Source organism: Clostridium neuense, assembly GCF_045310695.1.
Taxonomy (GTDB): Bacteria; Bacillota; Clostridia; order Clostridiales; family Clostridiaceae; genus Clostridium_S; species Clostridium_S neuense.
Map to the genome: position 1 here is coordinate 1 of NZ_JBJIAA010000006.1, position 57,671 is coordinate 57,671.

Genomic DNA, 57,671 nt, shown 5'->3' on the forward strand with positions numbered 1-57,671 from the left:
AAGTTTGATTTAAGCTCATCGCTTTATTTTATTAAATAGAATTTCTTCTATTCAAAAGAATTGCTGGTTCATTATCTCTTCTCTGTTTAATTTTCAAAGTTCAATGTGCTGCATAAGACAGCTTTTATATAATATCATTTTTAATTTGCCCTGTCAACATTTTTTTAATGTTTTTTCAGAACTCATTAATCACCGTCATCTTGCGACGACATGTAATATAATATCATACTTTTTTTAATTGCTTTTTTAATATACATTGGTTATACAAATTTATATCATTAATATTCACTTTTTCTTACTTTTTCTTTATATTTTTTATATTGATACTCTAGGAAGTGTTTATGTTATATTTACTACTTATTATAGATATAATTTAATTTATCTGTATCACTTTTATCGTAACTTCTACTTATATAGGCTTCAGTATTATCATGTACCTCAGCTGAAATTTCATCCTTATCACTTATTAAATCGTTTTTAATTAAATTTTCAATTGGTTCATTACCAAGTACAATATTCCATTCATCTTTAGACAAATATTTTTTATACAAGTCATATTCATTTTTCTCTACTCTTTGATAATATTGTCCGTCATAAAATAATACTATACCTGTATCCATTGCCATTATCTTTTCAACCGCAGAAGATATAGGACATTCTAATTTATCTGATACAATAATTACCATAAGTTTTTTTTCCTCTTCTACTAATTTAAAACATTGAACTCTAGTTGCACCTATGTTATTTTTTATCCATTTGCCTTCCCTAACAACATTTTCAATTATTTCTTGGGCATTCATTTTTTTAACTCCTCCTCTGCATTTTCCCTTTTCAATATATAATGTTCTCGTTTTTCATGCAAAATATACTTAAAATTATTTATAAAAAAATCTAGAAGATAATTGAAATCTTCTAGATTTTTATAGGTAGTTTATTCATCTATATTAGTTTCGCAAATCCTAATACTAAAACTACAATTCCAAGAAAAAGCCTGTACACAGCAAAAACTCTCATAGGCTTCTTCTTTAAGAATCCTATAAATCCCTCTACTACATATAATGCTACTATAAATGCTACTAAGAAGCCTATACCTAGTCCTATTATCTGTATGCTTGATAATACAATTTTACTTTTAATAAGCGAAAGTCCTGATGCTCCAATCATCATAGGTATGGCAAGAAAAAATGAAAATTCAGCACCCGCTACTGTTGTTAAGCCTACTATCCACGCTCCAATAATTGTTGATGCTGATCTTGACATTCCAGGCCATAATGCCAAACATTGAAAACATCCAATTATAATAGCTTGTTTAATAGTAACATCATCTACTCTTTTAATTTTTGCTTTTTTTCTAAATTTACTTTCTGCATATACCATCCACACAGCTCCAACAATTAATGCAGCTGCAACAGGTTTAGGATAAAATAATATTTTTTCTATTTTATGTTGAAATGGGAATCCAATTAAAACAGCTGGTATACACGCTATTACAATATTAATCCAAAATTTAAATCCTGGCTTTGTTTTATATCCATTTGAAAAAAATTCACCTACAATAGCAATTCCTGATTTTTGATGTTGTTTCATAGAAGGCCATAAATTTGATGGTTTAAGAGTTGAGATTATCTTGTCCCAATATAAAACAACAATTGCAAGTATAGCTCCAAGTTGAATCACAACCTCAAACATGTCAAGATATCCTTTATTATATAAACTTGTTGGAATTGCCCCTTCTTTAAAATTTATAATACTCCCTAGTATTATCATATGACCTGTTGAAGATACTGGAAGAAATTCTGTCAATCCTTCAATAATACCTTCAAGTACAGTCTTAAATATAAAAATTAAATTTATGTACATTATAAATTGCTCCCCTCTTTACGTATAATTATTTCTACACACAATAAATTAATTATACTATTTAATAGCATCCGTTCAACATTTTATTTAAAAATTAATAAAATAGTAACTAATTTATATTGTATAAACTAATTATCTCTACATATCATATAAATTTTATTCATTTATATCAATACAACTAATAAAATTTAATAAGCAATATAAATTAAAATTTGCAAATATTCCCTTTACTATGCTACTATAGCATAGCATTATGAATTTTTTCTTTCAAATTTCACTTTACGTGAATATAAAAAATTATAACTTTCTATTACAGGAGATGAGTATCATGGAGAAATTATCCGAACTCTATAAAAATGATTTTTTTATTACCACACTTAAAAAATATATGTTTTTAACTTGTGGGTGCATTTTATTTTCTATCTATGCGAGTATACTTCTTACGCCTTCTAAAATAGGTACCGGTGGTATTTTAGGCATATGCTTATCTTTGAACAAGCTTTTTAGCTTTAAGATAGGTATTACAACAATAATCTTAAACATACCACTTTTTTTATTCGGCTTTAAACTTCTTGGAAAGAATTTCGCAATAAAAAGTGCTTTTATAGTAGTTATTTCATCAATGTTAATAGATTATATGAATTTGCACTTTTCGAATTATCACTTTATACCTCCTTCTGATAAACTAACCTCTGCAATATTTTGTGGTGTAGTTTCTGGAATAGGAATGTCGTTGATTTTTATGGGTGGAGGTTCAACTGGAGGACTTGATATATCTGCAAAAATAGTAAAAAATCAAGCTAAATCTATTCCTCTCTCTAAAATAATGCTTTTTCAGGACATTATCGTATATATATTTGTAGGGATAGTCTTAGGTCCTCAATCCGTACTTTACGCCCTAATAATGAGTTTTATACGTTCAAAAACGATAGATACAATCCAGGAAGGTTTTTCATCTTCAAGACAGTGTTTTATAATTTGCACTAAATCAGAAGAAATTACTTCATCTATAAATGCAAAGTTGAATAGAGGAGTAACAAAGCTTGATGCAGTTGGTGGTTATTCCCATTTAAATAAGAAGGTTTTATACGTAGTCATCCAAAAATATCAGCTTCCAGCGTTAAAGCTCTTACTTAAGGAAATAGAACCAACAGCTTTTATTACAGTTTCATCTGTAAATGATATACTCGGAAATTACAAACAGGGCACATTTTCAGTGTAAGATTATATTCTTGCACTTTTTTTATTTTATATTTAGATGTAAATATTTAAAATATGTATTATAATAATATTCATTGGAGGTGTTCAAAATTAACATTAAAAGCTTTTTTAGTATTATTATCTCTAAGATTATAATTAAATTGTCGAAGGTTCTTTTTAAGGGTGGAACTAACTTTCCTGGTAAAGTGGCCTTAAAAATAGATAAAAATATTCTTTCTACTGTAACTAAAGGATACAATATAATCTTTATTACAGGAACAAACGGTAAGACTACTACTACTAATTTAATTTATAGCATATTAAATGATGCTGGTAAAAAAGTTATAACAAATAATACCGGTGCCAATTTAAAGCCTGGAATAACATCCTGTTTTGTTCAGCATTTTAGCTTTAAAAACAATATAGATAAATATGCTGTAATAGAAATAGATGAGGCAAACCTCAAGTTCCTTACTGAATATGTTGAACCCAAAATAATCGTTATAACTAATTTATTTAGAGATCAACTTGATAGATATGGTGAAGTTTATACAACCTTATCTAAAATAATGGAAGGTGTAAAAAAAGTTCCTAATACAACCTTAGTATTAAATGGAGACGAATCTTTACTTGGAGATTTAGACATTCCTAATCCTAAAATTTACTATGGTTTTAATTGTGCTATAAGCACTGATAATAAGATAAGCATAAACGCCGACGCAAAATTCTGTAAGAAATGCAAACATCCGTATAAATATGAATTTATAACTTATAATCATTTAGGCAAATTCTACTGTGAAAATTGCGGTTATAAAAGACCAGAATTAAATTATTACATAGATAAAATTAAGGATTTAGATCCTTCAGGCTCCTTAATATCAATTAATGGTAATGACTTTTATCTTAATCAACCTGGTGCTTATAATATATATAACGGTCTTTGTGCATATTCTGTCGCCAAAACGCTTAAAGTAGATAATTCAATAATATTTAACGCTTTAAAAAGTTCAAAAAGTAGTTTTGGAAGACAGGAATCTATAAACATAAACGGTAAAGATGTTAAAATAATTCTTGTAAAAAATCCCGCTGGATATGATGAGGCTATAAAAACTATAGCCCTAGACAAAAGAAAAATAGATTTAACTGTATTTTTAAACGATAATTACGCTGATGGACGTGATGTATCGTGGATTTGGGATGTAAACTTTGAAAGCTTGCAATCTTTAAATTTAGATAAAATTATGATTTCAGGCATAAGGCTTTATGATATGGGCATAAGATTAAAAACAGCTGGTCTAAATGAAGAAAGTTTTACTCTTTCTCAGACTTTTGATGAATTACTCAACGACTTACAAAGCTGCAGTGGTGATATAATATATGTTCTTGCAACTTACACAGCTATGATAGACTTTAGAAAATTTCTTTATTCAAAAGGCTTTATTAAAAAACTTTGGTAGAGGTGATAGTATTGGAACTTAACATATGCCATCTATATCCCGATTTATTAAACGTATATGGCGATATAGGAAACATACGAATTTTGAAATACAGGGCTGAAAAAAGAAATATAAAAGTAAATATTTTCAACGTATCACTTAAAGATACATTCGAAGGTAATAAGTATGACATAACTTTTTTCGGAGGTGGACAAGATTATGAGCAGTCCATAGTTTCAGCTGATCTTATACAAACTAAAAAATTTGCTGTAAGTGAGTATATAAATAATGGGAAAGTATTTTTAGCAATTTGCGGGGGATACCAACTTTTAGGAAAATATTATACTACTCCTGATGGTGAGAAACTTGATGGTGTTGGAATACTTAATATACAAACCGATGGTGGCTCAATTAGATTTATAGGTAATACAGTAATAGAAAATGAAGATTTTAAAGAAACTTATGTAGGTTTTGAAAATCATTCTGGAAGGACTTATATAAATGATTTAAAACCATTTGGAAAAGTAATTGTAGGGTATGGAAACAACGGTTCTGATGGTTACGAAGGTTGCATTTATAAAAATACATATTGTACCTATTTTCATGGTTCACTTCTTTCTAAAAATCCTGAACTTGCAGATAGACTTATAAAAACAGCACTTGAAAGAAAATATGGAACTATAAATCTTGAACCTTTAGATGACACTCTTGAACAAAAAGCCAAAGAATTTATAATAAAAAGAGAAAAAAAATAGTACTAAAAACAAGAGGAACTGCTGCACTAATAATTATTTAATATGTAATTTAAGAAGTAAAACCTTTAACTTTTTAATGAGTGAAATGAGTTGAGATTTTTCACTATTATGTCACTTCGCAACTTTTATATATTATATTTGAATAATTTTTTAGTGTGAAGGTTCCTTTTTCAAATCCATCTTCTGCTTTTTATCTATAACTTTTGTTATAAGTAAGTTCATTTTTTTTTATTCACTCATATCGTTAAAAATTTGAAAAGTATATACTCTTATGCCTTTTTGTAAAAAAATAGAAGGTAATTAAAACTACCTTCTACATAAAATGTATATGAATTGAATTTATATATTATATATATTTATATTACCATCTACTTCATCCACGCATATATTCATTCCATCATAAAATTCTCCGCTTATTATCTTTTTAGCTATTTCAGTTTCAATAGTATTTTCTATATATCTTTTTAATGGTCTTGCTCCATATAAAGGATCATATGCTTCCTTTTCCATAAGCTTCTTTGCATTTTCCGTAACAGTTAATCCCATATTTCTTTCTTTTAATCTTTTTACAATATCAACAAGAAAAATATCTATAATTTTTCCTATTTCATTATTAGAAAGAGGCTTAAACATAATTATATCATCAAGTCTATTTAAAAATTCAGGCTTAAATCTTAGTTTAAGTTCATTCATTACCTTATTTTTTATTTCGGCATCCACAGCTGAAACCTCTCTATTGTTAAGAAGATTACTGCTTCCTATATTAGAGGTCATTATGATTATACAATTTTTAAAATCAATTGTTTTTCCTTTATTATCTGTAAGTCTTCCATCGTCAAGAATTTGTAAAAATATATTAAATACATCATCATGTGCTTTTTCTATTTCATCAAATAAAACTACACTATAAGGCTTTCTTCTAACTGCTTCAGTAAGCTGACCACCTTCTTCATAACCAACATATCCAGGAGGCGCTCCTATGAGTCTTGATACTGAATATTTCTCCATGTACTCAGACATATCTATTCTTATTATATTTTCTTCACTATCAAAAAGGGTTCTTGCAAGAGTTTTAGCGAGCTCGGTCTTTCCAACCCCTGTAGGTCCTAGAAATATAAATGATCCAATTGGTCTTTTAATATCCTTTAAACCCGCTCTTGCTCTTATTACTGCATTTGATACTGCTGTAACAGCTTCATCCTGTCCTATGACTCTTTTTTTAAGCTCACTTTCAAGTCTTACAAGTTTTTTTCTTTCTCCTTCAACAAGCTTTGAAACTGGAATTCCTGTCCATTTTGATACTATTTCAGAAATTTCATTTTCAGTTACTTCTTCCTTAAGCATAGCATTTTCATTTTTATCTTTTATAGCATTTTCTTTTTCTTCTACCAGCTTTTCTAATCTAGGAAGTTCACCATATTTAAGTTCAGCAGCTTTGTTAAGATCATAATCTCTTTCAGCTTTTTCTATTTGACCTTTTATATCATCAAGCTTTGTTTTAAGTTCTTTCACTTCCCCAATTTGTGCCTTTTCTTTTTCATATTTGGCCGTCATAGCCTTATCTTTCTCTTTTAGATCACTAAGCTCTTTTTCTAAAACACCAAGTCTGTTCTTAGATGCTATATCATTTTCCTTGGTAAGGGCTTCCTTTTCAATTTCCATCTGAAATATCTTCCTCTTAAGCATATCAAGTTCAGTAGGCATACTGTCTATTTCCATTCTTATCATGGATCCAGCTTCATCAATGAGATCTATAGCCTTATCTGGTAAAAATCTTTCTGTTATATATCTATCTGAAAGCTTTGCTGCTGCAATTATTGCACTGTCATGTATTCTAACTCCATGATGAATTTCAAATCTTTCTTTTAGACCTCTTAGTATTGATATTGCATCCTCTACTGTAGGTTCCTCCACCAGTACTGTTTGAAATCTTCTCTCAAGTGCCTTATCCTTTTCTATATATTTTCTATATTCATCAAAAGTCGTAGCACCTATGCAGTGAAGCTCACCTCTTGCAAGCATTGGTTTTATAAGATTGCCAGCATCCATAGCCCCCTCTGTCTTTCCAGCACCAACTATAGTGTGAATTTCATCTATAAAAAGTATTATTTTCCCTTCACTTTTTTGAACTTCTTTGAGTACAGCCTTTAATCTTTCTTCAAATTCTCCCCTATATTTTGCCCCTGCTATGAGAGAACCCATATCTAGTGAAAACACAATTTTATTTTTAAGTCCTTCCGGCACATCACCTCTTACAATCCTTTCAGCAAGTCCTTCTACAATTGCGGTTTTTCCAACACCGGGTTCGCCTATTAGAACAGGATTGTTCTTTGTTCTTCTGGATATAATTCTTATTACTCTTCTTATTTCTTCATCTCTTCCTATTACAGGATCAAGTTTATGCTTTTTAGCCTCTTCAACAAGATTTCTTCCATATTTCTTAAGTGCATCATAAGTAGCTTCTGGCTCTTTAGAATCTACTCTTTGGTTACCTCTTACACTTGCTAGAGCGTTTAAAAATTCTTTTTTATTTATATTATTTTTTCTTAATATTTTGCTTACTACTAAATCATTACCTTCCATAAATGCAAGTATAATATGCTCTGTACTTATATAGGAATCCTTAAAATCATCTGCTATTTTTTCAGCAGTTATAAATATTTCTTCAAACTTTCTAGTTACATATATAGAAGAATTTCTGGCACCTTCTCCAAGTACCTTTGGCATCCTATCAAGCTCTTTTTCAGTATCATCCTTGACTGTTTTTGAATTTATACCCATTCTCTCAAATATATTAGGTATAAGACCATCATCTTGAGATATTATAGCCATAAAAAGGTGGATTGTATCTATTTGCTGGTGGTTAAACTTTAAAGCAATCGCCTGTGCCTCATTTATAGCTTCTTGTACTTTCACTGTCAATTTGTCAACATTCATACTTCCACTCTCCCTATCTTTTATTTACTAAAGCTTTTAACCTTATACAAGTTTCTCGATTCACTAGGAATTTCGTTTTGAAACCAGCATAAGGTAAACTATCCCAATATAATAACATCTTAGTTATATTTTTTTTCTTAATTTAATAGCTAAATTAAAGTATTTAATCGATTCATGAATGTTATTAAGATCTGCATACATCTTGCCCATTTCTAGGTATCTATTATACAATCTTTCATTATTATTCAATTTAAGAAGAAAATCTAATGAAAGGCTCATACACATCTCAAATGAAATTTTATTTCCAATTTTATCGAATATTTTAGCTTTTAAATAATATGCATTTTCTATTATAAGATAATTATTTATGTTAATAGAATAATTTAATATTTCATCACATAAATCTTCATATTTCGTTACATCTTTTGAATTTATTAAATCATTTATAAGATCTGTAATAAAATAAGAATACTTTTTGTTTCCTTCATTAGGAAATAGCTTCATGGAACCGCAAATAAGTTCCTTAGCTTTATCAATTTTATCTTCTCTAAGTAATCTCAATCCATGGTTGTACATAAATTGAGCTTTAACTTTAGAATTAGTTTCGAAATATTTTTCTCCTTCTCTTTCATACTTAAAAAAGTTTATATCATCCATCTTTACAGATAAAAATAGAAGAATATTATATATTTTTGCTTTTACTAAATCATCACTTACTTCGCTAAGATAACCAGTCAATTTACATGCAATTTTATAAGCCTTGCTGTAGTCACCCATCATTATATAAGATTGAGCTTCATAATAAAATGCTTTTATTTTTATATTATTTTTCTTAATTTTATTCTGTTCAATATAATCAATTATTATTCTATAATAATTAGCTGATTGAGAATACTCACTGCTAAAAAATAGATATCGCCCCATATCCATATAATATGTAATATTGTCAGTGATTTTTTGACTCTTTCTACATATATCATAGTATTCCGATGATAACTCTCTAGTTAAACTTATATTATTATTATCAAGATAGTAATTAAATAAAATATGCACAAATTCAAAAGCTATCTCATAGTAATTGTACTGCTTTGCATAATACATATTATATTTTAAATATTCTTCTTTTTTACTATCATCTATCTCATTAAACTTTTTTAAATTGTCTATAAACTGATTTTTAGTATCATATTTAAGATATTCAAGGCTTACATCTAGTTTTTTTGATATAAATTCGAGTATATAATCATCTGGAGCTATTTTCCCATTCTCTATACAGCTCATTTTAGATACAGATATTTTTTCATTACATATATCCTTTAAGGTCAACCTTTTGTATATTCTTGCTCTTTTTATTTTTTCTCCAACAGACAATATTTCCATGTATATTCACACACCTATCCAATTATAAGTCTTTTAATATGCCTATCTTTTTTAGTTTTTCTATACCCTTATTTAAATATTTAGCAGCTTCCACATCGCTCCCATTATCAATGTAATGTTTTCCCATAATCAAAGAAATTTCAGCCGTTTCTTTATCTAACCCCATATTCTCAGCATATTTTAGTGAAGCAAACAATATGTTTTCTGCTTCAACAAAATTCTTATTCATAAGATTAACCCTGTATATAAGCATGTAATATTTAAGCATATCTGATGGATCACTACTATCAACAACTTCTCCTATTTCATCAAGTACTTTTTGTGAATTCTCTGTATCTTTAAGTTTTATATAATTTTCGCAAATATTACCCAAAGTTTCTATTAGAGCATGTCCTTTACTTTTGCTTCTAATTTCCTTAGCCCTTTTAAGATGTTCAAACGACTCTTCTATATTTTCAAATTCAGCAAATAACTTTCCTAGATTATTTTCAATTTCACCTACAAGCATATTTTCATCATTTTCTTTAAAGACTTTTAGAGACTTTTTTGAGTACATTATTGCATTATCAATATCACCTTTTTCACAATACTGCTTAGATAAAAGGATTAGAGTTTTTGCATATTCTTTTTTATTTTCAAGTTGATTAAATTTCTCCTTCGCAAGCATACAATAATTAATGGATTTATCTATTTCATCCATTTTAAAATATATCATAGCCATAGAATAATATATTTCTCCTATCAAAAAATCATTGCTTATACTATTATTATTAAATACTTGTTCTGCTTGTTCAAAATAGCTGCAAGAAGAATTATATGCTTTTAAATAAAAAGTAATCTTCCCAAGTTTTATAAATGTATTTACAATTTGTTCGTGACAGTTCAACTTTATAAATATAACATTCGATGAAAGGAAATACTGTTGTGCTAATCCTAGTTCTTTTTTGCTCATATTAATACATCCATGCAGATATAAAATCTCAGCTTTCCTATACTCATTCTTATAGTTTTCCGCATAATACATAGCCTTTTCAAGATATCCCTCTGCTTCCTCATATTCATCATTCAGTATATACGCTTCTGCAGTATTTTCATAATAAGTACAAATCTTTTCTGCTTGTGTTTCTTCTGTTTCCATTAGATACTCTACTGAAGTATTAAGCGTACTGGCAAGATATTCAAGCAAATCCATACTTGGATTCGATTTGCCTGATTCAACAAGACTTATCTGTCCTGGTGTTATCCTATCTCCTGCTAAATCCTTAAGAGTCATACCGAGTTGTTTTCTTCTAGTCTTTATTTTTTCTCCTAATGATAATATCTCCATAATATATCTTCCTTTGCCATATGTATTTAAAAGTTGTCTAAATAATTTACATTTAAACCCAAGTTATTTATATAAAGTTTATTTTTTTCTACTTTTACTTAATTATAGCATATTTCTTTTAGTAAAGAGCAAAAATTAATGATTTTTTTAATGAAATTCAAGATAACGTTTAGTTACCTTGAATTTCATTTTACTACTTAAATATCTTTATTAAAATTATCAAATTAAATGATTAAATTCGACTTATTTATTCCAGCTTTTCATAGAATCCATCAAGTCTTCAGCTGTATTTCTTATAATTCTACCTGATCTACCAAATCTTCTTCTTGTATTCCAGCTTAGCTGTGGCATTATTAACATACCTGCAACTGCACCAATTACAGCCCCTGCTGTCATTCCTCTTAAAAATCTCATTATAACACACTCCTTACATATAAAATTTAAATCTACATATATAGTGTGCATTTTTTTTTTTATTAAACATTATTTTTTATTACTTTTACGCTTCATAGATGCTATATACTTTAAAATTTTAATAGCATTGCCTGTCCCAATATTATTAAATATAAATTTAGTTCCATCCTTAATTTTGCAAATTATATCCTTATTTCCTTGCCAATTTTCAATTATAATTTTTTCAGGAACTTCATTTACAATTCTATCTAAAACAAAAAATGTTAGACTTATATCATCTACTTGTCCCAAAACTGGTATAATTTCAGCTATTATCTGAACAGGCGATGCCAAATACGCAATTGTTCCTGCTATTATAACTTTCGTTTTCATTTCAACTCTATTATCCTTCAATAGCCTTCCAAGTAAAACTATTAAATCTGGTAAAATCATAAAATACTCAGCAAATTTTTCATATTTTTTAGGAATTTTACTACATATATTCTTTCTTATTTTTGTATATCCATCAACTATCTTCCTTACCTTCTCATCGCTATCTTCTTTATGTATACTTTCAATTTCTTTTTCTTTTGTATATATTAAATTTTCAACTTCAACTTCTAAATATCCTTTGTGTGATTTTATATAATTAACCTTAAAATATATAAATGGAATTATTTTTGATAAAATATCTATGTCTATATACAAATTATCTTTTTTTAAATCAATACCAATATCTTTTAATATATTAGTAACTTTATTAATAAGATAAGTTAATATGTCAATACTCACCCTTACTTTTGCTACTTTTATACTTAATATTTTCGCCATAACGATATTGTTTTTTACCGATCCAAATCCTAATTTAACTTGAAATGGAATTTTTATGCCCTTACTATATGTACCATATACTGTTAGAATATCACCAATGGATATTTGTTGTATGCTTAATTCTTTAACATCAACATACTCCTCAATTATTTGCAGAATGTCATTTTCGCTTATTTTTACTATGACGCTTGATATCTTCATGACCTTCCCCCTAACAAAATTTTCATTGCCTCAATAAAAGTATAAGTTTATAACTTCAATTAGTAAAGCCTATATTGCAATGATGTTTTTACTCTATTTTCCAATAGACATAAGCGTATTTGTGAGTATATAATGTATTATGTAAACCAAACTTGTGCGGAGGTGCGCTTATGAAATTCTTCAAAAACAAATATATGCTTATACCTTTATTTGTTTCTATACTTTCTGTTTTTTTAATAGTAATATCTAATGTTTATTATAAAAATAACAATTATGTAAACTATTCTAAGTTCCAAAATGATATAGCTAGCAAAAAAATTTCTAAAGTTTATTTAACAAATTCGCCAAATATAACTGTTAAACTAAAAAATGGAACTACTTATATTACAGATAATCCGAGAAACTTAATATTTAAAGAGACTTTATTAAATTCTGGAATTGAAGTTTCAGAACAAGCTCCCGTATATGTTATAGATGTAATTCCAACTATTACTTTAGCTTTATCGGTACTAACACTCATAGCTGTTTTCATAAAATCATCTAAACTAACTTCAAAAAAAGTATTTGCTGTAGATAATCTTAACGCTGATGAAGTAAAAGATATTAATGTAAACTTTGAAAATGTAGCTGGTAATGAAGAAGCAAAAGAAAATGTAAAGGATGTTATTGATTTTTTAAAAAGTCCAGAAAAATATTATTCCTATGGTGCAAGAATGCCAAAAGGAATAATACTATATGGAGAACCTGGAACTGGTAAAACACTGCTTGCAAAAGCTGTAGCTGGTGAGGCTAATGTACCTTTCTATGCTATGTCTGGTTCAGATTTTGTGCAAGTTTATGTTGGAGTTGGAGCTAGTAGAATAAGACAATTATTTAAAAAAGCAAGACTTCATGGACGAGCTGTTATCTTCATAGATGAAATAGATGCAATAGGTAAAAAAAGGGATGGAGGAAAATCTGGTGGTTCAGAAGAAAGAGATCAAACTTTAAATGCTTTACTTACAGAAATGTCAGGTTTTAATGAGAAACAAGGTATAGTCATTATTGCAGCAACAAACAGACTCGATATACTTGATTCAGCTCTTTTAAGACCTGGAAGATTTGATAGACATATAGAAGTCACCTTGCCAGACATATCGGCTAGAAAAAAAATACTAACACTCCATATGAAAAATAAGCCTATAAATAATATAGATTTAGATGATCTTGCAAGAAAAACAGCATATTTTTCAGGAGCCAAACTTGAAAACCTAGTAAATGAAGCCGCTATTCTTGCCTGTAAGGAAAATAGTAAGTACATTGAAAATATTCACTTTGAAAAAGCCTTCTCAATAGTTATTGCTGGACATGAAAAAATAAATAGAGATTATATAAGCATTAATGATAAGAAAATAACAGCTTATCATGAAGTTGGACATTCTATTGTTTCTTTAAAGCTTCTTCCAGAAGAAAAAATATCAAAGGTAACTATAATTCCAAGCACAAAAGGGGCCGGTGGATATACTTTAAGTGTTCCACAGGATAAAATGTACCAAAATAAAGATTATATAATAAAAAGAATAATGGTTTTACTTGGCGGACGTGCTGCCGAAGAAATTATTTTTGGAAAGAAGAATGTAACTACAGGGGCCTATAACGATCTAAAACAAAGCACAAATATGATCACAAACATGATTACAAAATACGGTATGGGTACAAGCTTAGGTCTTTTAAACATTGATGAGTTATACGAAATTAACTATTCTGTATCAAATTTAGTTATAGAAGAATGTAAAACAACTGTAGAAAATTTATATAATAAGACAAAAGATTTATTACTTGAAAATAGAGATTTATTAGAGGATTTTACAAATACTCTACTTGAAAATGAAACTATGTATGACGATGATATAAAAAAATTATTACAAAAGCAATCATAACCACCAGCTAAGTTGGTGGTTTACTCAGCTAGTAACAACAATGTTGTTACTAGCTGGACTGAAAATATGCTCCAACCTATCATATATAGCAAAATATATTCGTTACATATGGTTAATATGTGAATAAGCAAATTAATTAGCTAAAAATTATATTCAGTTAGGCTTTAGTATATTCTTTTTAAAGCTTAACTGAATTATTATTATCCCTTAAAATTTCACCTTATATTTTAATCATACAATAAAATATTTTCTATATGATTATTAAAGAACTTTAACTCTACTCTTTATAGATATCATTTTCATAAATAAGGATAATGGGCTTACGCCCAAGCCCCGCGGCCTTGCTTTCTATTTATCTTTTAGTTTCTGCCGTTGCTAAAAGAGTGCTTTTTTTGGGTTATAGAAGGATAATGGGCTTACGCCCAAGCCCCGCGGCCTTGCTTTTTATTTATCCTTTGGTTTCTGCCGTTGCTAGAAGAGTGCTTTTTTTGGGTTATAGAAGGATAATGGGCTTACGCCCAAGCCCCGCGGCCTTGCTTTTTATTTATCCTTTGGTTTCTGCCGTTGCTAGAAGAGTGCTTTTTTTGGGTTATAGAAGGATAATGGGCTTACGCCCAAGCCCCGCGTTTGTTTACTCCTATAATGGCGGATATTATGATTCCACTTATAAGACCACCTATGTGAGCAAAATTATCTATATTAGTCATGCTTACTCCTATAAAAATATTTAAAACTATTACAGCTATTATATTTACAAAAAGTTCTTTACCAATTCTATTCTTAAACCTAAAGGAGAACACTAATACAGCTCCAAGCACACCAAAAATTGCACCAGATGCACCAATAGATATAGCATCACTAAACAAAAAGCTCACGTACGAAGATATTATTCCAGACAAAAAATATATAAAAACATATTTAATTCTACCATAAACTTTTTCAACCATATAACCAACACAATATAGTGAATACATATTTGAGGCTATATGTATTATACTTCCATGCAGAAACATACAGGTTATAAATCTATAGTATTGTCCAGACATAATAAGCTCGTTATTCTTAGCTCCTAGTGTATTTAAAACATTAATATCCATAGTAAATGGGTTTCCTGAAAGAACAGAAGAAATAACATACATAATCAAGTTTAATAAAATAATGCTCCAAGTAACCCAATAGTTATTATCTTTACTAGTACTTTCTATATCACTTATAAATTCCTGCAGCAGCATGCCTATATTTGATACTGTACTGTCACAATATACAATTTTTTTAGTATTCTCATCTATTAAAATACTTTTGCCTTGAATATCATTTAGACAATCATTTAATTTACCATTGGTAAAAATCACCTTTATTACAAATTCATTTCCAATATCTTTTAAAGTACCATATGAACAAATTGAATCACCTATTTTATCAGTATTATCAATATCTGAAAAAATTATATAGTATTTTAAACTATTACTTTCAAATACTATAGACCAAAAACTTACATTTTCTATATGATTTTTAAATTCTATTAATTTGCCACCACAACTGCTGCATAACCTTTCAACTAAATACTTTTGAAACTTATCCATTTACTCTCCTTAAAAATTCTAAATATAATCTTCTTTTTTATCCTTCATAACACTAAATATCCTTTTCAGCTCATTATTTATTAAAGTGCATAAAAGATTTATTTTCTTTCCCATTTCTTCGTAATCATCTATATAATCAAATTCTGCACACCACGTAGGATTATATTCATCATCCACATCTATAATATGGAAACCCTTCGATGAAAAAACACTCTCATCCATAAGGTCATAAGCTGCACTATACTCCCAATCCTCAACATCAACCTTAGTATCAAAAAAAGCAACTACCTTTTCTCCATTATAATATAGCTTTTTTATGTATTCAGCTCCTTCATTTACAACATAGCTTCCTAACTCTCTTATAAAAACCTTGCCCTCTTTATCTTTTTCCATTAAAACTAAAGATGAAAAATCCAAATAAAAAACCACCCTTTCCAATATATTGCTATTGCAAATTAGCGTTATAAATTATATAATTATTTTGTAATTTTTTCCATAGGAGTTGTTAAAATGCGTAAAATTAAATTTAGGTACATTATAGCTGCAATAGTATTGTTTCTAGCTATAGTATGTATACATCATACAATATTAATACAAAAATGCAGTGATATAACATATGCAGCAGATTATTATACAACTACTGGAATTTTTAATAAATACAAATTGTATAAAATAGATTCTTATTATATAAAGTTCTCCGACGGTCATGAGTCAACTTTAGTAATCACAGGAATTAAAAAAACTCCGCCTCACAGTGTTGTTAGCTATGAATTAACTCTTATAAAAAGCAAATCAGGCATATGGAAAATGAAAAACATAAAGGAAGTTCCATATAAAGATACGAACTTTAGCACAGAATAAATTTATTTTATAGCTTATTGGTGTGCTTACTTATACATTCTTTACACATTGCTTTTAATTTTAATTCATGATCTACTAAAACGAAGCCCGTTTCATTTTTTATTAATTCCTCAATTTGAGTCATAGGACAATCTATTTCTATCTCTTTATGACAAATGCAGCATGTTAAAATATGCTTATGATTGTGACATTTTACCTTGTACCTATACTTTCCATCTCCAAGGTCAACCTTATCTAAAATATTATTTTGCTCAAATAGATCTATAGTTCTATATACAGTAGATAAATCCATATTGAGTCCACAATTTTTACAGTAGTCATATATTTCTTGAACATTTAGCACCTTATCTGATTTGTTTAAAATGTCTAAAATTTTAATCCTACCTTTAGTAATCTTTATATTCTTATTTCGCAAATAATTTTTCCATTCCATTATTTATTACATCACCTTAATATAATTTATAATATATTTTTAATTATAGCATAAATATTATTCTCTTAGTAAACTTTTAAGCTATAAATATAGATATCAAATACAAATTTCCGTTTCATATTTTTATTAATTTTCACTAAAATAATGTCGAATTTTTGGTTGATATGCACATTTTTTTTGTATTATTATATCAAAAGTAGCCGATAATGTTTAAATCGTTTTCATTGTATTGTACTATATATTATAAAGGGGGAGGTATAAATGGTTAAAAATCACTCTAAAAATTCTAAAACTAAATTACCTAAAAATATTTCTAAAGATTTAATTGCAGATTTAAAAGTTAAGAATGGATTGCTAAAAAAATTAGTGCTTTCTTTCTCTTCACTTATAGTAGCTTCGCTGCTCGTATGTGGAATAGTAACATATTTAATATCAAAATGGAAAGTAACTAATGATTTTAAAAATTCAACACTACAAATACTAAATCAAACAAAAAACTATGTTGAACTAATAAATTCAACTGTAAATAATTCTTCTATGCAATTACTTCAAAATCCAAATTTTATATCGAAACTTGTAACAGACACATCTGACTATTATGATCAATATACAATAAGAAATGAGTTAAAAAGCTCATATCTTGCGCCTATAGCTAATTCAATGGATATAATAAAAGGTTCTGCTATAATAAATGAAAACGGTTTATCGTCAACTTCAGACGCAAATGGATTATCTGATAGTCAGCTAAAATTTGATATGTCTTCAAGCTGGTACAAAAAAGCAATTTCTTTAAATGGCAAAGCTTTTTGGACAGCCCCAAGACAGGTTGCTTATCGTGGTACTGATAATCAAAACATATTAACTATAAGCCTTGTAAGATTTCTAAGGGATCCATCTACTTCTAAACCTGCTGGAGTCTTATGTCTTGATATTGATACAGATGAATTAAACTCAAAATTATCTGATGTAAAAATAGGCAAGGATGGATACATTTTTGTAGTAGATTCTGATGGATACATAGTATCCAATAAAAATAAAAGCTTAATTGGAACAAAAATAAAGGATAGTTATTTTCCTAAAATAAAAAATTTATCTACTGGAAATTTCACTTATAAAAATATGTATGGAGTATATTCTACTTCAACAGAAACTGGTTGGAAAATTATAGGATTAGTTCCAAAGTCAGAATTATCGGCTACTGCAACAACCGTTGGTATGTTTACAGCCCTAATAACCTTGATTTGCATAATAATTTCACTGATTATTTCCATTATTACAACATACCAAATTTCTATGCCAATCAAAGACATGATAAGTATTACAAAAGATTTATCCAATGGAAATTTTCATGTTGACTGCAATAAAAAATATAATATAAAAGAATTAAATAATCTTTCTCAGAACTTCAATAAAATGATAATAAACTTAAAAGAACTACTTTTACGTACTTCAACTCTAAGCTTGGAAACAAATAAATCTTCGTCATATATACTTGATGTTTCCAATAATCTTAGAGAATCTTCAAATGAAATTACATCTGCTGTACAAGAAATAGCAAATGGTTCCTCGCTTCAAACAGAGGATACCTTAAAGTGCTTACAAATATCTGATAATCTAAACAATGAAATAAGCAAAAGTGTTAATTTACTTACTTCTGTAAACTCAGCAACGGATAAATCAATAAAATTATTGTCCAAGAGTAATTCTATAATAGCTAGCTTGAATGATGCATCTAATATCAATTCAAAAGCTATGGAACAAGTAGTAACTAAAATGAATGATCTCGCTTCTAATACTAAAAATATAACTGTAATATTGAGTAAAATTAACGAGATATCAGAGCAAACTAATTTACTTGCCTTAAATGCTTCAATAGAAGCTGCTCGTGCTGGTAAAGCGGGATTAGGTTTTGCTGTTGTTGCGGATGAAATAAGAAAATTAGCCGCTCAATCTCAAAATGCTTCAAATGATATAGGGGTTATATTAAATAAAATTAATACTTCAATAAAGTCCTCGCTTGACTTATCAATGAAGGCTCAAGGTACTTTTTCAAACGAAGCAGCACAAGTTAAGGATACAATTTCCACCTTCTCTGAAATTGAAAAATCTATCTCTGAAATAGAAACTTCAATGAAAGTTTCTATAGAAGCTATAAATTTAATTGATAAAGAGAAGACAACATTAAATGATAATATTTCCAGCATAGCAAGTGTTTCTGAAGAAAATACTTCCACTACTGAAGAAGTTTCAGCTTCAGTAATAGAACAAACAAAAGTAAATGAAGAAATATTTAATTTAGCACAAAAATTAACCACGCAAGCAGAAGAACTTAAAAAGCTAATAGATACTTTCAAATTTTAAATAAAGGTTATATTTTAAAATAGCTTTTATAAAAAATCAGCACTGATTTAAAATATAGCTTAAATAAAAAAGTAGGAGATATGGAAACTCCTACTTTTTTATTTAAAATTTTTAGTTAAAAAAACATCATTTTTATGCCAAATAAAACTAAAATCACTCCGCCTATGTAATTAGCGTATCTCTTTATTATTTCTATTCTTCTTAGAAATTTTGCTATTAAAAAACCTATATTAGATACTATAAATGTGGTTATTCCTATAAATATTGATTGAAGCATAATCATATAATTTCCATTAATTTTATTAAATATTGTAAATCCAACTACTGCAGCATCTATACTAACAGAAATACCTAATATAATATACATCTTAAAATTCAAAAAAATATTTTCAGGCTTTTTTTGGAAACCATCTTTTATCATAAGTACTCCCACAATAGATATAACAGTACCTCCTATAATTTGGGGAATAGTTACTATATAAGTATTAAAAACAAAACCAGCGTATGCTCCTATAAAAGTTAGCAAAAATTGAAAAGTACCAAAAGAAATTGCAAAAAGTATTTTATTTTTCTTCTTTACTGCTTCGTTAAATCCTATACTTAATGCTACACCAAATGCATCTAATGAAAGAGCCACTGCTATTATAAACAGTAAATATAGACTCATTAAAATCCTCCTATTTAAGTACTATAAATTATTTTATGCTTATGATACAAAAATATCACTCTTCATCATACAGATCTTTATAAACAATCTTAAAAACCTCTAGTGCCTCTTTCATTTTATCTTTTAGGAGTAATTTCTTATTTTCAAGCTCTATTAAACCTTTATCTGTAATATTGTAAATTTTTTGAATTTTCTTATTTCCTTCATTCCATGTGCCTATGACTAATTGTGCCTTCTCCATTTTCTTCAATATAGGGTATATCCCACCTGTACTTGGAACCCATAAACCGTTAGTTTTTTGACCTATTTTATGCGCTATATCATTACCATTTGTTGCTCCCAAACTCAATATATAAAGTACATAAAGTGGTAACAATCCTTTAGTAAATACCTGCCCAACCGCTTTACCCTCTTTTTCAACCTTCTTAAGCTCTGCTAATTTTCGCTTATACTCTTCATATAAACGCTTCTCTTCTTCTTTTATATCCATATTCAGCTTTTTTAACCTACTCTAACTCTAATAGTACAATCCCTAGAGATCCAGGACCACTATGAACGCCTATAACAGGTGTTACACAACCACCAAAATATAAATTTACTACATTGGGAAGCATTTTTACTTTTTTAAATAAATCATGGGCTTCTTCTTCTGCATCTCCATGTGCAATATAAACGTTACATTTTCCTTTGCTTATTATATCTTTTGCTATCTCATATATCCTATTAAGAGATTGTTTTCTTCCTCTAACCTTATCGTAAGAATAATAACATCCCTCTTCATCTATCCCTATTATCGGCTTTATATTCAAGAATTGTCCTATTGTACCTGCTATTTTTCCTATCCTTCCTCCTTTTTTTAAATACTCCAAAGTACCAACAACAAAAAACATGTGTATTCTTTTCTTTATAAGTGGAACTTCTTTAACAATTTCATCAAAGCTTTTCCCCTCTTGTATTAATTTTGCACATTCTTCAACTAAAACTCCTTCTCCCAATGACACAGATTTTGAATCATATATAAAAGATTTAATATTTTTATGATTCTCTGCTGTTAGCTTAAGACCATTAAATATTCCTGATAATCCCGTTGAAAGGGTAATTGCTATAGCATGAGTATATCCTTCTCTCTCAAGTTTATCATATAAATCTTCCATATCTTGAAGTGCTGGCATTGATGATGTAGGTATTTCAAACTTAAAATTCCTATAAACTTCTTCTGCTGTTATATCCACTTTATCTTTATATTCCTTATCACTATAAATAATTCTAAAAGATAAAACATTAATTCCATATTTATTAATTACTTCTTCTGAAAGATCCGCAGTAGTGTCTGTTATTAAAGCTATTTTTTCCATTTTATAATTCCTCCTGATTTTTGATCATACTTAAAATAATTCAATATCACCATACAAATTATTTATTTTTACATATGTATTTTTTTACTATCAATATAAGATAATCTTAATTAATTATATCACTACTGATATGATTATCAATAGTGATATATCAATAGTGATAATGTTATTTATAAATTACTTAATTAAATAAAGTAATATGCAAAAGAAATGGCATGCACTTCCACTTATAACTAACAAGTGCCATATAGCATGATTATATGGGATTTTATCAAACAAAAATAGCCCTGCACCTAATGTATATATTATTCCTCCAGCAACAAGTAATATTATGCCATTTATTGGTACAACAGCAATTAATGTTTTTATATAGAATACTATCATCCAGCCCATTATTACATAAAGAAGTGTGGAGGTTTTTTCAAATTTTCCGCAAAAAAACACCTTTATTACTATACCAACTAGAGTAGCAGACCATACAACTCCAAAAATAATCCATCCTCCATGTTTTCTAAGTACAGTAAGTGCAAAAGGAGTATAGGTTCCTGCTATTAATATATATATTGAAGCATGATCAAATATTCTAAAGACTTTCTTAGCACCTTTAGCCCAAATACTATGATATAGAGTAGAAAATAAATATAGCAAAACAAGGCACACACCATATATCGTATAACTAACCACATACCATGCATCTCCATACTTTGCCGCAAAAACAATCAATAGCACAAGAGCTGCTACAGCAAGTAGTGCTCCAATTCCATGAGTTATCGCATTAGCAATTTCCTCTCCTTTAGTATAAAAGCTATTATTATCTTCCAAATTACTCACCTCTCTTAAAATATATATTACTCTTTAAAATTCACATACACAATACCATTATTATTATACTTAATATTTTTTTAAATATTAAATAATCTATTATGAAATTAATTTGCTTATAAAAAATCGGCTGTCGCACTAAGATGTCAAACTGCAATTTATAAAGATTGCTAAGTAACCATAATAGTGAAGGATTTTAACTCGTTATGCTTGCTAAAAAATAAGGGTTTCACTTTCTTGAAAGGTAAAGAGTTTTATGATGCTGTACAAATAAAAAGTGAAGAGTTTTACTTTCAGTAAAAAATTAAGGTTGATTTTCCTAAGTTTTACTACGAAAAATCTTTAACTCAAGTTAATAATTTTTCCGTATCAAAGTCTAAGAAAAATATCCTTAGCATTTTGCCATAGCAGAACCCTTCACTTTTAGATAATTAACGTTATTTATAAATTACGATTGAATAATTTTTTCAGTACGGCAGTCACCTATAAACCTTTTATATATGACTCCCATTTTTTTCATATTGCTTTAAAGTATTTTCTCCAGTTACTTTTCCAAGTGCATGCAATAACTCTATGTGAATAGCATGATAGTTAAGAGCACTTCTAGGCTGAGTACAATATGTTAGATGAATCAAATCATAAGGTGTAAAACCACCCAAATCATAATATGGAAGTATTATTTTTAAGGTAGTTATCCCTTTTTTAAAATAATCACTAGCAACTTTGTATTATATATTTTATTTAACTCATAAAGAACATTTACTGTAAATAGTTATGAAATGGATTCCTTTTTTCGTTCCAAAAACTGAACCTCTTCTCCTACAACCTCTGAAACATACTTCTTATTATTATCTTTATCATTATAGCTCCTTACTTGAAGTCTTCCAATTACACTTATGAGACTTCCTTTTTTCATATACTTAGCTACGCTTTCGGCTATTTTCCCCCATACAACCACAGGTATAAAATCTGCTTCAAATATTCCCTCACTATTTTTTACTTTTCTATTTACTGCTATTGTAAAATTGCACTTAACCTTATCTATTTCTTCAATGCGCTTTATTTCAGGCTCTCTAGTCATTCTGCCTATTAAAAGAATTTTATTCATAATATTATTCTCCTTATTTATTAATTCATTTATTTACATATTATTATATCCATATATGGAATATATAAACATAATTTTAACTTAAATTCACTAAAAAAACGGCATGCATAATGCACACCGTTTTTAAATTTATAGTTAATTATTTATTTTTTACAATAGACTTACATATATCTACTACATTCTTCAACGTGAAACCAAACTTTTCAAATAAAATTTCAGCTGGTGCAGAAGCTCCAAAGTGATCTATTGAAAGCACTTTACCGTCAAGTCCTACATATTTATGCCATCCAAAAGAAGAAGCTGCTTCTACAGCAAATCTTGCTCTAACTTCTTTAGGCATAACTTTTTCTTTATATTCTTCATCTTGGGCATCGAATAACTCAAACGAAGATACACTTATAACTCTTGCATCTATACCATCCTTTAGCAATTCATCCTTTGCCTTATATATTAATTCAACTTCAGAACCTGATGCCATGAGAAGCATATCTGGTTTATTTTTATTAGAATCCTTAAGTATGTAAGCTCCTCTTTTTAAATCCTTTGGAGTTTCTTTATATAATGGCAACTTTTGTCTTGTAAGTACTAATACTGTTGGTCCATCACTTTCAGTAAGTGCATATTTCCAAGCAGCAGCTGTTTCTATAGCATCTGATGGTCTAAAAACAGTTAAGTCTGGTATACTTCTAAGTCCAGCTAAATGCTCTATTGGTTCATGAGTTGGTCCATCTTCACCTACTCCTATACTGTCATGCGTAAGTACATAAACTACAGGAAGATGCATAAGTGCTGACATTCTCATAGCACCCTTCATATAATCACTAAATACAAAGAACGTTGAAACAAATACTTTTAAGCCTCCATGTACGGCTATTCCATTTGCAATAGCAGCCATAGCATGTTCTCTAACTCCAAAGTGAAGGTTAGCTCCAGTTCTATCTTCCTTTGAAAAATCTCCTTTACCCTTCATATAAGTCTTATTAGAAGGTGCTAAATCTGCTGAACCACCAATAAGATTTGGAACAACCTTTGCAAGCGCATTTATCACATTTCCAGATGCATCTCTTGTTGCCATAGGTTTTTCTACATTCCACAACTCTTCTACTTTATCTAAATCAATTGCTATCCTTCCACTCATCCATTCATCAAATTCCTTTGACAATTCTGGATAGCTTTCAGCATATTTTTTTCTAAGTTCATTCCATTTATCTTCATTTTGTTTAAGCTCACTCTTAAGCTTAAGCATATGCTCTTTTACTTCTTCTGGAACATAAAAATCTTCTTCGTAGTCCCAACCCAAGTTTTTCTTTAATTCTTTAATTCCTTCATCTCCAAGTGGTGAACCATGAACTCCTGCTGTTCCTTGTTTTGATGCTCCAAAACCAATTACAGTTTTTGATATTATAAGAGTTGGTCTCTCATTTTGACTTTTAGCTTTATTTATAGCCGCTACTATAGCATCCATATTAGTTCCATCTTCGACCTGTATAACGTTCCAATCATAAGCCTTAAATCTATCACCAACATTTTCTCTAAATGCTATTTCAGTATTTCCCTCTATAGATATATTATTGCAATCATATATAACTATTAGTTTTGAAAGGCCAAGAGTACCTGCCAAAGATGCAGCTTCAGATGAAATCCCCTCCATCATGCATCCATCTCCTGCAAGAACATAAGTATAATGGTCAACAATATTCATGTCAGCTTTATTAAACTTCTTTGCTAAATAGGCCTCTGCAATAGCCATACCAACCCCATTAGCAACTCCCTGACCTAATGGTCCTGTACTTATTTCAACTCCTGGTGTAACCCCATACTCTGGGTGACCTGGTGTCAAGCTTTCCCATTGCCTAAAATTTTTTATGTCCTCTATTGTAATTCCATATCCAAATAAATGGATAAGTGAATAGAGCAGCATAGATGCATGACCTGCTGATAAAACAAATCTATCTCTATCAAACCATTTAGGGTTGGATGGATTGTGTTTTAATATTTTTGACCACAATGCATATGCTGCTGGTGCTGCTCCAAGTGGAGTTCCTGGATGACCAGAATTTGCTTTTTGAATAGCTTCTGCTGATAAAACTCTTACGGTATTTACTGTTAATTCATCAATATTCATATTTGCCTCACCTTTCAAATTTTATTAAAGATAATTTTCCTTAAATCCACTAAAATTATAACAAATTTTTTTTAATTTATCTATAATAACATAAATATAAGTGGTATTGTAAATACAGATAATATTGTGCTTAAAAAAGCGCATTTTGATGCAATTTTTTTATCTGCACCATAATTTTCTGCAAAAACTCCCACAATAGTACCAGACGGCATCGCTGTTAAAATTACACATATATCCAGAACAGTTTTTTGAACTCCTAACGTATTTAAAATTAAAAATACAGCTAAAGGTGCTATAAGAAGTTTTATAACATTTACATAATAAACATTAATACCTGAAAATATTTCTTTAAATTTTACGTCTGCAAGCATTGCTCCTATTACAAACATAGAAAGTGGTGTTGTCATATTGCCGATGCTTTCTGCGGTTTTAATAAATGCATTTGGAAGTTTCAGCGAAAAGAAAAACATTATAAGTCCAATAAACATAGCAACCATTGGAGGAGTTAAAAAAACCTTTTTAAGTATACTTTCATCATTTTTATCAGTAAATAAAAGTGTCCCATAAGACCACAAAAAAATGTTGAATGGTATGGTATATATAGAAGTGTAAAAAACCCCCACCTTACCATATAAACCTGCAATTATCGGATATCCTATAAATCCACAATTTGAAAATATAGTTGCAAATTTCATAACCTTCTTTTTATCCTGTGAAAACTTAAAATAACTAATCTTACTTAAAAATATAAGAAATATGTGTATTGCTAATGAGTACAAAAAAATCATAGTGCCCTTTTGAAGCATGCTTTTCGAAAAACTAAAATTAAATGAATTAATAATTAAAAAGGGCATTGTCACATTTACAAGTATACATGATAGCCCCTTATTAACTTCATCAGTTATAATCTTTAATTTTCTTAAAACTACTCCAACAATCATCATCAAAACTAAGATTTCAACTTGTGTAAAAACGCTGTTGTTCAAAACCACATCTCCTCTTTGAAATTAAATAATAGATAAACAACTACGTTTATAATTGTATAACAACAGCTCATATTTTTTCAACAGGTTTTCTTTCAGCTTTCTTATTTCCAATCTTTTTGCTTCGCTTATATAATTCCTCAGCTATATCATTAAGTTCAATATTTTTCTCTACAATCAGTACCATAAGGTGATATACTACATCGCAAATTTCTCCTACAAATTCATCCTTATTTTTATTTTTAGCTGCTATTATAACTTCAGTAGATTCCTCCCCCACCTTTTTTAGTATTTTATCTATTCCTTTATCAAAAAGATAATTGGTATATGAGCCTTCCATTGGATTTTCTTTTCTATCTTTTATAACAGAATATAACTCATCTAAAACTCCCTTATCAATCATTATTCCCTCTCCTTATAAAATCATATTTTCTATAAAAACAACTTTTATTTCCAGTGTGACAGGCCGCACCAATTTGTCTAACCTTTAACAATATAGTATCTCCGTCGCAATCAACGCCTATTTCCTCTACATATTGAAAATGTCCAGAAGTTTCTCCCTTATTCCAGTATGACTTTCTTGATCTACTCCAAAACCATGAAGTCCCAGTTTCTATGGTTTTTTCAAGAGCTTTTTTATCCATATATGCAAGCATAAGCACTTCACTGCTTTCTAAATCTTGAACAATTGCTGGCACAAGTCCTTTTGAAAAGTCAACTATATCAATTATGTCATCTACTTTCAATTTATATCACCCTTTATTTTAAATTCTAACTTCTATCCCACTGTTCTTTAGATACTCTTTAACTTCCTTTATTGTAAGTTCCCTATAATGAAAAAGAGAAGCTGCAAGAGCCGCATCAGCAGAACTTTTTTTAAATATTTCGCTAAAATCCTCCAATTTGCCACAGCCTCCAGATGCTATTACTGGTATGTTTACACTTTTACATATAGTATTAGTAAAATCAACATCGTATCCATTTTTAGTACCATCAGCATCCATACTCGTTAGAAGTATTTCTCCTGCTCCAAGGCTTTCACATTTTATTGCCCATTCCACAGCATCAAGTCCTGTATCTATTCTCCCGCCATTTATAAAAACATTCCAACCTGAATTATCAGCTCTTTTTTTACCATCTATAGCAACTACAACGCATTGACTTCCAAATCTTTCAGCTGCTTCTGCTATAAGCTCAGGTCTTTTTATAGCTGCTGAATTTACAGATATTTTATCTGCTCCAGCTCTTAAAATGTTTTTGAAATCTTCTAAGCTTGTTATTCCACCCCCAACCGTAAGAGGAATAAAAACTCTTTCCGCAGTTTTCTTCACAACTTCTATCATAGTTTTTCTACCTTCATTGGTGGCACTTATATCTAAAAATACTATTTCGTCTGCTCCTTCTTTATTATAAAAGCCAGCAATTTCTACTGGATCTCCAACTTCTTTTAGATTTACAAAGTTAATTCCCTTAACCACTTTTCCCATATCCACATCAAGGCATGGTATTATTCTTTTAGTAAGCAAGTTAATCCCTCCCACTTAATATAGAGTAGAGAGTAAGGAAGATAAATCAGCCTTCACTCTACTCTCTAATCCCTACTCCTTTTAATCGCTTTCTTCAAATTCACATTTCCACTATATATCGCTTTTCCAACTATTGTTCCATAAAGATTCATATCATTTAACTTTAAAATATCATCTATAGACTTTATTCCACCAGATGCTGTAATATTGCATTTCACACTTTCTTTAAGTCTCTGAAGCATACTAAAATTGGGGCCCTCAAGAGTTCCATCCTTACTTATATCCGTAAGTATTATATTCTTTACGCCTATATACTCCATAAGTTTTGCAAATTCTATATAATTGACTTTACTAATATCAAGCCAGCCATTGACAGCAACAAAACCATCCTTAGCATCTATTCCTACTGCTATTTTATCGTCATACTTTCTAACAGCTTCCTTCACAAATATTTTATCATTGAGAGCTGCTGTTCCAAGAATAACTCTTTTAACTCCTATTTCAATAAGTTTATCAATTGTTTCTATAGTTCTTACTCCACCGCCGAGCTCTATTGGCACCTTTACATTTTTAACTATATTTTTTACAGCCTTTATATTTACAACCTCACCCTTAAGTGCTCCATCAAGATCAACAACATGTATATACTCCGCTCCTGCTTCTTCAAAAGACTTAGCTGTTTTTACGGGGCTTTCAGCTACTATCTCAGATTTTTCAAATATTCCTTTGTATAACCTTACACATTTTCCTTCTCTTATATCAATTGCAGGCAAAATTATCATTTTATCAGCTCCCAAAAGTTTTTAAGCATTTTTATTCCTACATCACCACTCTTTTCTGGATGGAATTGGAGTCCAAATATGTTGCCACTGCTTACAACAGCAGGTACCTTTACCCCATAATTGCAATAGGCATTTAAATTATCCTCTTTCTTTAAATCTGCATAATATGAATGCACAAAATACACATATTCATTTTTCTTTGTATCTTTTAACACAGCACATGGTTTTGAGATATTAAGATTATTCCAACCTATTTGAGGTATTTTCAAATCAACTTGAAGTCTTTTTACTTTTCCTTCTATAAGGCCGAGTCCTTTTGTTGTCCTTACTTCCTCGCTTTCTTCAAAGAGCAGCTGCATTCCAAGACAAATACCCATGAATGGTTTTCCTTTCCTTGCTTCATCTAACATTACCTTATCAAGACCTAGTTCACTTAAATTCTTCATAGCATCTGGAAAAGCTCCTACGCCAGGAAGTACTATTGCATCGCTATTTTTTATTTCTTCTATCTTAGAAGTTATTAAAGGCTCAGCGCCTATAAATTCAAAAGCTTTTTGTACACTTCTTAAATTTCCCATTCCATAATCAACAATAGCTAATTTTTTCATATTATATTCACCCCTTTACAGCATCCCTTTAGTAGACATTACTCCCTTTATTCTTTTATTCCTTGATACTGCCTCGCATAGTGCTCTTCCAAAAGCCTTAAAAGCCCCTTCAATCATATGATGATTATTTTTTCCGTAAAGAACTCTTACATGAAGTGTTATTCCTGAATTAAAAGCCACCGCTCTAAAAAACTCTTCCACCATTTCAGTATCAAAAGTTCCAAGCTTATCTGTTGTGAATTCTGCATCAAAAACAAGAAATGGTCTTCCACTTATGTCCATCGAAACCTGTGCAAGAGCCTCATCCATAGGTACAAAAGCAGTTCCATATCTATTAATAGATGCTTTATCTGAAAGAGCTTTTTTAATGCACTCACCAATTACTATTCCAACATCCTCAACAGTATGGTGTGAATCTACATAAGTATCACCTTTAGCTTTAACCTTTAAATCTAAAAGCCCATGTTTTGCCATTAATGAAAGCATATGATCAAAAAATCCTATACCCGTATCAATTTCATATTTGCCCTCACCATCTAAATCAAGTTCAACGCTTATATCTGTCTCTCCTGTTTTTCTTTGTATATTTGCCTTTCTCACAATAAAACCTCCTATTATAGCAGAGAGTAAAGATTTATCTGATGTAAGGAAAATAAATCCACCTTAACTCTACTCGCTACTCTCTACTCTGCTTAAATCTTACTTTTATAGAATTTGCATGAGCAGTCAATCCTTCTGTTTCTGCAAGTTTTACAATCTTGTCCTTTACCTCACTTAAGGCATTCTCAGAATAATAAAGATAACTTGACTTCTTTACGAAATCATCTACGGAAAGAGGTGAGAAAAATCTTGCGGTACCGCTTGTAGGCAGCACATGATTAGGTCCTGCCATATAATCTCCAAGTGGTTCTGGAGCATAATACCCTAAAAATACAGATCCAGCATTTTTTACATAGCCTAAATACATAAAAGGATTTTCAAGCATAAGCTCAAGATGCTCAGGTGCTATAATATTTCCAATTTCAATAGCCTCTTCTATGCTTTCCGTAATGATTATAGCTCCATAACTTTTAAGCGATTCTAATATTATTTCTTTTCTTTCAAGCTTTTCTACTTGTTTTTTTAATTCCTCTATAACTTTTACAGCAAGTTCTTTTGATGTAGTAACCAATATAGCAGAGGCAAGTTTATCATGTTCGGCCTGTGACATTAAATCTGCTGCTATATACTCAGGATTTCCTTTTCCATCTGATATTACAAGTATCTCACTTGGTCCTGCAATCATATCTATATCTACAAAACCAAATACACTCTTCTTAGCCATTGCCACAAAAATATTTCCAGGTCCAACTATCTTATCAACTTTTTCAACGCTCTCTGTTCCAAAAGCTAAAGCACCAATTGCCTGAGCTCCTCCAACCTTATAAATTTCATCTACACCTGAAATATCCGCTGCAACCAAAATATTTGGATTTACAAAGCCATCCTTCATAGGTGGAGTTGTCATTATTATCTTTTCCACACCTGCAACTTTTGCTGGAATTGCATTCATAAGAACAGAAGATGGATAAGCTGCAGTCCCTCCCGGAACATATATTCCAACCTTTTCTAATGCCCTAACAATACGTCCCATAACTATTCCATCCTTTGATGGAACAAGCATAGAATTTTCCTTTTGTTTCTCATGAAAGTTCCATATATTATCTTTTGCAGTTTTAAGTGCCTCTATAAAATCTTTATCTACTTTATCATAAGCAGCTTTTATTTCTCCCTTTGAAACTTTTATATTATCTATATTAGGACAATCAAATTTTCTAGTATAGTAAGTTAAAGCTTCATCGCCGCCTTCCCTTACATTTTTAAGAATGTCTTCTACTACTTCTATTACCCTATCATCCGCTTTCCCCTGCCTGTTTTTTAGAGTATCAAAATATTCTTTTCCCTCTTTGCTGCCACTATATATAATGTTCATAATATCATTCATATATATTCTTTCCCTTCTAAATATTTTTCACCTTGCTTATTATCTTCGATATTTCATCTTTTCTAAGCTTCATACTTGCTCTATTTACTATCATTCGTGTACTTATGCTGCATATATCTTCAAATACTACAAGCCCATTTTCCTTTAACGTATTACCTGTTTCAACTATATCGACTATAGCATCTGCAAGTCCAAGTATTGGTGCAAGTTCAACAGAGCCTTCAATTTTTATTATCTCAACGTCCATACCCTTTTCTCTGAAATAATTTCTAGTAACATTGGGATACTTAGTTGCTATCTTTTTTCTATTACAGCCCTCATTTAGCTTAAAATTAGGTAAAGATGCTAATGAAAATTTACACTTGCCTGTTTTTAAATCTAATACTTCATAACAATCTTTATTCATTTCCATAAGGGTATCTTTCCCAACTATACCTATATCAGCAGCTCCATGTTCAACGTAAGTTAAAACATCTGCTGCCTTTACAAGTACGAAGTCTATATTATTTTTTATATCATGAAAAATTAGTTTTCTTCCCTTATCTTTAAGCTCATTGCAGTCAATACCTGCCTTTTCAAATATTTCTATTGCTTTGGTTTCTATTCTTCCTTTTGTAAGTGCAATTCTAATAGGTACATTATCTTTCATTGCTAATACCCCTCACATCAATTGTTTCTCCATTATCTACATTTTTTACTTTATTAATTTTATTTTCTATACAATATTCTATTGTCTCCTCAACAGTATCAAAAAGGCTTACCTCCGCTTTTATACCTTTTTTATTAAGTTCATCAGCTTCTAAATATACCTTTTCAATTTTTTCTCCAAAAATCATATAAAAAGTATAACTACTATTACAATTTTCATTGTCATTTTCTAAGGCTTCCATTAAACTATCAACATTTATAGCAAGTCCTGTAGCCGGAATATCACGTCCAAATTGACTTATTAATTTATCATATCTTCCTCCACTTAAAAGTGCATCCCCTATTCCTTTAGCATAACCTCTATAAATTAATCCTGTATAATAATTTATATGCTGTACCATTCCAAGATCTATAGAAAGATATTTTCCATAACCTGAATTTTCAACAATCTCATATACCTTTGAAATTGCTTTTAATGTAGCTAGCGCCTTTTCATTATTCACAAGTTTTTCAGCTTTTTCTATTATCTCCTTACCGCCAAACAACTCTGGAAGCTTAGAAAGTATAATGCTTTTTTCTTTTAACTTTTCTTTATTTTCCGATATAAAATTTTCAACCTCACTAAAGTTTTTATTTTCAATCAAGGTTCTAAGTTTTTCTATACCTTCTTCTTCAATATCTATATCTTCAATTATGCTTTTAAAAAATTCTGCCTGCCCTATTTCTATTTTAAATTCTTTAAGTCCAGTTTTTATAAGTGCTTTTATTGCAGCTATTAATACCTCCACATCAGCTCTTAAATTACTACTTCCAAGTACTTCTATTCCAGATTGAGTTACTTCACTTATTTTCCCATTTAAAACCTCATTCATTCTATAAATATTGCCAGTATAACAAAGTTTAACTGGATAACTTTGATTTTTTATTTTTGTAGCTGCAATTCTAGCTATGGGTGTAGTCATATCTGGTCTCAGCACCATCATTCTTCCCATATTGTCAAAAAGCTTATACATTTTTTCTTGCTTTATAGGCTGATTCCTAAGATTATATACATCGTAAAATTCAAAAGTTGGTGAATTTACTTCCTTATAGCCCATTTCTATATAAACACTTCTTAGTACATCTTCTATATTTTTTTTATTTGTATATTCACTAAATAAAATGTCCCTTGTACCTTCTGGTATATACTTTCTTAAATTTATCATTCATATCACATCCCACTTTTACTTTATCGCTTTATCACACTAATGTATTAAATATATTTTAACAATATTATATTCTAATGTCAAATAAAATTTACCCAACTATCGCATATCATTTGACAGCCTAACCTTTCAAGTGTTATATCTATATTATGTGCCAATTTTAAAATAATTACCTATTAGGAGGTTTTTTTATGCCATTTATAAATTCAAAAGTAACCGTAAAAATGGATGACACTAAGAAAGAAACTTTAAAAAATGAACTTGGAAATTTAATCAGTCTTATTCCTGGCAAAAGTGAAAGCTGGCTGATGGTTGGATTTGAAGATAATTATTCTTTATATTTTAAAGGCGATAAAAAAGAAAAAGCTGCTTTTGTTGAAGTAAAAATATTTGGAGGTGCTGATAAGACTTCTAAAAATAATTTAACAGCTAATATTTGTGATTTATTTGAAAGAGAGCTTCAAATACCCAAGGATTCTATATATATAACCATTCAGGAAATTGATACCTGGGGATGGAATGGTTCGCTTTTTTAATAATTGCAAAAAAAGTTTACAGTAATTTATAAGCTGTAAACTTTTTTATTATGTTTAGTTAAAATTTATGCTTTTTTTAATATAAATATAAAATTATTATTCAGTACAATTATAATTTTCCAGTATACATTCTTCTATTATGTACAAACTATAAAAGATATATGAAATTTAATTTTATTAATACTTTCCCAAGCGTAAATTAACTATATTGAAGCAAGTGCGTTTCCAGCTAAAGGAGGAGTAAAAATGGATGATAAATGCGAAACTAAAAATGAAATTAAGCAGCTTGAAAATTTAGTAGAAAAGCATACCAGAACAGAAAGACATTTTGAAAATGGCGCCAAGTATTCATCACCAGAAGCTATAAAAACCGCTGAAGAAAAACAAAAAAGAAGAGAAGACCAAATTAACACCCTTGAAGTTAAAATAATGGGCGACACTACAAGTCCTCATGAAGAAAAAGAGCACCTAGAAGAAACCTATAGATCAACAAAAGAATATATAGATCACAATAAAGACCATATGGATAAAGAAGCTTTAAAAAACATCAGAGAAAAACAAGCCAATCGAGAACTTCAACGCCGCCAGCTAGAATGGAAGTAAACCACCGGGGTTTGGGCGGCAGCCCATGTGATATCTAAACCTAATATTAGTTTTCTCCATGATCTTGGGTTTGGGCTTTAGCCCATATGATTCATGAACCCTAAACTAGTCTTCTTAATATTAAATGCCAAACTAAAACACTGGTAATCTTAATCTAGGATTTAGTCACTCAATATCATAAACTTAAGAATTTTTAATAACTATAAAATAACGATAGTAATGAATAACATTACTATCGTTATTTTATAAATTACATTCTTTAACAGAATTAATTTTCTCACTAATTACAAAATATAGTCCTGAAAAAAGAATAATAATTCCACATAAGAACATTGGCACATATGATTTTGTATAATCATATAAAGCCCCTATAAAAATTTGGCCTATTGGAATTGCCGCATCACACACCGTTCCTGCTACTGAAATAGCTCTTCCAAGCATTTCATTTGGCACTTCATTTTGAAAAACAGTTGTAAAAAACACATTTGATATAATTATAAATATTACCATAATCGTAATAATAATTGTAATTTGAGGTATTACAATTATTAAATTTGTAACTATACCATTGTAGTACAGAATCAAAATAAAACTTACAAGAATTACTGATATTCCTGACAAATTAACTGAAATTGCAAATGATTTACCTGCATCCATTTTTCTTTTAAATAAACCTGGAATAATTGAACCTATTACAGCTCCAAATGTAAATACAGCTTGTATAGTTCCAATGGAGGCATCTGATATTTTAAACACATTCTTTCCTATGTATCTTATTCCGATATATAGAACAGGATTAAGAGCTAAATTCTCGACAAAGCAACAAATTGTGAATTTTTTAAGTATACCCTTTTCATTAATACACCTAATACCATCAGCAAAATCCATTTTAAATTTACTAAAATTAAATTCAACATCTTTTACATTATTTTTCGGAATTTTAATAAACACTTCTATTAATGCTGACAGAAAAAAGCTTATCCCATTAAATAAAATTATATAACTAATTCCAAAGAATCCAATTGCTATTCCAGAAATAAGTGGTCCAATAACTTCTGGAATAAAGGAGTTAGTGGAATTTATAGAATTGGCATTTAAACGATCTTCCTTTTCAACAATTGTTGGCATTACTGCAGATGCTGCTGAATTATAAAATCTTTTTAACACAGCCAAAATTATTACTACTGCATATATGCATCCCATACTTAAATAACCATTAATTTTATAAATAAATACTAAAGAAATGACTACTATACCATTAATTATATCAAGCATAATCATAAGTTTCTTTCTATCAAACCAGTCTGCAAAAACTCCACAAATTGGTCCAATTACTAGCCTAGGGATTGTTGCTGCTGCCATTACAGACGCAAACTTAACAGCTGAACCTGTTATTTGAAGTACATACAGTGACAGTGCAAAGCTTTGTACTTCATCTCCTGTTAACGAAATGAATTTACAAAAAATAAGTAACATAAAGTTTCTATTTTTCATAACATTAGTCTTCATAATTAACACCCAATTTCTATTGTATACGTATTTTTTTACTTTGTAATATATATTATCATAAAAGTATTAATATGTAAATAATTGAACTGTATTACAAATTATCTGTAAAAAAATAGCATATATATATTAACACATTTTTATAAAAAAGAAGCTGCCGCGCTAAAAAAGTTATTCACTAGTAATTTATAAATACCGTTAATTATCTAAGAAGTGAAGAATTTTAACAAGCCAGGCAAGTTAAAACGCTCCACAATTATGATTAATTGGTACTCTTTATAAATTACGGTTTAACATCTTAGTACGACAGCCTCAATTTTAGTAGTTTTGTACATATTATATACATATTGCTATAAATCAACTACATATATTTCTTATTTTAATTTATTCCAAATTATTTTAATATTTTAAAAGATTATTACTCCTTACTTTTTATCATTGAAAAAAACACTCTATAATTTTTGTTTTTTTCATTCTCTCTTTCTTTTATAATCTTATCAATATACTCATGGAGTTCTTCTGCCTCATCATCAGTTAAAAGTACCTCCGAATATTGTACTACACCTTTACCTTTACGATGATTTTCCGCACTCTTTTGAATAATTTTCAAAAAATCTGATTTCGCTTTATCAAAAATTTGATTTAAAGTATTAAGATAAGTCTCTCCGAGCATAGTATTTATAGAATCTTTTCCCTTAAAGTCTTGTTTAATTTCAAAGTCCTCTGCTGTTGGTTCATAGTACTTTGCTATAATACCATTTACGTCCTTAGTATAAACTAACTTTAATATATCTGCCTTCTCCATTTTCTTTATATGGTAATAAACCTTTGCCGGAACCTCATTCATACTATCTGCAATCTCCTTACAGGTTGCTGGCCTATCAAATCTTTGAAAGGCAAACAATATTTCAATTCTGTATGGATCACTATAAACTCTTATTTGATCTAATGTTGTAAGCACTTTTTCTTTTTCCATACTTTTCACTTCCTAAAAGTAATGTGATATTTCTACAATTACTTTATCATACTTTATATAATAAAAAAAGTCATGCATTCTTACATTCTTTTTCCTCTACTATATTACTGCTTTTCTGCGTAACAATATAAACTAATCCAGAAAGTAGAATAATCATTCCAGCTACAAAAACAGGAACATAAGCTTTAGTATAATCAAACATACCACCTATAATCATTTGTCCAGCTGGCATTGCAGCTGTACATAAAGTATTTAAAACTGAAGACGCTCTCCCCATAAAATCCATTGGTACTTCCCTTTGAAATATAGTCGATAATACTATATTACACACAATTATAAATGCAACCATGACAAATAATAATGTTATAATACATGCACTTATCACTGTAACATTCAAAATCATTTTATTATAGAACAAAACAAGTACCAGGCAAACACTTAAAACTATAGTTCCGCTTATGGTAACTACAATCCCAAAAATTTTAGTTTCAGGTAATTTATTTTGTATAATTCCTGATAATATAGAGCCAGCTAAAATCCCCATAGCTATCATAGACTGCATTGTACCAACTTTTGCATCAGATAATAATAAAACCTTTTTACCAATATACGTAAGCCCTGTAGAAGAAAGTGGATCAAGAGCAAAATTTATAAAAAAACCGCAAACGACAATTTTAAAAACTATTTTTTTGCTTTTTATAAAGACTAAACCTTCTTTAAAATCAACCTTAAATTGCTTAAAATCAAATTTCAAATTTTTTCGCGTATTCTTAGGTATATCAATGACTATATTAAATAATGCTGAAATAAAAAAACTAATTGAATTTATAACTATAACATAAAAAAGCCCAAAGAATCCAAATATAATTCCAGAAAAAAGCGGCCCTGCAATTTGTGGAATTGAAGTGATCGTTGAATTAATTGAATTTGCTTTTAAAAGCTTATCTTTTTCTATAATCCCTGGAAGCACTGCAGAACCAGTAAAACTATATAGCAAAGAAACTACTGTTAATGCTACAGCTGAAAAATAAATATAAGACATTGGAAGTATACCATTTACTTTATAAACAATTCCCATGGATAAAACTATAAGTCCATTTAAAATATCTAATAAAACCATCATTTTTTTTCTATCAAACCAATCTGCAAAAACTCCACAAATTGGCCCCAATATTATCTGTGGAATAACTGTAATTGCAAGAACTGATGCAAACTTAGCTGCTGAACCTGTTATCTTAAGAACATAAAGTGACATAGCAAAATCTTGAATTTGCGTCCCCATAAGAGATATTAACTTTCCAGAAATCAAACATAAAAAATTTTTGTTTTTTAATATACTGTTATTCAAATAGCCCACCTCATTAAAATAATCTTAACGTTAAAAAAAATTTAACGTTAAGATTATTTTAATGTATTATTAGTAATTTGTAAAGATTGATTAATAAAAAAATATATAAATATACTTTTTGTTGAAGTTACTTATTTTTAGTGATATTCTATATCTATAATTTTTAATGTAAGGAGCTATAAATAAATGCGTCAACATTCATTATCAAGAACAGAATTATTAATTGGAAAAGATAACTTAGAAAAACTATACAACAGCAAGGTTGTCGTTTTAGGTATAGGTGGAGTTGGAAGTTATACGGTTGAAGCGCTTACAAGATCAGGAATTGGAACTTTAACGCTTGTAGATGATGATACTGTTTGCTTAACTAATCTTAATAGACAAATTCATGCCACTTTTAAAACTATAGCTAAACCTAAAGTTGAAGTAATGAAGGAAAGAATTTTGAGTATAAATCCTCACTGCATAGTAAATACATATCAGACATTTATAACTGAAGAAAATATAAATGATATAATACCAGAAGATACTGATTATGTAATAGATGCTATAGATACTGTTTCATCAAAAATTTCGGTTATATTATGGTGCAAGGAGCATAACATAAATATAATAAGCTGTATGGGTACAGGAAATAAATTAGATCCTACTCAATTTAGAATTTCAGATATATATAAAACTAAAATTTGTCCACTTGCCAAGGTAATGCGTCATGAACTAAAGAAGAGAGGTGTGAAATCCCTTAAAGTACTTTATTCTGAGGAAATGCCTAAAAAGCCTAAGATAGGTGAAGTAATAACCTGTAAAGAAGGCTGTGTATGCACAAATGGTTCAAGAAAGTGTACTGCAAAACGTCAGATTCCAGCAAGTATATCCTTTGTGCCTCCTGTAGCAGGAATGATAATCGGAGGAGAGGTCATAAAAGACATAATAGAATACAATGATAAGTAATCATCCTACATGATGGTTTGCAAGCAGCAGAATAAGAGCATGTGCTTTGTATAGTAACCCTATAAACTCAGCTAATTTATTAAATTTTAAAATCAACAATGAGTGACAAGTTATGAATAAAGGTTAAGCATAACTTGCCACTCATTTTAAATTTTTAGCTCTATTAATTTTATTTAATATTATCGCTCGTTAATTTTACATAAACCTTTCTGTTTCTAGGTCCATCAAATTCTGTAAAATATATTCCCTGCCAGGTTCCAAGTTTAAGCTTTCCATTCTCAATAATAACTGTGCAACTTGATCCCATAAGTGAAGCTTTTATATGTGCATGAGAATTTCCCTCTGCATGCTTATAATTCCAGCTTATAGGAAAAACTTTATCTAAAGTTTGTATTATATCACTAACAACATCTGGATCTGCATTTTCATTTATAGTGATTCCTGCTGTAGTATGTGGACAGAATACAGTTAGGGTACCGCTTTGTACCTTACTTTCCTTTAATGATTTCCTAACCAAGTCAGTTATGTCTAAAAACTCTTCATTTTTATAAGTTTTTAATGAATACTCAAATAAATTATTCATATACTCATACCTTTCTTTTTAAGAATTCCACAAACCTATCTAAATCTTCTTTATTTGAAAAAGCTGCTTGTGCTCTCTTAGGACTTCCACCACCTCTACCATTGAATTCCTTTATGTTTTCCTTGAATATCTTCCCACACTGTACATTATCTATAGAATTTTGTGCAAAAATAATTCTGTTATCTTTACCTGACGTCAATATAATAACTGCTTCTTCATCTTTTAAGCAATCATATACCCCTTCTATAAAATCAAAATCCTTATCTTCATAATCCGCTGATATAAATTTAGAATGCAAAGACTTTAAAAGTTTTTCTGCCTGTATTTTTGCTTCGTTTTTCTTATATTCGGCAATCTCTTTTCTAAGATTTGCAATTTCTTCGTTTTGAGAATTTACTCTATCAACTAATTTATCTTCCTCTGTAGAAAAAGATTTTTGAAGCTTACCTATTATATCATGTTCTTTCATAATATGCTTAAGTGCTCTTTCTCCGCACTTAAAATAAACTCTTGTCATTCCCTTATATTTTTCAGTTTTTAATATCTTTACAATACCTACTTCACCTGTTCTAACAACATGAGTCCCACAACATGCACTATAATCAACATCGCCAAGCTGAACTATCCTTATCCTTCCCTCTGCCTTTATAGCCTTTCTAAGAGGAAGCTTTTGTGCTTCAGCTTTACTCATAAAATAAGTTTTTGTAGGCACATTCATATAAATATAATTATTTACTTCTTCTTCAACCTTTTGAACCATAGCCTCAGTTACTTCTTCCATATCAATATCAATCGTTATGTAATCTTCTCCCATATGAAAGCCGCAATTAACACCCTTATATAATTTAAAAAATGCTGCTGATAAAAGATGTTCTCCTGTATGCTGTTGAATGTTATCTCTCCTTCTTTGGAAATCCACTTTACATTCTGCTATTTCTCCATCAGGTTTTTTACTCATAACATGATAAATCACATCATCCTTCTCATGAACAAACTCAACTGGTATTCCATTTATAGTCCCTAAATCACAAGGCTGACCTCCACCTTCTGGATAAAATGGGGTTTTATCTAAAATAACTTCATATTTATTATTTTTCTCCACTACATCTACTATTTTTGCTTCTCCCTGGCATATATATGGGTCATCATAAAACATTTTTTCAGTCATAAAATCATCTCCAAAACTTTTTCTTTATTAATACCATTTTAGATTATTTATTTCTACTGTGCAAGAAAAAGAAAATATTCCTTCAAAATTTATCCATGTAAGGCTTTATATGTGAATACAATTAAGTTATATTTTTGTGACTTTAAAATTGTATTTACTTAATTACCATAAATACTACATAGTTTTGCTCTAAAGTATATGTTAGAATGTCAACTATACTTGCCGAATCTTCTAAATGAAGTACGGGGGATCACATTTGGGTGAATTCTTTAGAACAACATATAACAAGCTAAATAATTGACAAAAAAACTTTTAAAGCTTTTATATAGTTTAAACATATGTTCCTAAAGATAGGGTGCCTTCAACCCGAACCCGCAAGCTAACCTCGGAGGCAAAATAGAAGGAGGATACTTATGAATAAATTAAAATTTTTAGCTATTGGTGCTTTTATAGCCATAGCTGGAGCAAATTCAAACAATGTACATGCTGCAACCTACAGCGTTAAAAGTGGTGACTCACTTTACACTATAAGTAGAAGCTATAGTACAAATACAAATTACCTAATGGAATATAATAATTTAGCTGGAAGCACCATATATCCTGGACAAACTATAAAGGTTCCAGATACCGTTTACACGGTTAAAAGTGGTGACTCACTTTATCTTATATCTCAAAAATTTGGTGTAACTTTAGGTAATCTTAGATGGGCAAATAACATATGGTCAGATTACATTTATCCTGGACAAACTTTAGCTATTCCTGCTAAAAACAGTAGTTCACAGTCGCAGGTTATAGCATCACCTTATGTAATTTCATGTACTAATGCCGAAGTTGATTTACTTGCAAGACTTATAAATGCAGAAGCTGGCGGTGAGAGCTATACTGCAATGAAATCAGTAGGAGCAGTAATAGTTAATAGAGTCAAAAGCGGTACATTCCCAAATACTATTACAAAGGTTATCTATGACACTGATTCTGGATACTACCAATTCACTCCAGTTGAAAATGGCATGATAAATAATGCTGCAACCGCAAGTTCACTAAGTGCAGCAAAGGAAGCTCTTAGAGGTGCTGACCCAACAAATGGAGCACTATACTTCTATGATAATACTGCAACAAATAGTTGGCTTAGGGCAAAACCTGTATCTTTAATTTCAGGTAAATTAATATTTGCTTTTTAAGTATTGCTTTTAGAGTTTAAACTGTATTTATAAATTCTACAATTAAATCTATAGAAGTGCTTAAAGTACAGAATAAAATTCCAGAGGATTTAGCTTCCTCTGGAATTTTATTTTTATAAAGATTTTACTCTTAAACTTTAAGTTTTTAATAGTTTATTTTTAAAACAGAGCTTCCCAATATATTTTAAAAAATTTTGATAATATTTCTCTTGAAGTCATAATAAAATAATGTTATAGTATAAATGCAATCGATTGCACAATCTATACTTTATTTATGAACTTTAAACATAATAACATGGGCAAATATATAATTACATAGATCATCATAACAATTTTTTAATAAATATGACAATTTTAAAGAGGAACATTATTTTAAATGTAGAAGAAATAAACTTATAACCTATAAAATATTGTATTAAACCAAAAGTTAATTCTAACTATTAATTTATAATATTTAAGAAAGGTGTGTAACTTATTATGAATAAAACTTTACCGAAAGTAGCTTATTTTTGTATGGAATATGCAGTTGATGCTTCCATGAGAACTTACGCAGGTGGACTTGGAATATTGGCCGGAGATTACATGAAAGGTGCAAAAGATTATGAATATCCTATGGTAGGTATAGGCTTGAAATGGAAACAAGGATATAGCGATCAATATATAGATGAAAATGATAAAGCTTATGATTCTTATAAAAATTACAAATATGATTTTTTAAAGGATACTGGAGTAAAAATCAATGTTAAAATTCGACAAAGAAATGTAATATGCAAAGTATGGCTTCTTGATAAATTTGGTACAGCCCCTCTTTATCTACTGGATACTGACCTTCCTGAAAATGAAGATACTTGGATAACAGGACAACTTTATGGTTGGTTTGGAGAAGAAAGAATAGCTCAAGAAATAGTTCTTGGCATAGGTGGTATAAGGGCTTTAAGAGCTCTAGGAATTGATGTTGATGTATATCATTTTAATGAAGGTCATGCACTTTTTGCTGGATTTGAGTTAATTAAAGAAAAGATGGATTCAGGTTTATCCTTTGATGAGGCTGTAGAAAAATCAAAAGATGAAATCGTATTTACTACTCATACTCCTATAGTCCAGGGAAATGAATCACATACTATTGATAGATTAATGTATATGGGTGCAAATAATGGTTTAACCATTGAACAATTAGTATCTCTTGGAGGTTCCCCTTTTAACATGACTGTAGGAGCTCTTAGACTTTCAAGAATTTCAAATGCAGTAGCTCAGCTTCATAAAGAGACTGCAAACAAAATGTGGAAAGATGTTTCTAGAAGATCTGAAATAATAGGAATTACAAATGCTATTCATCTTCCAACTTGGGTAGATGAAAATATGATTTCTGCTGCTAAAAATGATGATAAAGACGCTTTATGGAACGAACATATGAAAAATAAAGAAGCTTTGATAGATTTTGTTTATGAAAGAAACGGAGTAAAACTGGATAAGGATGCACTTTTAATAGGTTTCTCAAGACGTGCTGCACCCTATAAGAGAAGCGATTTATTATTTACAAATAAGGATATAATTGATCCATTACTTAGAGAAGGAAAAATTCAAATAGTATTTTCAGGTAAAGCACATCCACTTGATGATATAGGTAAGGGTATAGTTGAAAACTTGGTTAAATTCTCAAGGAAATATCCAAATTCGGTTGTATTTTTACAAAATTATGATATGACAATTGGAAGAATGCTTACTCATGGTTCTGATATATGGCTTAACAACCCAAGAAGACCTCTAGAGGCCAGCGGTACCTCTGGAATGAAAGCAGCCATGAACGGCGTACTTAATGTAAGTATTCTTGATGGATGGTGGCCTGAAGCTTGCAAAGATGGTATCAACGGTTGGCAATTTGGAGATGGTGTTGAATCTGAGGACATAAAATTCATAGATGAACATGATTCAAAAGCATTATATGATGTACTAATTAATAAAGTAATCCCTACTTTTTATTCAGACAGAAATAAGTGGATTGAAATGATGAAAAATAGCATTTTATCTACTAAAGATTATTTTTCTGTTAAGAGAATGCTTGAAGAATACTACTCTAAAATGTATCAAAAATAAAAGTATGCTTGATAATAAATTCACCTAAAATAAGCTGCACAGAATTTAATGTAATCATCTGTGCAGCTTTTCCATTAAATTTTGTCCATAAAATACTATATTAATTCATGCAATCGCTTGCAGTAAATTATTATTGACTCATGCTTGCAAAATAAAACGAGCTGCATTCTTACCAGCTTTATAAGCTTCATCATAAACACTCTTTACATAATCATGCTGATGAATAACATTGCCACAAGCAAAAATTCCATCTACATTTGTTTTTAAGTTTTCATCCACATATGGTGAACCAGAAACCCTCGAAACAGAAACATTAGCCTTTATCATGAGTTCATTTTCAGGCACAAATCCCAAAGCCAAAATGAGAGTATCACACTCAATAAGTTTTTCAGTCTCTTTAATTATTTTATTATCTCCATTTAAGCTTGCTACATAAACACCTTCAATTCTTCCATTGCTCTTTATTTTTGTTATTACGTGTTTTGTAAAAAAAGGAATATTAAAATCAGCTAAACATTCTGTCTCATTCTTTTTACTCCCAATGCACTTAGTTCCCTTTTCAATTACAGCCTTAACCTTAGCTCCTTCTATAGTCATTCTTCTTGCAAGTATAAGTGCAATATCCTCGGAACCTAATATTACAACATTATTTCCAGGCATATAGCCTTCTATATTAATAAATTTTTGTGCTGTTAAAGCTGAAAATATCCCGCAACAATGTGATTTATGAAAATATATTCCACTGTTTGTTTTTTCTCTACACCCAACGGCAAATATTATAGCTTTTGCGCTAACTTCCAGTATTCCATCACTTTCATTTACAGCTGTCACGTTCATTTTATTATCTACATCAATTACTGTAGTATTAACTTTATAACTTATTTTCATATTCATAGCTTTATTTTTTAATTTATCTGCATACTCAGGTCCTGTAGTATTTTCATCCCCAAATCCATTATGTATACATTGATTTAAAACTCCACCAAGATTATCTTCCCTTTCAATTACAAGTATATTCTCTATCCCAGCTTCTCTAGCCGAAATTGCTGATGTAAGTCCAGCTGCTCCTCCACCTATAACAATCAAATCATATATAGCCATTAACACCCCTCCATACAAAACAATTCTAGCGTAACCCTATAATTTTTTCAATAATAAAATTACTTTTCTCTATATGTTAATAATATAGTTTAAGATTATTAATATACTTATTGCTTTTTTCTGGTATAATGTATATAAGCAATTTATAGTTGTAAACGTGAATATTGGAGATGATACTTATGATTAAATGTTCAGTATGCAAAAAAAATGTAGCTGTTATTTTTACAAATAAAGTTGTAAATGGAAAACAAGATTTAGTTGGCTTATGTCTTCCATGTGCTAAAAAAATGGGTATTTCGCCTCTAACCCAAATGGTTGATACAAAAGATATGAAGGAAGAAGATTTTGAAAACTTAAACGAGCAAATGAATGAAATGCTTGGAAATATAGATTTAAATAAAATTATCTCAGATGAATCAGGAAATTCTATAATGAATCTTTTTAACAATGCTGTATCAGGCGAAGTTCAAGAAGGTATTCCAGAAGAAGAAAACTTTTCACAAACCACTTCAAATAAAAAAGACTCTAAGCCAAAAAAAGCAAAAAAGAAAAAATATCTTGATGCTTATGGCACTAATCTTACAGATAAAGCCAAAAACAATAAAATTGACAGAGTAATTGGTCGCCAGCGAGAAATTGATAGAGTCATTCAAATTTTAAATAGAAGAACCAAAAATAATCCTATACTAATAGGAGAAGCTGGTGTTGGAAAAACTGCCATAGCTGAAGGTTTAGCAGTTAGAATATCTGAAAAAAAGGTTCCCGTAAGATTTTATGATACTGAAGTTTATCTTTTAGAATTAAACTCAGTAGTTGCTGGAACACAATTTAGAGGACAATTTGAAGCTAGGATGAAAGGTATTATAGATGAAGTAAAGCAATACGGAAATATAATACTTATAATAGATGAAATTCACAACCTTATAGGTGCAGGAAATGCAGAAAGTGGTTCATTAAATGCTGCAAATATTTTAAAACCATCTCTTGCTAAAGGTGAGCTTCAGGTAATTGGTGCTACAACAATTGAAGAATATAGAAAATATATAGAAAAGGATTCTGCACTTGAAAGAAGATTTCAACCTGTATTTGTAGATGAACCTTCTCCTGAAGAAACTATAGAAATACTAAAAGGAATTAAAACTTATTACGAGGACTACCATAAAGTAACAATACCAGATGACATAATTGAAGCCGCCGTAAAATTATCTGATAGATATATTTCAGACAGATTCTTACCAGACAAAGCAATTGACGTAATAGACGAAGCCGGCTCAAGAGCTAATCTAAAAAATAAAGGTCTTGTTGAACTTGAAGCGTTAAAAGAAGAATTAAAGAATATAGAACTTCAAATAGAAACTGCTTCTCAAAACAATGACTTTGAAAAAGCAGCAGAATTTAAAGTTGAACAGTGTAGAATACAAGATAAAATAAACGACTTTAAGGCCCAATATAAAAATATTACTCTTACCCTAGACGATGTTGCTTCTGTAGTAGAATCCTGGACTAAAATTCCAGTTAAAAAGATAACTGAAATAGAGGCAGAAAAGCTTTTAAATTTAGAAGAAAGACTTCATAAAAGAATAATAGGTCAAAATGAAGCCGTATCAAGTGTAGCAAAAACTATAAGACGAAATCGTTCTGGATTTAAAAAGCAAAAAAAACCTGCTTCTTTCATTTTCGTTGGTCCTACTGGTGTTGGTAAAACAGAACTTGTTAAGACCCTAGCGGAAGAATTATTTGAAAATAAAAATTCACTAATAAGAATAGATATGTCGGAATACATGGAGAAACATACCGTATCAAAGCTTATAGGAGCGCCCCCAGGATATGTTGGATATGATAACGGTGGGCAGCTTACTGAAAAGGTTAGACGTAATCCTTATTCTGTAATACTTCTAGATGAAATTGAAAAGGCTCATCCAGATGTATTTAACATACTTCTTCAAATCCTTGAAGATGGTAGACTTACTGATAGTCAGGGACGTACAGTACATTTTGAAAATACAGTTATAATAATGACTTCAAATGCCGGAACAAGTTTAAAATCAAATGGCATAGGCTTTTCAAGAGATAATTATGTTTCCCTTGCAAATAGGGTTGATGATGTTTTAAAGGAAACCTTCAGACCAGAATTTTTAAATAGAATAGATGAAACTATAATTTTTACAGAATTAAATAAAACAGAGTTAAAACAGATTATAGATTTAATGCTCAAAGAAGTTCTAAGAGAAGGAAAAGAAAAGAATATTGATATAGAAGTCTCTGACGACGTAAAAGACTTTATATTAGAAAAAGGTTATGACAAAAAATATGGCGCACGCCCACTCAGAAGAACTATACAAAAATATATAGAAGATGAACTTGCTGAACTTTATTTAAAAGGTGAGTTTAAGGATGTAAGACATATAAAAATATCTATGAAAGATGGAAAAATTGATTTTGAATAAAAAATAATAGGGTGCTTTATACCCCCTATTATTTTTGTTAAATTATATTGTTTTTATAAGCTACCTCTATTAAAAATCTCCTTCACAAAGCTTTACAAGTTTCTCTTTTATTAAATCTGCATTAACTTTAAAAAGAATTCCTATCTCAATTGTAAAGCACTTTATAAGCTCCTTATATTCTTTCATATAGGGGTAGTCCTTAAGTGTACCACACTGCATAATCTCAAGATGCTTGTTTATTCTGTCTTCATACTGCGACAGCTTATCTATTTGAGAATAATAATTAAAAAGCTGCTGCATTTCTCCTTTTGTAAGCTGCGATGAAATTTTAGCAAAAGCTTCAATCCAATTCTTCATAACTGTTATACTGCTTATCTTTACAAGTGTGAACCTCTTATTTTTAAAAAGTCTGCTTGTCCTCTCCATATCAGCTTTAATAAGTCTAGAATAATTTCTTATGCTTTCTCTAGATTTTATATCACATAACTTTTTATCGTACCATATTTTAGCCCAAACAGTTAAGAAGCATCCTATTAACATACCTATAATAGTACAGTAAAAGATTGACTTTATTTCTATATATGTTTTACTTAAATTTTTATAATATATATAAGGGAAAATACTTCCAACCAAAAGCACAATCAAAATCATTATCCATACTACTATAAATATGTTTTTCTCCAAAAACCTGTAAACTCTATAATTCTTTTGCTTTCTAGAATTTCTCTTTTCACTACGTTTTCCTACATTCAACTCAGCTACCATATGTATTCATCACCTCTTAAATACTTTATACTGGTATATCTATAGTGATATATACATATTATAGTATAATTTCCGTTTTTTTACAATATATATTTTATCTTTCACCCAATTTTAAATTTGGGATTGCATTTATGTCAAAAGAAGTTGTTCTTCCCTTTTTATACTCGAAATAAGCAGCACTAGCTATCATTGCTCCATTATCTGTACACAAAATCGGTCTTGGAACCATTACTTTTATTCCAAGTTTTTTTCCTTCTTGCATCATTTTTTCCCTTAAAAATGAATTTGATGCCACGCCTCCTGCTACAGCTATTCTATCAACATTTTTAATTTTACAAGCTTTCATAGTATTATCTACAAGAAAATCAACTACAGCTTTTTGAAAAGAAGCAGCCACATCCTTTTCATTTATATTCTCATTTTTCATCTTTTTTGTATTTAAGTATCCAAGTACCGCTGATTTAAGTCCACTAAAAGAAAAATCAAGAGAATTATCATGAAAATTAGCTCTTGGAAACTTAATAGCATCAGGATTGCCTTCCTTAGAAACCTTTTCCACTTTAGGTCCTCCTGGGTATCCAAGACCAATTGCTCTTGCAATTTTATCAAATGCCTCTCCTGCTGCGTCATCTCTTGTCTGACCTATTACTTCAAATTCACCATAATCCTTCATATACACTATAAAGGTATGTCCCCCTGACACAACAAGGCACATAAATGGCGGCTCAAGTTCAGGGTATTCTATAAAGTTAGCACTTATATGCCCTTCTATATGATTTACACCTATAAAGGTTTTGTGTGCCGAATAAGCAAGACCTTTTGCATACTGGAGTCCAACTAAAAGTGCTCCAACAAGTCCTGGCCCATATGTAACTCCAACAACATCTATATCCTCTATTGTCATATTCGCATCACTAAGTGCTTTCTCAACCACAAGTGAAATATTTTCAATATGTTTTCTTGATGCCACCTCTGGCACTACTCCACCAAACTTTGTATGAACATCTATTTGAGATGATATTACATTTGACAAAACCTTTCTTCCATTTATAACAACTGATGCAGCAGTTTCGTCACAGCTGCTTTCTATTCCAAGTACTACTACTATATCTTTTTCCATTAAAATTTCCTCCAAAATACTTTGTAAGTAAAATCAATCATATAAAGAAAACTATACATGCACTATGCTTCTTCAAAACATAAATAGTCTACTACACACACAGTGATTTTACTTTATATATTTTATCACAATGGAAAAATGTTATAAACCTAAAATTATAAAACAACTAGTTTAATCTAGCTCTTCGCCATTTGTAGCTATAACTTTTTTATACCAATAAAAGCTCTTCTTTTTTAATCTATTTAAAGTTCCTTTTCCTTCATTATCTTTATCTACATATATAAAGCCATAACGCTTCTTCATTTCACCAGTTCCCGCACTGACTAAATCTATGCAGCCCCAAGTTGTATATGCAATCAAGTCTACTCCATCTATTATAGCCTCTTTCATTTGCTTTATATGTTCTCTTAAATATTCAATTCTATAATCATCATTGATAGATCCATCCTCTTCAATAGTATCAACTGCACCCAGACCATTTTCAACAACCATTAGTGGTATCCTATATCTGTTATAAATATTATTTAAAGACCACCTTAAGCCCTTTGGATCAATCTGCCAATCCCATGCACTTGCTTTTAAATATGGATTTTTTAGTCCAGTTGAAACATTTCCTTTTGATTTGTCCTTATTTCCTTCAGCACTTACACAGTTTGAACTATAGTAACTAAAAGTATAAAAGTCAACACAGCCTTCCTTTAAAATTTTATCATCATTTTCTTCCATTATTATATTTATATTGTGTTCTCTAAAATATCTTTTTGCAAAGCCTGGATATTCTCCTCTTACCTGTACATCAGAACATAAGAAGTTATTCATATTATCCTTCTCCTGAGCCAAAAGCAAGTCATCTGGATTGCAAGTGAGCGGATATGTGCACATGTAAGCTACCATGCAGCCTATCTTAAAATCCTTATTTATCTCATGTCCTAGCTTTACTGCTTTTGCACTTGCTATAAATTGATGATGCAGTGCTTGAAATCTAAGCTGTTCATCGTCAAATTGTATATTGTTAAGTTCTCCATTTCCCTTTGGCATAATTGCTCCACCCATAAACGTTCCAAAAGGTGTTGTTAAACAATTAATTTCATTAAAGGTAAGCCAGTACTTTACTACATCTTTATATCTATTAAAAATAACTTCACAGTATCTATAAAAAAAATCAACTAGCCTTCTATCTGCCCAACCATTATAATTTTTAGTTAAACTAAATGGAGCCTCATAATGAGATATAGTAACTAAGGGTTCAATATCGTACTTCTTAAGTTCCTTAAACACGTCATCATAGAACTTAAGACCTTCTTCATTTGGTTCCTTGTCATCTCCATTTGGAAATATTCTAGCCCAAGCTATCGATAGTCTAAATACTTTAAAACCCATTTCAGCAAACAACTTTATGTCTTCTTTATATCTATGATAAAAATCAATGCCCTCATGATTTGGATAATATTCATTCTGATCTAAAACAGGAGTAATTCTTCTGGAAGTTGTATGAGTTCCCCCAGTTAAAACATCAGCACCGCTAAGTCCTTTACCTCCCTCATCATATCCACCTTCAAATTGATTAGCTGCTGTTGCTCCTCCCCATAAAAATCCTTCTGGAAAACCGTTAATTAAATGCTGCATAATACTTCCTCCTAATCTAAATAAATATTTTCTAATATGTATTATGATACATGTTAACCGTTTCCATTGCAATAGTTTTAATGATATTACAATAAGAATTTTACATAGGTATATTTAAACTGAACATATGTTTGTGTTATAATACTTGTATGCATTATTATCTAAAAGCTTAAAATAATAAATATAAATGGGAGTATCACATGAAGAATAAATATGCAAAAATAATAGTTGATGGTTCACCAATTTCAAAATCGAATTTTAAATTATTCAATGTAAATGGAAGAGCTATTTTGCCATATAACTCTGGACAATATCATGATAGATATGCTATATATGAAGAAAAAATAGCTTATGCAGCTCGCAGTCAAAATCCAAGTACAGTAATTGATGAGGCTGTCATAGCAATACTTAAGGTTTTTTATAAAAGTAAAAAAAGACATCCGGATACAAACAACATAACTAAAAGCATATTTGATGGAGTTGAGAAAAGCGGCATAATAATAAATGACGCTCAAATAAGGCGGATTATAATAGAGGAATTTTACGATAATAAGAATCCAAGATTTGAACTTGAACTTTTTGCAGAAAGCAAGTTTAAAATCAGTTATTCTGTACTTGAAAGAAAAGAAGAAGAAGAACCAATATTATACGGTCCTCCACCAAATAGAAAAAAAGCTTCAGTTTCATCTCTTTTAAAGCATAAAGCTGAGGCTAAGGATGACAATTCTGTAGTATGTCAAGTATGTGGAAAAGCCATTTCCAAATCAAACTGTATATCTGCAAACGGCGGTAAAGTTATGATATGCAAGAATTGTTTTTCCAAACTAGTTTAAATTATTTTTAAGTGCCATTATCCCCATAATATATCCGTAAAAACCAAAGCCGCATATTTGTCCAATACAAGCAGGAGCAGTAACGGATTTTCTTCTAAATTCTTCTCTTGTATGTACATTGCTTATGTGCACTTCTACAGTAGGAATATTTACGCCCTTTATAGCATCATATATTGCTATGCTGTAATGTGTATATGCTCCTGGATTTATAACTATCCCATCTACTTTTTTATTGTATGCAGCTTGAAGAAAGTCTATAATTTGCCCCTCTGAATTGCTTTGAACTACCTCTGTTTCTACACCAAGTTTTTTACCTTCATCCTCTATATACTTGCATAAATCTTCATAAGTATTTTTTCCATATATATTTTTCTCTCTTATTCCTAAAAAATTAATATTGGGTCCATTCACAACTAATATCTTCATATTATCCCCCTCTTCTTTAACTCCATATTTATGCTTTCTGCTGCCTTTTCAAGACTTTCATCATTTACTATCTCAAAATCGCAGTAACATCTATAATAATCAAATCTTTCTTCATAAAGTTTTTTTAATTTTTCTTTTCCTTCTTTAAGAAGTGGCCTTGTCTCTGTGTCTACATCTTCCATTATTTTGTTAAGCGGTCTGTTTATAAATACAATAAATCCTTTTTCTCTTAGAGCCGTAATATTTTCTTTTCTCTTTATAACTCCTCCTCCAGTAGATATAACCACATTATCCATATGGGCTAATTCTTCTGCTACTTTACTTTCAATATCTCTAAATGCTTCTTCTCCAGCTTCAAAAATATCAGTAATACTCTTTTTCTCAGTTTTTTCTATATATTCATCCATATCTATAAAGCTAATTTTTATTTTTTTAGATAAAATTTTGCCTATAGTTGTCTTGCCACATCCCGGCATACCTATCAAAATCACATTATTTTTCGCCATGTCCACTTACCTCTTCAAGCAACTTTTCATATATTTCATCTACAATCTCTTCATCAATTGAAATATCATTCCAGATTTCTTCTGAAGCAATGGCCTGACTAACAAGCATATAAATACCATTTACAGCTTTAATTTTACTTTCACGTGCATATTTTAAGAACTCTGTTTCAATAGGATTGCATATAATATCAACTGCTGCTTTAAACCTAGCTATAATTTCCTTGTTAACTGGTGAGACTCCAACCTTAGGAAACATGCCCACTGGCGTACAATTAATTATAATATCCCCATTTTTAATATTTTCAAGTTCTTTATAATCTATAACTTGAAATTTGCTAAAATCCTTTGAAGCCCTTTCTTTATTTCTACTTACAATATATAACTTTTCACATTGGTTATCAGAAATATACTGAACCACAGCTTTTGCCGCTCCACCACTTCCAAGCACTACACAAGTTGACCCCTGAACACTTATATCAAACTTTTTAAGCATTTTACCAAAGCCTAGATAATCTGTATTATATCCACCCAACTTATTTCCTGAAAACTTTAGAGTATTAACTGCCCCTATACTTTCAGCTTCCTTAGATATATAATCCAAAAACTTAATAACCTCTGTCTTATATGGTATTGTAACATTTATTCCCCTACAATTTATAAGCCTAAAACCTTCTAATGCTTCTTTTATCTTATCATTAGGCATTTCAAACAAATTGTATATAGCCTTCTTACCAAACTTCTCAAATACAACCTTATGAATATCCGGAGAAAAACTATGTCCAAGCTTTTCTCCTAAAAGTCCATAAATTTCAAAGTTTTTTTCTTTCTTTTGTCCAATTTTATCTTCTTCTAGCTTTTTACTCACGTTCATAAGATTTGTAAAAAAACATTCTAGAGAAGCCGAAAGCTTTTTATCCTCTAAGTATGAAATATTTTTAGCTATAACTTCCTTTTCCCTTTTAGAATTAAGCACTGGCAAATTATTTTTCTTTTTATAATCTGCAACTTTTTTTACAAGTCCCATTCTCTTTTCAAAAAGCTCTGTTAACTCTTTATCCACTTCGTCAATTTCATCTCTTATATTGTCAAGTTCACTCATTATTATCACCTCGATATTATGTCAAGAATGCCAATTGCACATACTGCTTCTATAACTGGAACTGCCCTAAGCGTAATACATGGATCATGTCTTCCTACAACAGCTATATCATCATTTTCCTTTGTCTTTAAATTAACAGTTTTTTGCTGCTTATATATTGATGCTGTAGGCTTAATAGCTGCTCTAAATATTAGAGGCATTCCATTTGTTATTCCTCCAAGTATTCCACCATTATTATTAGTATAAGTTTTTACATTTGCAGCTTCGTCATAATAATATTCATCATTTGCCTCTGATCCCTTAAGCTTAGTTATATCAAAGCCTAACCCAAATTCTACTCCCTTGACTGCTGGAACAGAAAATAGCAAATGGCTCAGAGTACTTTCAACAGAATCAAAGAAAGGATCTCCTAAACCTACTGGTAAATTTAAAGCACAGCACTCAATAACTCCTCCAACAGAATTAAGGTCATTTTTTGCACTAAGTATTGCCTCTTTCATTTCAATCCCCTTTGCATCATCTAAAACTGGGAACTCCTTGCTTGTAAGTGCTTTAAGGGTTTCTTCATTTATATTTACCTTATCAAAATAATCTTCCTTAACATTGTGAATACTTAAAATGTGACTTCCTATGACTATATTTTTTTTCATTAAAATTTGCTTTGCCACAGCTCCTGCAAAAACAAGTGGTGCAGTAATTCTTCCTGAGAAATGCCCTCCACCTCTGTAATCGTTAAAGCCATTGTACTTTACAAAACCTGTATAGTCCGCATGGCCAGGTCTTGGATTATCTTTTATATTGCTGTAATCACTTGAATGTTGATCACTGTTCCATATAAGTCCTGTAAGTGGTGTTCCCGTAGTTTTTCCATTAAAAAATCCACTTACAATTTGAACTTCGTCACCTTCTTTTCTTTGAGTAGAAAGCTTATTTTTTCCAGGTGCTCTTCTAGCCATTTCCTTGTTTACAGCTTCCATATCAATTTCTACTCCAGGCTCAAGCCCATCAATTACAATACCTATAGCTTTTCCATGTGATTCTCCAAATATGGATACCTGTACTTTATTCCCCCACACACCACTCATCTACATCGCCTCCAAGTTTTTTAAAATCAGAAAAGAACTGTGGATATGATTTTTCTACGCATTCGCTTCCTTCTATTATAAGTGGCTCCTCACATTTTAGTGATGCAATTGCCATAGCCATAGCTATTCTGTGATCATTCCAGCTTTGAACTTTTCCGCCTTTTAAAGATTTCTTTCCATGTATTATAAGTCCATCTTTCTTTTCAATTACTTCTGCTCCTATTTTATTAAGCTCTGTACTCATAGCTTTGAGTCTATCTGATTCTTTTATTCTAAGCCTCTCGGCATTTATTATTTCGGTAGTTCCACTGCTTAAGGCCGCCAAAACTGCTAAAATTGGAACTAAATCTGGACATTGAGAGGCATCAATTATAACCCCTTTAGTCTCTGAAGTTTTCGTACAAAAGTTATTTGTATCTATGTTTCCACCCATGCTTCTTATAATATCTATTATAGCCTTATCACCTTGAAGTGAATCAGGATTTAAATCCTCACATACTATATCTCCATTTAGTATGCCAGCCACAAGCCAAAAGGCAGCCTGTGAGAAATCTCCTTCAACTCTATAATTTTTACCCTTATAACTCTGATTGCCTTTTATGTAAAAACACTTATAATTGTCATTTTGAATATCTACACCAAATTTTTTAAGCATATCTATAGTCATATCAACATATCCTATAGATTCAAGCGGAGTTGTTATTTCTATTTTTGAATCGCCATGAAGAAGTGGAAGTATAAACATGAGACCACTTATAAATTGAGAACTTATGTTGCCCGCAAGTTTAAAGGCACCTGGCTTTAAGTCTCCATTTATATGAAGAGGAAGAAATTCATTTTCAGGATGTGAATATTCTATACCCTGCTCATTAAATATATTAAAATAAGTTTCTAAAGGTCTTTTAGGAAGCTTTCCCTTTCCATAAAAAACAGACTCTCCAGCATATAAAAGTGATACGGGAATTAAAAATCTTAAGGTAGAACCAGATTCACAGCAGTCAAGGTGCTTTTCTTTATTTTCCTTTACTACATCGCCTTTTATAACTACTTTTTCTTTATTATCTAGGTACGAAATATTAGTTCCTAGTTCTTTCATGCAACTTAAAGAAGCATCTATATCTTTTGAATAAATTAAATTTTCTATGGTACTTTCTTCCTTTGAAAGAGATGCACAAATTATAGCTCTGTGACATAAACTTTTGGAAGCTGGAACTTTTATGCTTCCTTCTAATTTTGAAGGATTTATCTTAACACATCTCAAGCTTATACCCCCTTTAAACCTTTAAGTACTTATTCATTTCAGATTTTTTTATCTTTTTTATAAAGCATTCTCCTATATTTTTAATTAAAATTATATTTATAAATTCTCCTCTTGTCTTCTTATCTAAAGCCGCTGTTTCAATTATTTTATCATTATTAAGTCCTTCTATATTATAACTTAAATTGTATTTTTCCAAAACTTTCTTTATATCTAAAACAGTGCCTTTTTCCGTAAGCCCTAGTTCTTCACTATTCTTAGTTATTGCATACATACCATAAGCAACGCCTTCCCCATGAGTGTATTTTTCATAATTAAAAAATTCCTCAACAGCATGCCCTATGGTATGACCAAAATTAAGTATCATTCTTTCTCCGTTATCTTTTTCATCATTTTCAACTACAGCTTTCTTAATGCTGCAGCAGCTGTATATTACATCTTCTATATTTTCTAAAAGTTCATTGTCATCTTTAAAATTCATAACCTTATAAAATAATTCTCTATTTCTTATTGCTCCATATTTTATAACCTCGCCCATACCATCATGAAGGAATCTTGTACTTAAGGTTTTTAAAAGTGTTGGATCAATGAATACAGCTTTAGGATGATAAAAGCTTCCAACTAAATTTTTGCCTTCTTTAAGGTCAACTGCCACCTTTCCTCCTATACTGCTGTCTATTTGAGCTAAAAGAGACGTTGGGATTTGAATATAAGAAATGCCTCTTAAAAATGTAGCCGCTGCAAAGCCTCCTAAATCACCAACTACGCCTCCACCAAAAGCAATTATTAAATCACTTCTTGAAATCTTAAAGCCTGCAAGTTTAGAGTATACTTCTGTAAGAGTCTCTATGCTTTTGCTTTTTTCCCCTGGTTTAATAACTATTTTGTACAAATCATATTTTTTTAAACTTGAACATAGTCTTTCATAATATAACTTTTCTACGTTCTCATCAGTTATGACTACAATCTTATGTCCTGAATAAACTTTTGATATTTCTTCTTCTAAATTATCTATAATTCCATTTCTTATGTAAATATTATAATTCGCATCCGTTAAATTAATATTTAAAGTTTTCAATTCAATTCCCCCTTTTTTAACGATGCATTTTTCATAATAGTTTTAAGTCTTTCACAGTCTTCACTTTCAACTGCAGCTTTTATATCAGCAA

Annotated in this window: 55 protein-coding genes, 1 pseudogene and 1 riboswitch (1 of these 57 running past the window's edge); of the genes and pseudogenes, 13 read left to right on the forward strand and 43 right to left on the reverse strand. The window is 30.0% G+C overall.

Features of this window, described 5'->3' with window-relative positions; all coding sequences use genetic code 11:
• Nucleotides 1-353 precede the first annotated feature (353 nt).
• Together ACJDT4_RS07900 and ACJDT4_RS07905 are read right to left on the reverse strand one after the other, a co-directional pair.
• Nucleotides 354-800 (reverse strand): hypothetical protein, encoded by a 447-nt coding sequence (locus ACJDT4_RS07900; RefSeq protein WP_406787018.1) that lies wholly within the window; start codon nucleotides 798-800, stop codon nucleotides 354-356.
• 139 nt (nucleotides 801-939) lie between these two features.
• Complete coding sequence (locus ACJDT4_RS07905) at nucleotides 940-1,860, reverse strand: undecaprenyl-diphosphate phosphatase (protein WP_406787019.1); 921 nt, start codon at nucleotides 1,858-1,860, stop codon at nucleotides 940-942.
• A 328-nt stretch (nucleotides 1,861-2,188) separates the two neighbouring features.
• On the opposite strand from ACJDT4_RS07905, the gene ACJDT4_RS07910 reads away from it, so the two are divergent.
• The 3 genes from ACJDT4_RS07910 to ACJDT4_RS07920 all read left to right on the forward strand — a co-directional run bounded on the left by ACJDT4_RS07910 (nucleotide 2,189) and on the right by ACJDT4_RS07920 (nucleotide 5,251).
• On the forward strand, nucleotides 2,189-3,082 hold the full coding sequence (locus ACJDT4_RS07910) for a YitT family protein (protein ID WP_406787020.1): 894 nt from the start codon (nucleotides 2,189-2,191) through the stop codon (nucleotides 3,080-3,082).
• A gap of 79 nt (nucleotides 3,083-3,161) precedes the next feature.
• Complete coding sequence (locus ACJDT4_RS07915; RefSeq protein WP_406787269.1) at nucleotides 3,162-4,517, forward strand: MurT ligase domain-containing protein; 1,356 nt, start codon at nucleotides 3,162-3,164, stop codon at nucleotides 4,515-4,517.
• Nucleotides 4,518-4,528: 11 nt separating this feature from the next.
• Nucleotides 4,529-5,251 (forward strand): type 1 glutamine amidotransferase, encoded by a 723-nt coding sequence (locus tag ACJDT4_RS07920; RefSeq protein ID WP_406787021.1) that lies wholly within the window; start codon nucleotides 4,529-4,531, stop codon nucleotides 5,249-5,251.
• A gap of 339 nt (nucleotides 5,252-5,590) precedes the next feature.
• Here ACJDT4_RS07920 and clpB read toward each other — a convergent pair whose 3' ends face one another.
• The 5 genes from clpB to ACJDT4_RS07945 all read right to left on the reverse strand — a co-directional run bounded on the left by clpB (nucleotide 5,591) and on the right by ACJDT4_RS07945 (nucleotide 12,320).
• Nucleotides 5,591-8,188, reverse strand: a complete 2,598-nt coding sequence (gene clpB / locus ACJDT4_RS07925) for an ATP-dependent chaperone ClpB (protein WP_406787022.1) — start codon at nucleotides 8,186-8,188, stop codon at nucleotides 5,591-5,593.
• A gap of 123 nt (nucleotides 8,189-8,311) precedes the next feature.
• Nucleotides 8,312-9,568 carry a helix-turn-helix domain-containing protein gene (locus tag ACJDT4_RS07930; RefSeq protein ID WP_406787023.1) on the reverse strand — a complete coding sequence of 419 codons (1,257 nt, stop codon included), beginning with the start codon at nucleotides 9,566-9,568 and terminating at the stop codon, nucleotides 8,312-8,314.
• A gap of 22 nt (nucleotides 9,569-9,590) precedes the next feature.
• Nucleotides 9,591-10,895 carry a helix-turn-helix domain-containing protein gene (locus tag ACJDT4_RS07935; protein ID WP_406787024.1) on the reverse strand — a complete coding sequence of 435 codons (1,305 nt, stop codon included), beginning with the start codon at nucleotides 10,893-10,895 and terminating at the stop codon, nucleotides 9,591-9,593.
• A gap of 243 nt (nucleotides 10,896-11,138) precedes the next feature.
• Nucleotides 11,139-11,309 carry a YtxH domain-containing protein gene (locus ACJDT4_RS07940; protein ID WP_406787025.1) on the reverse strand — a complete coding sequence of 57 codons (171 nt, stop codon included), beginning with the start codon at nucleotides 11,307-11,309 and terminating at the stop codon, nucleotides 11,139-11,141.
• Between the two features lie 69 nt (nucleotides 11,310-11,378).
• Nucleotides 11,379-12,320: a YkvA family protein gene (locus ACJDT4_RS07945; protein WP_406787026.1), complete on the reverse strand. Its 942-nt coding sequence runs from the start codon at nucleotides 12,318-12,320 to the stop codon at nucleotides 11,379-11,381.
• A gap of 170 nt (nucleotides 12,321-12,490) precedes the next feature.
• Between ACJDT4_RS07945 and ACJDT4_RS07950 the strand changes: the two genes are divergently transcribed.
• Nucleotides 12,491-14,239, forward strand: coding sequence for an ATP-dependent metallopeptidase FtsH/Yme1/Tma family protein (locus ACJDT4_RS07950; protein WP_406787027.1), 1,749 nt, complete (start codon nucleotides 12,491-12,493; stop codon nucleotides 14,237-14,239).
• Between the two features lie 608 nt (nucleotides 14,240-14,847).
• Here ACJDT4_RS07950 and ACJDT4_RS07955 read toward each other — a convergent pair.
• Nucleotides 14,848-15,822, reverse strand: a complete 975-nt coding sequence (locus ACJDT4_RS07955) for a rhomboid family intramembrane serine protease (protein WP_406787028.1) — start codon at nucleotides 15,820-15,822, stop codon at nucleotides 14,848-14,850.
• 18 nt (nucleotides 15,823-15,840) lie between these two features.
• A complete protein-coding gene (locus ACJDT4_RS07960) occupies nucleotides 15,841-16,239 on the reverse strand; it encodes a DUF6762 family protein (protein ID WP_406787029.1) in 399 nt (132 codons plus the stop codon).
• A gap of 93 nt (nucleotides 16,240-16,332) precedes the next feature.
• On the opposite strand from ACJDT4_RS07960, the gene ACJDT4_RS07965 reads away from it, so the two are divergent.
• Complete coding sequence (locus ACJDT4_RS07965) at nucleotides 16,333-16,683, forward strand: hypothetical protein (RefSeq protein ID WP_406787030.1); 351 nt, start codon at nucleotides 16,333-16,335, stop codon at nucleotides 16,681-16,683.
• 7 nt (nucleotides 16,684-16,690) lie between these two features.
• Here the strand turns inward: ACJDT4_RS07965 and ACJDT4_RS07970 are convergent, their stop codons facing one another.
• Nucleotides 16,691-17,116, reverse strand: coding sequence for a Fur family transcriptional regulator (locus tag ACJDT4_RS07970; protein ID WP_406787031.1), 426 nt, complete (start codon nucleotides 17,114-17,116; stop codon nucleotides 16,691-16,693).
• Between the two features lie 261 nt (nucleotides 17,117-17,377).
• Here ACJDT4_RS07970 and ACJDT4_RS07975 point away from each other — a divergent pair, with 261 nt between their 5' ends.
• On the forward strand, nucleotides 17,378-19,477 hold the full coding sequence (locus ACJDT4_RS07975; RefSeq protein ID WP_406787032.1) for a methyl-accepting chemotaxis protein: 2,100 nt from the start codon (nucleotides 17,378-17,380) through the stop codon (nucleotides 19,475-19,477).
• 115 nt (nucleotides 19,478-19,592) lie between these two features.
• On the opposite strand, the gene ACJDT4_RS07980 is transcribed toward ACJDT4_RS07975, so the two are convergent.
• The 17 genes and pseudogenes from ACJDT4_RS07980 to ACJDT4_RS08060 form a co-directional block, all read right to left on the reverse strand.
• Nucleotides 19,593-20,144: a manganese efflux pump MntP gene (locus tag ACJDT4_RS07980; protein ID WP_406787033.1), complete on the reverse strand. Its 552-nt coding sequence runs from the start codon at nucleotides 20,142-20,144 to the stop codon at nucleotides 19,593-19,595.
• Nucleotides 20,145-20,199: 55 nt separating this feature from the next.
• On the reverse strand, nucleotides 20,200-20,634 hold the full coding sequence (locus ACJDT4_RS07985; protein ID WP_406787034.1) for a PadR family transcriptional regulator: 435 nt from the start codon (nucleotides 20,632-20,634) through the stop codon (nucleotides 20,200-20,202).
• A gap of 16 nt (nucleotides 20,635-20,650) precedes the next feature.
• On the reverse strand, nucleotides 20,651-21,499 hold the full coding sequence (locus tag ACJDT4_RS07990; RefSeq protein ID WP_406787035.1) for a DegV family protein: 849 nt from the start codon (nucleotides 21,497-21,499) through the stop codon (nucleotides 20,651-20,653).
• Nucleotides 21,500-21,676: 177 nt separating this feature from the next.
• Complete coding sequence (trhA, locus tag ACJDT4_RS07995) at nucleotides 21,677-22,321, reverse strand: PAQR family membrane homeostasis protein TrhA (protein WP_406787036.1); 645 nt, start codon at nucleotides 22,319-22,321, stop codon at nucleotides 21,677-21,679.
• A gap of 494 nt (nucleotides 22,322-22,815) precedes the next feature.
• A pseudogene (locus ACJDT4_RS08000) lies at nucleotides 22,816-23,028 on the reverse strand (D-glucuronyl C5-epimerase family protein); the annotation flags it as partial.
• Nucleotides 23,029-23,093: 65 nt separating this feature from the next.
• Nucleotides 23,094-23,429, reverse strand: coding sequence for a single-stranded DNA-binding protein (locus ACJDT4_RS08005; protein ID WP_406787037.1), 336 nt, complete (start codon nucleotides 23,427-23,429; stop codon nucleotides 23,094-23,096).
• Between the two features lie 139 nt (nucleotides 23,430-23,568).
• Nucleotides 23,569-25,554 (reverse strand): transketolase, encoded by a 1,986-nt coding sequence (gene tkt, locus ACJDT4_RS08010; protein WP_406787038.1) that lies wholly within the window; start codon nucleotides 25,552-25,554, stop codon nucleotides 23,569-23,571.
• Nucleotides 25,555-25,634: 80 nt separating this feature from the next.
• On the reverse strand, nucleotides 25,635-26,540 hold the full coding sequence (locus ACJDT4_RS08015) for an AEC family transporter (RefSeq protein WP_406787039.1): 906 nt from the start codon (nucleotides 26,538-26,540) through the stop codon (nucleotides 25,635-25,637).
• 67 nt (nucleotides 26,541-26,607) lie between these two features.
• Nucleotides 26,608-26,937: a phosphoribosyl-ATP diphosphatase gene (gene hisE, locus ACJDT4_RS08020; protein ID WP_406787270.1), complete on the reverse strand. Its 330-nt coding sequence runs from the start codon at nucleotides 26,935-26,937 to the stop codon at nucleotides 26,608-26,610.
• The gene (hisI, locus tag ACJDT4_RS08025; RefSeq protein ID WP_406787040.1) at nucleotides 26,933-27,283 is read right to left on the reverse strand and encodes a phosphoribosyl-AMP cyclohydrolase; all 351 of its coding nucleotides are present in this window, start codon (nucleotides 27,281-27,283) and stop codon (nucleotides 26,933-26,935) included. The genes hisE and hisI overlap by 5 nt, the downstream gene beginning before the upstream one ends.
• Before the next feature lie 18 nt (nucleotides 27,284-27,301).
• Nucleotides 27,302-28,063, reverse strand: coding sequence for an imidazole glycerol phosphate synthase subunit HisF (gene hisF, locus ACJDT4_RS08030; protein WP_406787041.1), 762 nt, complete (start codon nucleotides 28,061-28,063; stop codon nucleotides 27,302-27,304).
• A gap of 65 nt (nucleotides 28,064-28,128) precedes the next feature.
• The gene (gene hisA / locus ACJDT4_RS08035; protein ID WP_406787042.1) at nucleotides 28,129-28,845 is read right to left on the reverse strand and encodes a 1-(5-phosphoribosyl)-5-[(5-phosphoribosylamino)methylideneamino]imidazole-4-carboxamide isomerase; all 717 of its coding nucleotides are present in this window, start codon (nucleotides 28,843-28,845) and stop codon (nucleotides 28,129-28,131) included.
• Nucleotides 28,842-29,453, reverse strand: coding sequence for an imidazole glycerol phosphate synthase subunit HisH (gene hisH, locus ACJDT4_RS08040; protein WP_406787043.1), 612 nt, complete (start codon nucleotides 29,451-29,453; stop codon nucleotides 28,842-28,844). Before hisH ends, hisA begins: the two co-directional genes overlap by 4 nt.
• A 15-nt stretch (nucleotides 29,454-29,468) precedes the next feature.
• A complete protein-coding gene (hisB, locus tag ACJDT4_RS08045) occupies nucleotides 29,469-30,056 on the reverse strand; it encodes an imidazoleglycerol-phosphate dehydratase HisB (protein WP_406787271.1) in 588 nt (195 codons plus the stop codon).
• Between the two features lie 73 nt (nucleotides 30,057-30,129).
• Nucleotides 30,130-31,437 carry a histidinol dehydrogenase gene (gene hisD, locus ACJDT4_RS08050; RefSeq protein WP_406787044.1) on the reverse strand — a complete coding sequence of 436 codons (1,308 nt, stop codon included), beginning with the start codon at nucleotides 31,435-31,437 and terminating at the stop codon, nucleotides 30,130-30,132.
• Between the two features lie 16 nt (nucleotides 31,438-31,453).
• Entirely contained in the window at nucleotides 31,454-32,086 is a 633-nt protein-coding gene (gene hisG / locus ACJDT4_RS08055; protein WP_406787045.1) for an ATP phosphoribosyltransferase, read from the reverse strand.
• Nucleotides 32,076-33,290: an ATP phosphoribosyltransferase regulatory subunit gene (locus tag ACJDT4_RS08060; RefSeq protein ID WP_406787046.1), complete on the reverse strand. Its 1,215-nt coding sequence runs from the start codon at nucleotides 33,288-33,290 to the stop codon at nucleotides 32,076-32,078. Before ACJDT4_RS08060 ends, hisG begins: the two co-directional genes overlap by 11 nt.
• A gap of 191 nt (nucleotides 33,291-33,481) precedes the next feature.
• Between ACJDT4_RS08060 and ACJDT4_RS08065 the strand changes: the two genes are divergently transcribed.
• Nucleotides 33,482-33,826, forward strand: coding sequence for a phenylpyruvate tautomerase MIF-related protein (locus tag ACJDT4_RS08065; RefSeq protein ID WP_406787047.1), 345 nt, complete (start codon nucleotides 33,482-33,484; stop codon nucleotides 33,824-33,826).
• Between the two features lie 246 nt (nucleotides 33,827-34,072).
• Entirely contained in the window at nucleotides 34,073-34,429 is a 357-nt protein-coding gene (locus tag ACJDT4_RS08070; protein WP_406787048.1) for a hypothetical protein, read from the forward strand.
• A 243-nt stretch (nucleotides 34,430-34,672) separates the two neighbouring features.
• Here ACJDT4_RS08070 and ACJDT4_RS08075 read toward each other — a convergent pair whose 3' ends face one another.
• From ACJDT4_RS08075 to ACJDT4_RS08085, 3 genes are all read right to left on the reverse strand, one after another.
• Nucleotides 34,673-35,938, reverse strand: coding sequence for an MFS transporter (locus tag ACJDT4_RS08075; protein ID WP_406787049.1), 1,266 nt, complete (start codon nucleotides 35,936-35,938; stop codon nucleotides 34,673-34,675).
• Between the two features lie 415 nt (nucleotides 35,939-36,353).
• Complete coding sequence (locus tag ACJDT4_RS08080) at nucleotides 36,354-36,911, reverse strand: helix-turn-helix domain-containing protein (protein WP_406787050.1); 558 nt, start codon at nucleotides 36,909-36,911, stop codon at nucleotides 36,354-36,356.
• A 70-nt stretch (nucleotides 36,912-36,981) separates the two neighbouring features.
• Entirely contained in the window at nucleotides 36,982-38,259 is a 1,278-nt protein-coding gene (locus ACJDT4_RS08085) for an MFS transporter (RefSeq protein WP_406787051.1), read from the reverse strand.
• A 186-nt stretch (nucleotides 38,260-38,445) separates the two neighbouring features.
• Between ACJDT4_RS08085 and ACJDT4_RS08090 the strand changes: the two genes are divergently transcribed.
• On the forward strand, nucleotides 38,446-39,210 hold the full coding sequence (locus ACJDT4_RS08090; protein WP_406787052.1) for a tRNA threonylcarbamoyladenosine dehydratase: 765 nt from the start codon (nucleotides 38,446-38,448) through the stop codon (nucleotides 39,208-39,210).
• Nucleotides 39,211-39,379: 169 nt separating this feature from the next.
• On the opposite strand, the gene ACJDT4_RS08095 is transcribed toward ACJDT4_RS08090, so the two are convergent.
• Together ACJDT4_RS08095 and ACJDT4_RS08100 are read right to left on the reverse strand one after the other, a co-directional pair.
• Nucleotides 39,380-39,793, reverse strand: coding sequence for a secondary thiamine-phosphate synthase enzyme YjbQ (locus ACJDT4_RS08095; RefSeq protein ID WP_406787053.1), 414 nt, complete (start codon nucleotides 39,791-39,793; stop codon nucleotides 39,380-39,382).
• Between the two features lie 4 nt (nucleotides 39,794-39,797).
• Nucleotides 39,798-40,961 carry an alanyl-tRNA editing protein gene (locus tag ACJDT4_RS08100; RefSeq protein ID WP_406787054.1) on the reverse strand — a complete coding sequence of 388 codons (1,164 nt, stop codon included), beginning with the start codon at nucleotides 40,959-40,961 and terminating at the stop codon, nucleotides 39,798-39,800.
• A 210-nt stretch (nucleotides 40,962-41,171) separates the two neighbouring features.
• A riboswitch (cyclic di-AMP (ydaO/yuaA leader) is annotated at nucleotides 41,172-41,370 on the forward strand.
• 4 nt (nucleotides 41,371-41,374) lie between these two features.
• Here ACJDT4_RS08100 and ACJDT4_RS08105 point away from each other — a divergent pair.
• Together ACJDT4_RS08105 and glgP are read left to right on the forward strand one after the other, a co-directional pair.
• Complete coding sequence (locus tag ACJDT4_RS08105; RefSeq protein ID WP_406787055.1) at nucleotides 41,375-42,142, forward strand: cell wall hydrolase; 768 nt, start codon at nucleotides 41,375-41,377, stop codon at nucleotides 42,140-42,142.
• A gap of 477 nt (nucleotides 42,143-42,619) precedes the next feature.
• Nucleotides 42,620-44,236 carry an alpha-glucan family phosphorylase gene (glgP, locus tag ACJDT4_RS08110; protein ID WP_406787057.1) on the forward strand — a complete coding sequence of 539 codons (1,617 nt, stop codon included), beginning with the start codon at nucleotides 42,620-42,622 and terminating at the stop codon, nucleotides 44,234-44,236.
• A gap of 138 nt (nucleotides 44,237-44,374) precedes the next feature.
• On the opposite strand, the gene ACJDT4_RS08115 is transcribed toward glgP, so the two are convergent.
• A complete protein-coding gene (locus ACJDT4_RS08115) occupies nucleotides 44,375-45,337 on the reverse strand; it encodes an NAD(P)/FAD-dependent oxidoreductase (protein ID WP_406787058.1) in 963 nt (320 codons plus the stop codon).
• 179 nt (nucleotides 45,338-45,516) lie between these two features.
• On the opposite strand from ACJDT4_RS08115, the gene ACJDT4_RS08120 reads away from it, so the two are divergent.
• Entirely contained in the window at nucleotides 45,517-47,784 is a 2,268-nt protein-coding gene (locus ACJDT4_RS08120; protein ID WP_406787059.1) for an AAA family ATPase, read from the forward strand.
• A 69-nt stretch (nucleotides 47,785-47,853) separates the two neighbouring features.
• On the opposite strand, the gene ACJDT4_RS08125 is transcribed toward ACJDT4_RS08120, so the two are convergent.
• From ACJDT4_RS08125 to ACJDT4_RS08135, 3 genes are all read right to left on the reverse strand, one after another.
• A complete protein-coding gene (locus ACJDT4_RS08125) occupies nucleotides 47,854-48,549 on the reverse strand; it encodes a hypothetical protein (protein WP_406787060.1) in 696 nt (231 codons plus the stop codon).
• 94 nt (nucleotides 48,550-48,643) lie between these two features.
• Entirely contained in the window at nucleotides 48,644-49,669 is a 1,026-nt protein-coding gene (tsaD, locus tag ACJDT4_RS08130) for a tRNA (adenosine(37)-N6)-threonylcarbamoyltransferase complex transferase subunit TsaD (RefSeq protein ID WP_406787061.1), read from the reverse strand.
• A 171-nt stretch (nucleotides 49,670-49,840) separates the two neighbouring features.
• Nucleotides 49,841-51,295, reverse strand: coding sequence for a glycoside hydrolase family 1 protein (locus ACJDT4_RS08135; protein WP_406787062.1), 1,455 nt, complete (start codon nucleotides 51,293-51,295; stop codon nucleotides 49,841-49,843).
• 200 nt (nucleotides 51,296-51,495) lie between these two features.
• Here ACJDT4_RS08135 and ACJDT4_RS08140 point away from each other — a divergent pair, with 200 nt between their 5' ends.
• On the forward strand, nucleotides 51,496-52,128 hold the full coding sequence (locus tag ACJDT4_RS08140; protein WP_406787063.1) for a RusA family crossover junction endodeoxyribonuclease: 633 nt from the start codon (nucleotides 51,496-51,498) through the stop codon (nucleotides 52,126-52,128).
• On the opposite strand, the gene aroQ is transcribed toward ACJDT4_RS08140, so the two are convergent.
• The 7 genes in view from aroQ to ACJDT4_RS08175 are tightly spaced (at most 13 nt apart) and all read right to left on the reverse strand, a layout consistent with a single transcriptional unit that may run on beyond the window.
• Entirely contained in the window at nucleotides 52,120-52,554 is a 435-nt protein-coding gene (gene aroQ / locus ACJDT4_RS08145; protein ID WP_406787064.1) for a type II 3-dehydroquinate dehydratase, read from the reverse strand. The genes ACJDT4_RS08140 and aroQ overlap by 9 nt on opposite strands.
• Nucleotides 52,551-53,060, reverse strand: coding sequence for a shikimate kinase (locus ACJDT4_RS08150; protein ID WP_406787065.1), 510 nt, complete (start codon nucleotides 53,058-53,060; stop codon nucleotides 52,551-52,553). Before ACJDT4_RS08150 ends, aroQ begins: the two co-directional genes overlap by 4 nt.
• Nucleotides 53,047-54,159, reverse strand: a complete 1,113-nt coding sequence (aroE, locus tag ACJDT4_RS08155) for a shikimate dehydrogenase (RefSeq protein ID WP_406787066.1) — start codon at nucleotides 54,157-54,159, stop codon at nucleotides 53,047-53,049. The genes ACJDT4_RS08150 and aroE overlap by 14 nt, the downstream gene beginning before the upstream one ends.
• A gap of 5 nt (nucleotides 54,160-54,164) precedes the next feature.
• Nucleotides 54,165-55,244, reverse strand: coding sequence for a chorismate synthase (aroC, locus tag ACJDT4_RS08160; RefSeq protein ID WP_406787067.1), 1,080 nt, complete (start codon nucleotides 55,242-55,244; stop codon nucleotides 54,165-54,167).
• On the reverse strand, nucleotides 55,222-56,505 hold the full coding sequence (aroA, locus tag ACJDT4_RS08165) for a 3-phosphoshikimate 1-carboxyvinyltransferase (protein ID WP_406787068.1): 1,284 nt from the start codon (nucleotides 56,503-56,505) through the stop codon (nucleotides 55,222-55,224). The genes aroC and aroA overlap by 23 nt, the downstream gene beginning before the upstream one ends.
• A gap of 13 nt (nucleotides 56,506-56,518) precedes the next feature.
• Nucleotides 56,519-57,580, reverse strand: a complete 1,062-nt coding sequence (aroB, locus tag ACJDT4_RS08170) for a 3-dehydroquinate synthase (protein ID WP_406787069.1) — start codon at nucleotides 57,578-57,580, stop codon at nucleotides 56,519-56,521.
• A protein-coding gene (locus tag ACJDT4_RS08175; RefSeq protein ID WP_406787070.1) for a prephenate dehydrogenase crosses the window boundary here: on the reverse strand, nucleotides 57,577-57,671 show its end. Its footprint extends 769 nt past the window's final position; 95 of the gene's 864 nt are visible here — the last part of the coding sequence; its start codon lies beyond the right edge, outside the window; it ends in the stop codon at nucleotides 57,577-57,579. The genes aroB and ACJDT4_RS08175 overlap by 4 nt, the downstream gene beginning before the upstream one ends.

Bases quoted from the DNA above. Each gene is read 5' to 3' on its own strand.
- ACJDT4_RS07900 (WP_406787018.1), bottom strand. From the start codon at position 800: ATGAATGCCCAAGAAATAATTGAAAATGTTGTTAGGGAAGGCAAATGG.
- ACJDT4_RS07905 (WP_406787019.1), bottom strand. From the start codon at position 1,860: ATGTACATAAATTTAATTTTTATATTTAAGACTGTACTTGAAGGTATT.
- ACJDT4_RS07910 (WP_406787020.1), top strand. From the start codon at position 2,189: ATGGAGAAATTATCCGAACTCTATAAAAATGATTTTTTTATTACCACA.
- clpB (WP_406787022.1), bottom strand. From the start codon at position 8,188: ATGAATGTTGACAAATTGACAGTGAAAGTACAAGAAGCTATAAATGAG.
- ACJDT4_RS07930 (WP_406787023.1), bottom strand. From the start codon at position 9,568: ATGGAAATATTGTCTGTTGGAGAAAAAATAAAAAGAGCAAGAATATAC.
- ACJDT4_RS07935 (WP_406787024.1), bottom strand. From the start codon at position 10,895: ATGGAGATATTATCATTAGGAGAAAAAATAAAGACTAGAAGAAAACAA.
- ACJDT4_RS07940 (WP_406787025.1), bottom strand. From the start codon at position 11,309: ATGAGATTTTTAAGAGGAATGACAGCAGGGGCTGTAATTGGTGCAGTT.
- ACJDT4_RS07945 (WP_406787026.1), bottom strand. From the start codon at position 12,320: ATGAAGATATCAAGCGTCATAGTAAAAATAAGCGAAAATGACATTCTG.
- ACJDT4_RS07950 (WP_406787027.1), top strand. From the start codon at position 12,491: ATGAAATTCTTCAAAAACAAATATATGCTTATACCTTTATTTGTTTCT.
- ACJDT4_RS07955 (WP_406787028.1), bottom strand. From the start codon at position 15,822: ATGGATAAGTTTCAAAAGTATTTAGTTGAAAGGTTATGCAGCAGTTGT.
- ACJDT4_RS07965 (WP_406787030.1), top strand. From the start codon at position 16,333: ATGCGTAAAATTAAATTTAGGTACATTATAGCTGCAATAGTATTGTTT.
- ACJDT4_RS07970 (WP_406787031.1), bottom strand. From the start codon at position 17,116: ATGGAATGGAAAAATTATTTGCGAAATAAGAATATAAAGATTACTAAA.
- ACJDT4_RS07975 (WP_406787032.1), top strand. From the start codon at position 17,378: ATGGTTAAAAATCACTCTAAAAATTCTAAAACTAAATTACCTAAAAAT.
- ACJDT4_RS07980 (WP_406787033.1), bottom strand. From the start codon at position 20,144: ATGAGTCTATATTTACTGTTTATAATAGCAGTGGCTCTTTCATTAGAT.
- ACJDT4_RS07985 (WP_406787034.1), bottom strand. From the start codon at position 20,634: ATGGATATAAAAGAAGAAGAGAAGCGTTTATATGAAGAGTATAAGCGA.
- ACJDT4_RS07990 (WP_406787035.1), bottom strand. From the start codon at position 21,499: ATGGAAAAAATAGCTTTAATAACAGACACTACTGCGGATCTTTCAGAA.
- ACJDT4_RS08005 (WP_406787037.1), bottom strand. From the start codon at position 23,429: ATGAATAAAATTCTTTTAATAGGCAGAATGACTAGAGAGCCTGAAATA.
- tkt (WP_406787038.1), bottom strand. From the start codon at position 25,554: ATGAATATTGATGAATTAACAGTAAATACCGTAAGAGTTTTATCAGCA.
- hisA (WP_406787042.1), bottom strand. From the start codon at position 28,845: ATGATAATTTTGCCTGCAATTGATATAAGAGAAGGAAAATGTGTAAGG.
- hisH (WP_406787043.1), bottom strand. From the start codon at position 29,453: ATGAAAAAATTAGCTATTGTTGATTATGGAATGGGAAATTTAAGAAGT.
- hisD (WP_406787044.1), bottom strand. From the start codon at position 31,437: ATGAATGATATTATGAACATTATATATAGTGGCAGCAAAGAGGGAAAA.
- hisG (WP_406787045.1), bottom strand. From the start codon at position 32,086: ATGAAAGATAATGTACCTATTAGAATTGCACTTACAAAAGGAAGAATA.
- ACJDT4_RS08060 (WP_406787046.1), bottom strand. From the start codon at position 33,290: ATGATAAATTTAAGAAAGTATATACCAGAAGGTACAAGGGACATTTTA.
- ACJDT4_RS08065 (WP_406787047.1), top strand. From the start codon at position 33,482: ATGCCATTTATAAATTCAAAAGTAACCGTAAAAATGGATGACACTAAG.
- ACJDT4_RS08070 (WP_406787048.1), top strand. From the start codon at position 34,073: ATGGATGATAAATGCGAAACTAAAAATGAAATTAAGCAGCTTGAAAAT.
- ACJDT4_RS08075 (WP_406787049.1), bottom strand. From the start codon at position 35,938: ATGAAGACTAATGTTATGAAAAATAGAAACTTTATGTTACTTATTTTT.
- ACJDT4_RS08080 (WP_406787050.1), bottom strand. From the start codon at position 36,911: ATGGAAAAAGAAAAAGTGCTTACAACATTAGATCAAATAAGAGTTTAT.
- ACJDT4_RS08090 (WP_406787052.1), top strand. From the start codon at position 38,446: ATGCGTCAACATTCATTATCAAGAACAGAATTATTAATTGGAAAAGAT.
- ACJDT4_RS08095 (WP_406787053.1), bottom strand. From the start codon at position 39,793: ATGAATAATTTATTTGAGTATTCATTAAAAACTTATAAAAATGAAGAG.
- ACJDT4_RS08100 (WP_406787054.1), bottom strand. From the start codon at position 40,961: ATGACTGAAAAAATGTTTTATGATGACCCATATATATGCCAGGGAGAA.
- ACJDT4_RS08105 (WP_406787055.1), top strand. From the start codon at position 41,375: ATGAATAAATTAAAATTTTTAGCTATTGGTGCTTTTATAGCCATAGCT.
- glgP (WP_406787057.1), top strand. From the start codon at position 42,620: ATGAATAAAACTTTACCGAAAGTAGCTTATTTTTGTATGGAATATGCA.
- ACJDT4_RS08115 (WP_406787058.1), bottom strand. From the start codon at position 45,337: ATGGCTATATATGATTTGATTGTTATAGGTGGAGGAGCAGCTGGACTT.
- ACJDT4_RS08120 (WP_406787059.1), top strand. From the start codon at position 45,517: ATGATTAAATGTTCAGTATGCAAAAAAAATGTAGCTGTTATTTTTACA.
- ACJDT4_RS08125 (WP_406787060.1), bottom strand. From the start codon at position 48,549: ATGGTAGCTGAGTTGAATGTAGGAAAACGTAGTGAAAAGAGAAATTCT.
- tsaD (WP_406787061.1), bottom strand. From the start codon at position 49,669: ATGGAAAAAGATATAGTAGTAGTACTTGGAATAGAAAGCAGCTGTGAC.
- ACJDT4_RS08135 (WP_406787062.1), bottom strand. From the start codon at position 51,295: ATGCAGCATTTAATTAACGGTTTTCCAGAAGGATTTTTATGGGGAGGA.
- ACJDT4_RS08140 (WP_406787063.1), top strand. From the start codon at position 51,496: ATGAAGAATAAATATGCAAAAATAATAGTTGATGGTTCACCAATTTCA.
- aroQ (WP_406787064.1), bottom strand. From the start codon at position 52,554: ATGAAGATATTAGTTGTGAATGGACCCAATATTAATTTTTTAGGAATA.
- ACJDT4_RS08150 (WP_406787065.1), bottom strand. From the start codon at position 53,060: ATGGCGAAAAATAATGTGATTTTGATAGGTATGCCGGGATGTGGCAAG.
- aroE (WP_406787066.1), bottom strand. From the start codon at position 54,159: ATGAGTGAACTTGACAATATAAGAGATGAAATTGACGAAGTGGATAAA.
- aroC (WP_406787067.1), bottom strand. From the start codon at position 55,244: ATGAGTGGTGTGTGGGGGAATAAAGTACAGGTATCCATATTTGGAGAA.